This window comes from Bifidobacterium catenulatum subsp. kashiwanohense JCM 15439 = DSM 21854 (assembly GCF_001042615.1).
Taxonomy (GTDB): Bacteria; Actinomycetota; Actinomycetes; order Actinomycetales; family Bifidobacteriaceae; genus Bifidobacterium; species Bifidobacterium catenulatum.
This window is the reverse complement of record NZ_AP012327.1, coordinates 1,672,470-1,730,140: the sequence shown is the minus strand read 5'-3', so window position 1 is coordinate 1,730,140 and position 57,671 is coordinate 1,672,470. Positions and strand designations below refer to the sequence as shown.

Annotated in this window: 48 protein-coding genes, 1 tRNA gene, 3 pseudogenes and 1 riboswitch (2 of these 53 cut by a window edge); of the genes and pseudogenes, 29 read left to right on the top strand and 23 right to left on the bottom strand. The window is 56.2% G+C overall.

Going from position 1 to position 57,671, the window contains the following annotated elements:
• A protein-coding gene (ileS, locus tag BBKW_RS07510; RefSeq protein WP_033500434.1) for a mupirocin-resistant isoleucine--tRNA ligase crosses the window boundary here: on the top strand, positions 1-2,491 show its 3' portion. 821 nt of this gene lie to the left of the window's left edge; the window shows 2,491 of its 3,312 coding nt (coding positions 822-3,312); its start codon lies beyond the left edge, outside the window; the stop codon is at positions 2,489-2,491.
• A 333-nt stretch (positions 2,492-2,824) separates the two neighbouring features.
• On the opposite strand, the gene BBKW_RS07505 is transcribed toward ileS, so the two are convergent.
• The 4 genes from BBKW_RS07505 to BBKW_RS07490 all read right to left on the bottom strand — a co-directional run bounded on the left by BBKW_RS07505 (position 2,825) and on the right by BBKW_RS07490 (position 6,923).
• On the bottom strand, positions 2,825-3,493 hold the full coding sequence (locus BBKW_RS07505; RefSeq protein ID WP_033500586.1) for an alpha/beta hydrolase: 669 nt from the start codon (positions 3,491-3,493) through the stop codon (positions 2,825-2,827).
• 136 nt (positions 3,494-3,629) lie between these two features.
• Positions 3,630-4,856 (bottom strand): MalY/PatB family protein, encoded by a 1,227-nt coding sequence (locus BBKW_RS07500; protein ID WP_033500435.1) that lies wholly within the window; start codon positions 4,854-4,856, stop codon positions 3,630-3,632.
• 188 nt (positions 4,857-5,044) lie between these two features.
• The gene (locus BBKW_RS07495) at positions 5,045-6,061 is read right to left on the bottom strand and encodes a LysR family transcriptional regulator (protein WP_081962232.1); all 1,017 of its coding nucleotides are present in this window, start codon (positions 6,059-6,061) and stop codon (positions 5,045-5,047) included.
• Between the two features lie 13 nt (positions 6,062-6,074).
• Complete coding sequence (locus BBKW_RS07490; protein ID WP_033500436.1) at positions 6,075-6,923, bottom strand: patatin-like phospholipase family protein; 849 nt, start codon at positions 6,921-6,923, stop codon at positions 6,075-6,077.
• 156 nt (positions 6,924-7,079) lie between these two features.
• Here BBKW_RS07490 and BBKW_RS07485 point away from each other — a divergent pair, with 156 nt between their 5' ends.
• Positions 7,080-8,018, top strand: coding sequence for an isoaspartyl peptidase/L-asparaginase family protein (locus tag BBKW_RS07485; protein ID WP_033500437.1), 939 nt, complete (start codon positions 7,080-7,082; stop codon positions 8,016-8,018).
• 130 nt (positions 8,019-8,148) lie between these two features.
• Here BBKW_RS07485 and BBKW_RS07480 read toward each other — a convergent pair whose 3' ends face one another.
• The 3 genes and pseudogenes from BBKW_RS07480 to murI form a co-directional block, all read right to left on the bottom strand.
• Positions 8,149-9,822: a peptide ABC transporter substrate-binding protein gene (locus BBKW_RS07480; RefSeq protein ID WP_033500438.1), complete on the bottom strand. Its 1,674-nt coding sequence runs from the start codon at positions 9,820-9,822 to the stop codon at positions 8,149-8,151.
• Between the two features lie 119 nt (positions 9,823-9,941).
• Positions 9,942-10,145: pseudogene (locus BBKW_RS10820) on the bottom strand (DUF6363 domain-containing protein); the annotation flags it as partial.
• Between the two features lie 43 nt (positions 10,146-10,188).
• Complete coding sequence (gene murI / locus BBKW_RS07475) at positions 10,189-10,965, bottom strand: glutamate racemase (protein ID WP_033500588.1); 777 nt, start codon at positions 10,963-10,965, stop codon at positions 10,189-10,191.
• Positions 10,966-11,063: 98 nt separating this feature from the next.
• On the opposite strand from murI, the gene dapF reads away from it, so the two are divergent.
• Positions 11,064-11,963, top strand: a complete 900-nt coding sequence (dapF, locus tag BBKW_RS07470; RefSeq protein WP_033500439.1) for a diaminopimelate epimerase — start codon at positions 11,064-11,066, stop codon at positions 11,961-11,963.
• Between the two features lie 154 nt (positions 11,964-12,117).
• Here the strand turns inward: dapF and BBKW_RS07465 are convergent, their stop codons facing one another.
• Entirely contained in the window at positions 12,118-12,783 is a 666-nt protein-coding gene (locus BBKW_RS07465; protein ID WP_048349532.1) for a vitamin K epoxide reductase family protein, read from the bottom strand.
• Positions 12,784-12,876: 93 nt separating this feature from the next.
• Here BBKW_RS07465 and BBKW_RS07460 point away from each other — a divergent pair, with 93 nt between their 5' ends.
• Positions 12,877-13,755, top strand: a complete 879-nt coding sequence (locus tag BBKW_RS07460) for a PHP domain-containing protein (protein ID WP_033500440.1) — start codon at positions 12,877-12,879, stop codon at positions 13,753-13,755.
• Between the two features lie 176 nt (positions 13,756-13,931).
• Here the strand turns inward: BBKW_RS07460 and BBKW_RS07455 are convergent, their stop codons facing one another.
• Both BBKW_RS07455 and BBKW_RS07450 read right to left on the bottom strand, forming a co-directional pair.
• Complete coding sequence (locus BBKW_RS07455) at positions 13,932-14,156, bottom strand: DUF3107 domain-containing protein (protein WP_033500441.1); 225 nt, start codon at positions 14,154-14,156, stop codon at positions 13,932-13,934.
• Positions 14,157-14,215: 59 nt separating this feature from the next.
• Positions 14,216-15,754 carry a phosphotransferase gene (locus BBKW_RS07450; RefSeq protein ID WP_033500442.1) on the bottom strand — a complete coding sequence of 513 codons (1,539 nt, stop codon included), beginning with the start codon at positions 15,752-15,754 and terminating at the stop codon, positions 14,216-14,218.
• Positions 15,755-15,970: 216 nt separating this feature from the next.
• On the opposite strand from BBKW_RS07450, the gene BBKW_RS07445 reads away from it, so the two are divergent.
• Positions 15,971-17,470 carry an ATP-dependent helicase gene (locus BBKW_RS07445; RefSeq protein ID WP_414635051.1) on the top strand — a complete coding sequence of 500 codons (1,500 nt, stop codon included), beginning with the start codon at positions 15,971-15,973 and terminating at the stop codon, positions 17,468-17,470.
• Between the two features lie 22 nt (positions 17,471-17,492).
• Here the strand turns inward: BBKW_RS07445 and BBKW_RS07440 are convergent, their stop codons facing one another.
• Positions 17,493-19,070: a zinc-dependent metalloprotease gene (locus BBKW_RS07440; protein ID WP_033500444.1), complete on the bottom strand. Its 1,578-nt coding sequence runs from the start codon at positions 19,068-19,070 to the stop codon at positions 17,493-17,495.
• A 56-nt stretch (positions 19,071-19,126) separates the two neighbouring features.
• On the opposite strand from BBKW_RS07440, the gene BBKW_RS07435 reads away from it, so the two are divergent.
• From BBKW_RS07435 to BBKW_RS07415, 5 genes are all read left to right on the top strand, one after another.
• Positions 19,127-20,029 carry a YlbL family protein gene (locus BBKW_RS07435; protein ID WP_414835665.1) on the top strand — a complete coding sequence of 301 codons (903 nt, stop codon included), beginning with the start codon at positions 19,127-19,129 and terminating at the stop codon, positions 20,027-20,029.
• Positions 20,030-20,117: 88 nt separating this feature from the next.
• Positions 20,118-20,543 (top strand): DUF3052 domain-containing protein, encoded by a 426-nt coding sequence (locus BBKW_RS07430; RefSeq protein ID WP_033500446.1) that lies wholly within the window; start codon positions 20,118-20,120, stop codon positions 20,541-20,543.
• Positions 20,544-20,665: 122 nt separating this feature from the next.
• A complete protein-coding gene (locus BBKW_RS07425; RefSeq protein ID WP_033500447.1) occupies positions 20,666-21,502 on the top strand; it encodes an MFS transporter in 837 nt (278 codons plus the stop codon).
• Positions 21,503-21,680: 178 nt separating this feature from the next.
• Positions 21,681-21,839: a hypothetical protein gene (locus BBKW_RS07420; protein ID WP_228428982.1), complete on the top strand. Its 159-nt coding sequence runs from the start codon at positions 21,681-21,683 to the stop codon at positions 21,837-21,839.
• Between the two features lie 445 nt (positions 21,840-22,284).
• Positions 22,285-22,914 carry a PBECR4 domain-containing protein gene (locus BBKW_RS07415; RefSeq protein WP_033500448.1) on the top strand — a complete coding sequence of 210 codons (630 nt, stop codon included), beginning with the start codon at positions 22,285-22,287 and terminating at the stop codon, positions 22,912-22,914.
• A gap of 86 nt (positions 22,915-23,000) precedes the next feature.
• Here the strand turns inward: BBKW_RS07415 and BBKW_RS07410 are convergent, their stop codons facing one another.
• Entirely contained in the window at positions 23,001-23,207 is a 207-nt protein-coding gene (locus BBKW_RS07410) for a helix-turn-helix transcriptional regulator (protein ID WP_033500449.1), read from the bottom strand.
• Between the two features lie 108 nt (positions 23,208-23,315).
• Here BBKW_RS07410 and BBKW_RS11200 point away from each other — a divergent pair.
• Positions 23,316-23,501 (top strand): annotated as a pseudogene (locus BBKW_RS11200) (site-specific integrase); the annotation flags it as partial.
• 50 nt (positions 23,502-23,551) lie between these two features.
• On the opposite strand, the gene BBKW_RS07405 reads toward BBKW_RS11200, so the two are convergent.
• Positions 23,552-23,625: transfer RNA gene (locus tag BBKW_RS07405), tRNA-Val, on the bottom strand.
• Positions 23,626-23,833: 208 nt separating this feature from the next.
• Between BBKW_RS07405 and BBKW_RS07400 the strand changes: the two genes are divergently transcribed.
• From BBKW_RS07400 to BBKW_RS07375, 6 genes are all read left to right on the top strand, one after another.
• Entirely contained in the window at positions 23,834-25,399 is a 1,566-nt protein-coding gene (locus tag BBKW_RS07400; protein WP_033500450.1) for a DivIVA domain-containing protein, read from the top strand.
• A gap of 86 nt (positions 25,400-25,485) precedes the next feature.
• Positions 25,486-26,664: a 1-deoxy-D-xylulose-5-phosphate reductoisomerase gene (dxr, locus tag BBKW_RS07395; protein ID WP_033500451.1), complete on the top strand. Its 1,179-nt coding sequence runs from the start codon at positions 25,486-25,488 to the stop codon at positions 26,662-26,664.
• Between the two features lie 87 nt (positions 26,665-26,751).
• On the top strand, positions 26,752-27,948 hold the full coding sequence (gene ispG, locus BBKW_RS07390; RefSeq protein WP_033500452.1) for a flavodoxin-dependent (E)-4-hydroxy-3-methylbut-2-enyl-diphosphate synthase: 1,197 nt from the start codon (positions 26,752-26,754) through the stop codon (positions 27,946-27,948).
• A 93-nt stretch (positions 27,949-28,041) separates the two neighbouring features.
• Entirely contained in the window at positions 28,042-29,754 is a 1,713-nt protein-coding gene (locus tag BBKW_RS07385; RefSeq protein ID WP_033500453.1) for an alpha/beta hydrolase family protein, read from the top strand.
• A gap of 90 nt (positions 29,755-29,844) precedes the next feature.
• Positions 29,845-30,573: a DNA repair protein RecO gene (gene recO, locus BBKW_RS07380; protein ID WP_033500454.1), complete on the top strand. Its 729-nt coding sequence runs from the start codon at positions 29,845-29,847 to the stop codon at positions 30,571-30,573.
• Positions 30,574-30,578: 5 nt separating this feature from the next.
• Complete coding sequence (locus tag BBKW_RS07375; protein ID WP_033500455.1) at positions 30,579-31,370, top strand: isoprenyl transferase; 792 nt, start codon at positions 30,579-30,581, stop codon at positions 31,368-31,370.
• 59 nt (positions 31,371-31,429) lie between these two features.
• Here the strand turns inward: BBKW_RS07375 and BBKW_RS07370 are convergent, their stop codons facing one another.
• The 10 genes and pseudogenes from BBKW_RS07370 to thiM all read right to left on the bottom strand — a co-directional run bounded on the left by BBKW_RS07370 (position 31,430) and on the right by thiM (position 42,507).
• Positions 31,430-32,674, bottom strand: a complete 1,245-nt coding sequence (locus tag BBKW_RS07370) for a nucleoside hydrolase (protein ID WP_033500456.1) — start codon at positions 32,672-32,674, stop codon at positions 31,430-31,432.
• A 188-nt stretch (positions 32,675-32,862) separates the two neighbouring features.
• Entirely contained in the window at positions 32,863-33,930 is a 1,068-nt protein-coding gene (locus BBKW_RS07365; protein WP_033500457.1) for an ABC transporter substrate-binding protein, read from the bottom strand.
• Positions 33,931-34,246: 316 nt separating this feature from the next.
• Positions 34,247-35,095, bottom strand: a complete 849-nt coding sequence (locus BBKW_RS07360; protein ID WP_081962233.1) for an ABC transporter permease — start codon at positions 35,093-35,095, stop codon at positions 34,247-34,249.
• A gap of 271 nt (positions 35,096-35,366) precedes the next feature.
• Positions 35,367-36,923, bottom strand: a complete 1,557-nt coding sequence (locus tag BBKW_RS07355; RefSeq protein WP_033500459.1) for a glycoside hydrolase family 32 protein — start codon at positions 36,921-36,923, stop codon at positions 35,367-35,369.
• 163 nt (positions 36,924-37,086) lie between these two features.
• Positions 37,087-38,412 carry an MFS transporter gene (locus BBKW_RS07350; RefSeq protein WP_033500591.1) on the bottom strand — a complete coding sequence of 442 codons (1,326 nt, stop codon included), beginning with the start codon at positions 38,410-38,412 and terminating at the stop codon, positions 37,087-37,089.
• 282 nt (positions 38,413-38,694) lie between these two features.
• Positions 38,695-39,738, bottom strand: a complete 1,044-nt coding sequence (locus BBKW_RS07345) for a LacI family DNA-binding transcriptional regulator (RefSeq protein WP_033500460.1) — start codon at positions 39,736-39,738, stop codon at positions 38,695-38,697.
• A gap of 97 nt (positions 39,739-39,835) precedes the next feature.
• Positions 39,836-40,201: a thiamine-binding protein gene (locus BBKW_RS07340; protein ID WP_004220731.1), complete on the bottom strand. Its 366-nt coding sequence runs from the start codon at positions 40,199-40,201 to the stop codon at positions 39,836-39,838.
• 67 nt (positions 40,202-40,268) lie between these two features.
• Positions 40,269-41,111, bottom strand: a complete 843-nt coding sequence (gene thiD, locus BBKW_RS07335; protein ID WP_033500461.1) for a bifunctional hydroxymethylpyrimidine kinase/phosphomethylpyrimidine kinase — start codon at positions 41,109-41,111, stop codon at positions 40,269-40,271.
• A 57-nt stretch (positions 41,112-41,168) separates the two neighbouring features.
• Positions 41,169-41,507: pseudogene (locus BBKW_RS07330) on the bottom strand (thiamine phosphate synthase); the annotation flags it as partial.
• Between the two features lie 130 nt (positions 41,508-41,637).
• Positions 41,638-42,507: a hydroxyethylthiazole kinase gene (thiM, locus tag BBKW_RS07325; RefSeq protein WP_033500462.1), complete on the bottom strand. Its 870-nt coding sequence runs from the start codon at positions 42,505-42,507 to the stop codon at positions 41,638-41,640.
• Positions 42,498-42,607, bottom strand: a riboswitch (TPP riboswitch). (Overlaps the previous gene by 10 nt.)
• 292 nt (positions 42,608-42,899) lie before the next feature.
• Between thiM and BBKW_RS07320 the strand changes: the two genes are divergently transcribed.
• From BBKW_RS07320 to hisB, 12 genes are all read left to right on the top strand, one after another.
• Positions 42,900-44,375, top strand: a complete 1,476-nt coding sequence (locus BBKW_RS07320) for a glycine--tRNA ligase (RefSeq protein WP_004220693.1) — start codon at positions 42,900-42,902, stop codon at positions 44,373-44,375.
• A gap of 29 nt (positions 44,376-44,404) precedes the next feature.
• A complete protein-coding gene (dusB, locus tag BBKW_RS07315; RefSeq protein WP_081962234.1) occupies positions 44,405-45,634 on the top strand; it encodes a tRNA dihydrouridine synthase DusB in 1,230 nt (409 codons plus the stop codon).
• A 176-nt stretch (positions 45,635-45,810) separates the two neighbouring features.
• The gene (gene ftsZ / locus BBKW_RS07310) at positions 45,811-47,058 is read left to right on the top strand and encodes a cell division protein FtsZ (RefSeq protein WP_033500463.1); all 1,248 of its coding nucleotides are present in this window, start codon (positions 45,811-45,813) and stop codon (positions 47,056-47,058) included.
• Positions 47,059-47,088: 30 nt separating this feature from the next.
• Positions 47,089-47,568 (top strand): cell division protein SepF, encoded by a 480-nt coding sequence (locus tag BBKW_RS07305; protein ID WP_033500464.1) that lies wholly within the window; start codon positions 47,089-47,091, stop codon positions 47,566-47,568.
• Positions 47,569-47,661: 93 nt separating this feature from the next.
• On the top strand, positions 47,662-47,943 hold the full coding sequence (locus BBKW_RS07300) for a YggT family protein (protein WP_003834303.1): 282 nt from the start codon (positions 47,662-47,664) through the stop codon (positions 47,941-47,943).
• A gap of 108 nt (positions 47,944-48,051) precedes the next feature.
• On the top strand, positions 48,052-49,743 hold the full coding sequence (locus BBKW_RS07295; protein WP_033500465.1) for a DivIVA domain-containing protein: 1,692 nt from the start codon (positions 48,052-48,054) through the stop codon (positions 49,741-49,743).
• A 21-nt stretch (positions 49,744-49,764) separates the two neighbouring features.
• Positions 49,765-50,313, top strand: a complete 549-nt coding sequence (locus tag BBKW_RS07290) for a signal peptidase II (protein WP_033500593.1) — start codon at positions 49,765-49,767, stop codon at positions 50,311-50,313.
• Positions 50,310-51,248 (top strand): RluA family pseudouridine synthase, encoded by a 939-nt coding sequence (locus tag BBKW_RS07285; protein ID WP_033500466.1) that lies wholly within the window; start codon positions 50,310-50,312, stop codon positions 51,246-51,248. The genes BBKW_RS07290 and BBKW_RS07285 overlap by 4 nt, the downstream gene beginning before the upstream one ends.
• Before the next feature lie 34 nt (positions 51,249-51,282).
• Positions 51,283-54,873 carry a DNA polymerase III subunit alpha gene (gene dnaE, locus BBKW_RS07280; RefSeq protein WP_033500467.1) on the top strand — a complete coding sequence of 1,197 codons (3,591 nt, stop codon included), beginning with the start codon at positions 51,283-51,285 and terminating at the stop codon, positions 54,871-54,873.
• A gap of 124 nt (positions 54,874-54,997) precedes the next feature.
• Positions 54,998-56,380 (top strand): histidinol dehydrogenase, encoded by a 1,383-nt coding sequence (gene hisD / locus BBKW_RS07275; RefSeq protein WP_193786571.1) that lies wholly within the window; start codon positions 54,998-55,000, stop codon positions 56,378-56,380.
• Positions 56,377-57,552: a histidinol-phosphate transaminase gene (locus tag BBKW_RS07270; protein WP_033500469.1), complete on the top strand. Its 1,176-nt coding sequence runs from the start codon at positions 56,377-56,379 to the stop codon at positions 57,550-57,552. Before hisD ends, BBKW_RS07270 begins: the two co-directional genes overlap by 4 nt.
• 59 nt (positions 57,553-57,611) lie before the next feature.
• Positions 57,612-57,671: the beginning of an imidazoleglycerol-phosphate dehydratase HisB gene (gene hisB / locus BBKW_RS07265; RefSeq protein WP_003834316.1), read on the top strand. Its footprint extends 540 nt past the window's final position; only the first 60 of its 600 coding nucleotides appear in the window; its start codon is at positions 57,612-57,614; its stop codon lies beyond the right edge, outside the window.

The window sequence follows — 57,671 nt, the reverse complement described above, 5'->3', positions numbered from 1 at the left end:
GTTCGCTGGCAAGAAGTTCTATCTGGGCAAGCCGCTGCTCGGCTCCTACGTCAAGGAACTCGGCGAGAACTATGAGATCGTGCGCGAACTCAAGGGTGCCGAAATGGAAGGCTGGCGCTACTACCCGGTGTTCCCGTACTTCGCAGGCGATGAGAACGCCGTCGAAGGCAAGGTTCCAGGTCCGGAAGGCTACCAGATCTTCACCGCCGACTATGTCGATACCGTTGAAGGTACCGGCCTTGTGCATCAGGCTCCGTACGGCGAGGACGATATGAACACGCTTAACGCCAAGGGCATCAAGAGCGTTGACGTGCTCGACGCGGGCTGCAAGTTCACCGCGCTGTGCCCGGACTACGAGGGCATGTACGTGTTCGATGCGAACAAGCCGATTCTGCGTAACCTGCGTGCCGGTGACGGCCCGCTGGAGCGTATTCCGGAAGACCAGCGCGCGATTCTCTTCCAGGAGAAGAGTTACGTGCACTCTTACCCGCATTGCTGGCGTTGCGCCACGCCGCTCATCTACAAGCCGGTGAGCTCGTGGTTCGTGTCCGTCACCAAAATCAAGGACCGTCTGCTCGAACTGAACCAGGAGATTAACTGGATTCCGGGCAATGTGAAGGACGGCCAGTTCGGCAAGTGGCTTGCCAATGCCCGCGACTGGTCGATCTCGCGCAACCGTTTCTGGGGTTCGCCGATTCCGGTGTGGGTGTCTGACGATCCTAAGTATCCGCGCGTTGACGTGTACGGTTCGCTGGACGAGCTGAAGGCCGACTTCGGCGACTATCCGCGCGATAAGGACGGCAATGTCAACATGCACCGCCCGTACATCGACGAATTGACCCGCGTCAACCCGGACGATCCGACCGGCAAGAGCCACATGCACCGCATCACCGACGTGATGGACTGCTGGTTCGAATCCGGTTCCATGAGCTTCGCCCAGTACCATTACCCGTTTGAGAACAAGGAAACGTTTGAACAGCATTTCCCTTGCGATTACATCGTGGAATACATCGGCCAGACCCGTGGCTGGTTCTACGTGCTGCACATCATGGCGACCGCACTGTTCGACAAGCCGGCATTCAAGAACGTGATCTGCCACGGCATCGTGCTTGGCTCCGACGGCCAGAAGATGTCAAAGCATCTGCGCAACTACCCGGACGTGAACGGCGTGTTCAACGATTTCGGTTCCGACGCCATGCGTTGGTTCCTCATGAGCTCGCCGATTCTGCGCGGCGGCAATCTGATCGTGACCGCCGATGGCATTCGTGACACCGTTCGCCAGATCATGCTGCCGGTGTGGAGCTCGTACTACTTCTTCACCCTGTATGCGAACGCTGCCAATAATGGTGCCGGTTTCGATGCTCGTGCGCTGCGTGCCGATGAGGTTGCCGCACTGCCGGAAATGGACCGTTATCTGCTGGCACGTACCCGCCGACTGATCGAGAAGACGCAGCATTCGCTGGATGACTTCCTGATTTCCGACGCATGTGAAGCCGTGTCCGATTTCATCGACATGCTCACCAACTGGTACATCCGCAACAATCGTGACCGTTTCTGGAACGAGGACGCGAACGCGTTCAACACGCTGTACACCGTGCTTGAAGCATTCATGCGCGTGATCGCACCGCTTGCTCCGATGGAAGCGGAAGCCGTGTGGCGTGGCCTGACCGGTGGCGAATCCGTGCATCTGGCCGACTGGCCGTTCCTTGCCGACGAGCAGACTGGCGAAGCGAGCGAACTGGGCCGTGTGCTTGTTGACGATCCGGCTCTGGTTGATGCGATGGAGAAGGTGCGCGAGGTCGTGTCCGGCACCCTGTCTATGCGTAAGACGAAGCAGATTCGCGTGCGCCAGCCGCTGTCCAAGCTGACCGTTGTGGTGGAAAACACTGCCGCCGTGGCCGCATACGACGAGATTCTCAAATCCGAACTGAACGTGAAGAACGTTGAATTGTGCACGCTTGAAGATGCCGAAGCCCAAGGCTTGAAGATCATCAACGAGCTGCGTGTGAACGCTCGCGTGGCAGGCAAGCGCCTGCGCAAGGACGTGCAGTCCGCCATCAAGGCTTCCAAGTCCGGCGCATGGCATGTGAACGCCGAAGGCGCTCCGGTATGTGAGACTCCGAACGGTGAGATTGTGCTTGAGGAAGGCGAATATGAGCTGATCAACAGTGTGGAGGAGAAGAACGCCGAAGAGGCCGCCAACTCCGTTTCCGCCGCGCTGCCGACCGGCGGCTTCGTGATCCTCGACACCGAACTGAACGATGATCTGATCGCCGAAGGCTATGCGCGCGACGTGATTCGCGCTGTGCAGGATGCCCGTAAGGCCGCCGATCTGCAAATCTCCGACCGCATCGCACTGAAGCTTATTGTGCCCGCCGAAGACGTGACCAAGGTCGAACAGTTCAAGGAGCTCGTCTCTTCCGAAACCCTCGCCACTTCTTTCGAAGTGACGGCCGGCGATGAGCTGAACGTTGAGGTTGCCAAGGCCTGATTTGGCTAATTGGTGAAAACTGACGGCTGAAAGCTGACTAATGCCGGTTAGCTGGTGAACGGTCGCCAACATAACAGGTCCCGAATCCGATGGATTACTCCAGAAGGTTCGGGACCTTTTTAATAGTCTGCTTGAGAAAGTCTACTTGTCCTTTTAAGTTAAGCCAGATATCGCGGTTCAGCTTAGATGAACTGGGTGTATGTCCATGCATTTCGATGATTAGGGTGTATCGAGAGTTTCGAGTTGGTTTCAATGACAATCCGAGGGGTGAAAGCGAGTTTATGGGCACGCGTGCGGGGTCTCAGATGCGCAGGACTCCTCACGCAGCGCATATCACAATCCTAGCCAGGCACGTAGGTCATGAATTTCCTGATTGCAGATGCCGTGAGCCATTCCTGGATATTCGAAGTAGGTGAGATTGCCGGTTTGCGCGAGTTTGTTGCGCGCACACTGTTGGTCGGATAGTGGAATTGTGCGGTCTTCGCTGCCGTAACAGAGTGCGAATCGCGTGCGTCCGGTCGCGGGCAAGGGCTCAGCTGCTTCGCCTTTGAATGACGGACTCATCAAAATCGCCATATCGAACACATCGGGATGTTCCGCAACCATGCGATACGATAGGTATCCGCCTTGCGAAAACCCAATTAATACTTTACGGAACCGTACATATGCGGGCGAATCCAGCAATCGTACGACGGCATCGCCCACGGCACTGCACTCACGTCGACGCTCTCTTACGGAACATCCATCTGGATACCAGTAGTAGCTTCCGATGTAAGGACGTTCATACGTGCCTCGGAACGACAGATAATTTGGATGCTGGGCAGAAGCAATGGAGTTGTCCGTTGAAGATACGTCTCGCTTCGGAACATCATAAATCGCATCAATGATGCGGATCATCTCATTTTCATCATTGCTGAATCCATGAAATCCCAAGAACAGCAGATTATCGCCGTCCGTTTCGCGGGCTGTCACATCAATGCTGGTACTCACGTTCAAACGCATATCAACCTTCCATCGCATGTCGATAGTATGCGGATTTCCAACGGCACCATAACGGTGGATAGCGAATTGGACAAGGGTGCGATGCTCGCCGTCATGCTGCCGTTGGTTGAAGGAAACGCCGAATATGTGGCGAAGCTTACAGCAATCCATCCGCATGCAACGCGCCATACATGCGGTCCAAGCAATCCACAAGCAGCGGATAAGGCATTGCCACATTCACGCGCACGCAGCCGGCGCCGGCCTCGCCGCATAAACGCCCGTCGGTCAACGCCACTTGCGCTTTCTCAAGGAAGTATGTGGCTGGATCGTCGATGCCGAGCGGACCGAAATCAAGCCATGTAATATAGGTGCCCTGCGGCTTGATGTAGCCGACGCCAGCGAACCGTTCACGCATTTGTTCGTCGAAAAGGTCAAGATTTCTGCGTACGTAGGCGAACGCGTCCTGGAACCACGGGTCACCTTCGTTGTATGCGGTGGTGGTGGCAATCGCGCCGATGGTGGCGGTCTGATGCTCGCTCCACTCAGCCTTGACTGCCCACATGTCACGGTCGGCCGGATTAGTGAGCAGCACCTGCGCACATTTCGTGCCTGGAATATTGAACGACTTCGATGCGCTGGTGGCGGTTATTGACTGCAATGCTGCCTGTTCGCTGATGGTGGGGAATGGAATATGCTTGCCTTCGAACACAAACGGAGCATGGATCTCATCATTGAAAATGCGCACATCGTACTGCGCTGCCAAATCGCTTAGGCGCAGCTCTTCCTCCAGAGTAAGCACTTTGCCGATCGGATTATGAGGATTGCAAAGCACGAACGCATGGCATCCGGCCGCAAACGCGCGTTCAATGGCGTCGAAATCGAACAGCCACTGCGCTTCACCGGTTTCGGCGTCGCCGCTTTGCAGCATTTCGATTTCGATCACATTGACGTCATAGAGTTTCGGCACGCTTAGGAACGGCATGTAGGCAGGTGTCGGCACGATCACGCTGTTGCCTGCGCCGACCAGTTCGCGCAGGAAGACCTCATATGCCTCAAGCACGTCGGGAACCACGCGAATGATACTGGGATCCACATTCCAGCCGTAATGTGTGCGCTGCCAGCTTGCGCATGCCTCTGCCACGCGCTGCTTCCAAGGTTCGGGAATGTAGCCAAGTTTGCAATGGGCACAAGCGTTGTCGATGGCTTCCTGAATGCAGGGTGCTAGGCCGTAGTCCATTTCGGCGATGAACGCGCCGATGCAGCCGGGGTAGCGTGTCCACTTGTCGGAGCCGACTTCGGCAAGGTCGGTTGCGGTGGTGTGGTCGATGGCGTCGGCGTTAAAGCCGGAATCGGTACGATGCTTGATATCCATGATTTCTTCCATGATTCCAGCATGACGTACGCGTTGGGGGAAAGAACAGTGTGTTCTTGTGCTGAAAGCAGAGATGGTTATGAAGTTTTCTTATATCAGACGCTTTTGCTATTCAATTATTAATCTGATTATGTCGATGCTGAAAAAATAAGAAACATTCGCTTGCGCCAGCATCCCGCTATCGGGGAATCGGAAGTGAATCAGATGCTTTCCAAATACTGGTGCGACGCTTTTGCGATTTCGTCCTTGACGCGGGCGACCGCTGGGCGATTATCCGCTTTTCTCGTGACGAAACAGACTGTGCGGAATGCGTTGTCGTCGGCAATCGGAAGCGCGGCCAAGTCAGGCTGTGTTCCGGCGGTTGTGGCCAAACGGGACACGATCGAGACGCCCATGCCGACTTCCACGAGATTCTGCGTGGCCCAATAATCGTCGGTCGAATGCGTGATCTCCGGCATGAAACCGGCGGTACGTGCTAACGACACCAGATTCGCCCGACAGGTCTCACAGCCGGCGATCCACTGTTCGCCGCGTGCCGAAACCAGCTGGACCGGCAGATGCGAGCTTTCATACTGGCGTGTGATCGTGTTGTTCGCGCTGATCAGCAGCATCAGTGGATCGATACCGAAGGGGGAGACTTCCAAATCGTCCGGACCAACTAAAGCAGGCAGTGAATTGTATTGGAAGATGATCGCGCAATCGGCAAGCCCCTGTTCCAACGCGTCCATGGCCTCAGGCGGCTCCATCTGCATGAGGCTCACGCGAATGTCGGACGTTTTGCTGATATGCACGAGTACGCGCGCCACGAACGACGAGCATACCGATGGGGGAGCGACTAGGCGAATATGCGTCGATCCGTTGCGCTGGTATTCCTCCACATCTTTGACGGCCTGTGTGACGCGATTGTCGATGAGCTGCCCGTGGCGTGCCAGAATACGACCGATCGGCGTTAATTCCACCCCATGCGACGTGCGCTGCACGAGTTTTGCGTCAAGTTCGCGTTCGACCTTGCGGATTTGTTGGCTGATGGCCGGTTGCGACCAGCCGGTTTCGCGCGCGACCGCGGAGAACGAACCCAAACGTTCCACATTCCACAAGGTCACGAGAATCTGCGGGTTCAGTATTTTCGTGCTGAATCCCGTGGCATTCGCGGTGATGCTGATGTCGGTGTTCGTGTTGGCGTTGTTGCGCGTGTTGCTATCGGCTGGAGTGTTCATATGAGGATAGTGCTCAACTTTTTAGGAATGCGGGAATGGCTTCGGCTGCCGCATAGCCCGCGCGGTACATGCGTTCCAAACCTTCGAACGACTTGCTCAACGTGTTCAGGCCGTACAGGCTTTCCGGCGCGAGGATGAGCACGCGGCCGTCCTGCTCGTATTCCTTGGCCAGCGCCACTTCGTCGTTGTACGTCTGATAACGGTTGAGCAGTTTTTCCGCGGCTTCGGGGTGGCTGCGCTTCAAAATCCTGGCCGGGCCGATGTCCCTCTTCTGTTCGCGTACGGTGTCTTTCGGGCGGGTGAGTATCACCACGATACGGTCGTAGCCGTCATCGATGGCCTTCTGCACCGGAATCGGATCGGCGATGCCGCCGTCGTAGTAGGGGACGCCATCGATCGCATACGGTTCGCAAGCCACCGGCACCGCTGATGACGCCTTCATGATGTCGAAATTGTCGTAGCCCACGTCGGACTTGCTGAAATACTTTGTGGAGCCGTCTTCGGCGTTGCACGCAACCACGGTGAAACCGGTCGGGTTGGCTACGAAAGCCGCGTAGTCAACCGGATTTTCGCCATCATGATTGCTGAGCGTGCTATACACGTAGTCGAGGTTGGCGAAATTATGGTTCTTGACGTAGCTGTCGAAGCTCGCGTACTCCTTGCGGAACGCGTACTGCGTGTAGAACGTGTGGTTGCGACCGTGCTGCTTCGCGATGAACGAGACCATGTTGGCGCTTCCTGCGGAAACACCGTAGCAATGGTCGACGCTGATGCCGTCCTCAAGCATGCGGTCCATCACGCCCGCACCGTAGATCGCGCGGAAACCGCCGCCGGCGTCGATCATTGCCGTCCTGTGAGCCATATGCGCCCCGTCCTTTCGCCGTCCGTCCCTTTTGCGGGTTTCAATTGACTTTACGCGGTCTAATTGACGTATTTCTGCGTATTCGGTCATTTCTTAGCGAAGGACGACGTAAGATATCTGCGAATAATCAATAAAAATGGAGTGGAGAAGATATCAATGAACGAAGCTGCACTGCCTCAGTCGACGGTCCATATCGCCCAAGCTGATCCGGACGGGATTCTGCTGGTGATTCACGCGGGTGCCGGCAATCGTGGCAAAAAGGATACGCCAGAACGTCATGCCCGGGTGGAGCAGGATTTGAACAGGGCTCTTGAAGCTGGCTATGCGTTGCTGGAGCAGGGGGCTCCGGCGGAGGATGCCGTGTGCGCGGCTATCCGTGTCATGGAGGATGCTCCGGAGTTCAACGCTGGTCGTGGTGCTGCGCTGACAAGCGAAGGCATCGTATCCATGGATTCCTGCCTGATGACCGGTATCGATGGCGAGGTTGGTTCCGCATGTGGTCTGACCACGTCTAAGAATCCGATCAACGTAGCACGTGCCATCAAGGAAAAGACTAAGCATGTCATGTTTGCCAAGCCTGGTAATGATTTGCTTAAGGAGTGGGGAATCGAACTGTGCGACAGTGATTATTTCATCACTCCGGCACGTCAGGAATCCTTGCGCGAGGCGCAATCCAACGGCGATGAGTGGGAGAAGCATGGCACCATCGGCGCTGTCGCCCGTGACTCGTCCGGCAACATCGCTGCCGGCACCTCCACCGGTGGCATTACCAACCAGATGCCGGGACGTGTCGGCGATTCGCCTCTGCCGGGCTGTGGTACCTATGCCAACAACGATTCCGTCGCGATCTCCTGCACCGGCATCGGTGAGGCGTTCGTCAAGGAAGTCGCTGCGCATCAGGTTTCCGATCGTGTTCTGTACGCCAAGGAGGAGCCGATCGAGGCTGCGAAGGCGGCGCTGGATGGTGTCGCCCGTCATCATGGCGATGGCGGTATGATCGTCGTTCCGGCTCATGGTGAAGGCGCAATGGTGTTCAATAGCGAGATGATGAACTGCGGTTGGAAGTCTCCGAAGGGCAGCTACGTGCAGAGTTGATGCTGTAGCGGCAAACCGGCAAAACAAGCCACAAAAGTACAGTGGGGTTCGAATCCATGAAGGATTCGAACCCCACTGTACTTTAGCTCCCTATATGGCCGGCGAATCGTTCGTCCACCGGCCAGAGACATCACTTAGTGATGGTGTTGTAGGTAGGCAGATTGGTGTAATCGAACGATACGTTCTTCACGTTCGTCGCGGACGCGGCGGCGACGTTATCGTTCCACAGCGGAATCACCGGAAGATCCTTGGCCAGCACTTCCTGCGCCTTGGTGAAGTCCTCGGTTCGCTTCTTTACGTCGGTCTGGGCAAGTGCGGCGTTCAGGAGCTTGTCGAATTCCGCGCTCTTGTAATCACCATCGTTCGAACCATGACCGTCAGCGGAGCTGGAGGCATATAGCGGATTGAGATAATCTTCAGCGGACGGGTAATCCAGCATCCAGCCGGAACGGAACGCGGTTTTGATGGTGCGGTTGGTCACCTGGTTACGCACGTCGCTGAACGTGGCGTACGGCTCGCCAGCGGCGTCGATGTCGAGCGTGTTCTTGATCTGGTTGCACACGGCATCGATCCATTCCTTATGGCCGCCATCGGCGTTATAGGCGATTCGGAAGTTGCCGGACCATGGCTTGATGGCATTGGCTTTCTTCCAGAGTTCCTTGGCCTTGGAAGCGTTGTATTTCAGGTTGCTGCCGTTCTGTTCCAGTTTCTTCGCATGTTCGGGGACGAGCGGTGAAGTGAAATCGGTGGCCGGGGTCTTCGTGTTGTTGTAAACCTTCTTGACGACCTGGTCGCGGTTGATGGCCATGGAAATGGCCTGACGACGCAACTGGCCTTCTTCGTCGTTGCCAAAATGCTCAAGACGTTCCGGAATGATGAAGGACTGGAATGAGGATCCTGCCTGGCTGTAGGCGATTACGCCGGAATCCTGACGGAAGGTCTTCACCGCGGACTGTGGAATCTGATCCAGCACGTCGAGGTTGCCGGACAGCACGTCGGAGTAAGCGGAATCCTCATTCGTATAGACGCGGTATTCGATGCCTTTGTTGGATACCTTGCGGCTGCCCTTATAATCCTTGTTTGGTACGATGATGATGTTCTTGTCGTGGGACCAGGACTTGAACTTGTACGGACCATTGCCAATCGGAGCCTGACCGAACTTCTTGATGTCCTTAAATGCCACGCTTGGCAGCGGGAACATGGATTGGTGCGCGAGCTTGGTCGGGAATACGGAATCAGGCTTGTTCAGCTCGACGACCAGCGTGTAGTCGTCCGGGGTGGAAAGACCGGAAAGTGTGGCCTTCGGATCGACGTTCGGATCCTGCAGCTCGTCATAGCCCTTGATGGTGGAGAATCGGCTTGCGGTCTTCTGCGCGTTCTTCACATTGGCGGCGAAACTCCAAGTGTCGGCGAAGGAATGGGCGGTTACTGCCTCGCCGTTGGTGAACTTCCAGCCTTCCTTCAACTTGATCGTGTACTTGGTGGCATCCTCGTTCGGAGTGATACTCTCGGCGACTTCGAGATGTTGCTTGCCTTCTGCATCGAAGCTCACCAGACCTTCGAACAGGTATCGAATAACTCTGCCGCCGCCCATTTCATTGGTGTCGCTTGGAATTAGACCGTTCTGCGGTTCGCTGTTGTTCACTGAAATCAGTGAGGTGCTATCGGAACCGTTGGAGGCTGTGTCATCGCCGGACGACGAGCCGCATGCGGCGATCGACGTCAGCATGGCACCCGCCGCGGCCATGGCCAGCAGGCGACGGAACGCGTTGTTCTTCATTGCATTCTCCTTTAATGTCGACATTTCCGTCGATTATGTCGGCGAAAAACAATAGGACACAATATAGGAGTTATACAAAATTATCGCGTTATGTCTCAATTTGGAAATGAACCGCTCGCAGGCGATGGATACGGACGCCATCCTCAACTTTTTAGGAATGCGGGAATGGCCTCGGCTGCCGCATAGCCCGCGCGGTACATGCGTTCCAAACCTTCGAACGACTTGCTCAACGTGTTCAGGCCGTACAGGCTTTCCGGCGCGAGGATGAGCACGCGGCCGTCCTGCTCGTATTCCTTGGCCAGCGCCACTTCGTCGTTGTACTTCTGACAACGGTTGAGCAGTTTTTGCGGGTTTCAATTGGCTTTGCGCGGTCTATCGGAACATTCGCGGTCAGCGACCAAGCAGTGATTGCGCTAATTGTGCGATTTGCGTGGAAGTGTTGGAATTGGCCAGCTCGATGCCACCTTCCGCGTCTTCCGGAGAGAGCTTGCCCAACGATTCGAGCACCACGCCAAGATGGCGCACGGTGCCTTCGTTGCCGTCGATGATTGCCGCTGTGTCAGGCAGCAGTTCACGGAAATAGTTGCGATAGAACACGAAATGCGTGCATCCGAGCACGACGGAGTCGATTGTTGACAGATCGTATTGGTCGAAATATTGGTGCAGCGTGTGCATCACAACATCGTGATCGTCGAGTTGGCCGTGCTCGACGATCTCCACCAAACCGGGGCAGGGTTCCGGAAAGATCGTATGGTCTGTTTTAAAACGATCCATCAGCACGGCGAACTTGCGTTCCCGCAACGTCAGGGGAGTAGCTGCGACGATGACACGCTGACGATTGCCATGGCCTCGATCGCACGCCACCTTCAGCGCTGGTTCCATGCCGATGATCGGAATGTCGTATTTGTCGCGCAATTCGTTGGCTGCGGCGGAAGTGGCGGTATTGCAAGCGATGACAACCGCTTTCACTCCTTGCTCCACGAAACGTTTCACAATGGCGTCGGACAGCTTGCGTACCTGTTCAGGTGATTTGGTTCCGTACGGAGCGTTCGCGGAATCGCCAAAATACAGCACTCGTTCGTTCGGCATATCGCGGCGGATTTCGCGCGCCACGGAAATCCCGCCCAAACCGGAATCGAAAACGCCGATTGGTGCCGTTGAAGTCATACGTCCTCCCTTGTTCCGCACGCAAACATACTGCAACATAACGCACACGTGCTGCGTCCAACTCCTTCAATAGCCTACCGCGTGTAGAGTGAATCGGTATGAGCATTCCAAGCATTGTTTACAAAGCACACGCCACTGGCAACGATTTCGTGGTGTATCTAGACGCCGAAGGCACGTACGAGCCTACCGTCGATGAAGTGCGATTCCTGTGCGACCGTCATTTCGGTATCGGTGGCGACGGTTTGATCCGCCTTACACATCCGCAGGCGGTGTCCGATTTGAATGACAAGCAGATTGCCGTCTGTGCTGCCGGCAATGCGGATTGGTTCATGGACTACCGCAATGCGGACGGCTCGTTGGCTGAGATGTGCGGCAACGGCACGCGTGCGATTACCCTGTTCGCGCAACGGCAGGGTATTGCCGGTCAGCCGGGCGGTGAACCGTTCCGTCTCGGCACCCGTGCCGGTGTGAAGGTTCTGACTTCGCTTGGCGATGTGCCGACTCTTGGCAATGACGTGTTCCAGGTTGAGATGGGTTCATGGAAGTGCGGCGATCTTGATGGATACGAAGTGACGATTCCCGGCACGGCCGGTTCCGCACGCGGCACGTTCGTGGACATGGGAAATCCGCACGTGGTCGCCGTCATCGAAGACGCGTTCTCCAGCCTGCCGACCGTGGAACAGCTTGACCTGGTGACCAAGCCGGTCGTCTCACCCCAGATCGAAAGCGATCAGAACGTTGAATTCGTGCGCATCGACGAACAAAGCGAAGGTGACAACGAGGGCAGCGCCACCATGCGCGTCAGCGAACGCGGCTGCGGTGAGACATTATCGTGCGGTACGGGCCTGTGCGCCACCGCCATCACCCTGCGTGCCAAAACAGGCATCGACCATTGGACGATTACCGTGCGTGGCGGTACTTTGCGCGTCGACGTGACCGACGACGATGTGAAACTCACCGGATCGGCCACCATCATCGGCAAAATTGAACTGCTGTGAGTTGCATATGCGGTTCGTGCGGAACTCGCGCATGAACCGCATATGCGAAACTGAAATCCACGAATACGTAGCATAAAGAAAGAAGCCGGCTGTTTTCAGTCGGCTTCTTCTGTAAGCAAGCGAATCCTTACTGCTGATTGAACGTTACCTAACGTCAGCTGAACAGCATCGGGCCATCCTTGACGAGAATGATCACGATCAATGCCACAATCCATACGGCATCGACCATGAGATCGTAATTAAGACGGTAGTAAGTGCGCACGCCCGTACCTTTGGCCGGAATCTCCTGAACCAACGCCGTGGCATGAGACAACGCCATGAACTGCACGGTGGTGGAGAACATCAGGCATAGGCACCACGGGCATAGCGCGTTGATTACAAACAGCGACTGCGAGGTCAGCCAATACGAATAAGCCAGCGCGGCCAGTCCACCCAGCCATGTGCACAACGCAAACCAGCGAGGCACGGCAACCTTCGTCAGGCCGATCACTGCGATCGTTACGAACACTGATTCCGCGGCGATGCCGAAGAACGCATTCGGGAAACTCAAACCGGCGAACCTCACAATCTCAGCCTGCCACGATTCCGCAACCGTGGAACATGACATCACGGCATTCACATCACAGCTGAGCTTCTGACCGGGATTACGAGCCAATTTCAGTGTCTCGGCGGAAAGCACGAACGATACGACCAGCGCGACCGCCGAAGCGGCCAGCATGATCAGATACGTCCAAGTGGCGCCGTGACGCCAGCCGCGCGGCTTTGTATAAGCATCGTCGAGAGTGGCGTCGGCAACCAGTTCGCCGGAAAAATCGCTCATCATGCATCCTTGAATCAAAATACAAACGTTGTCATCGCTTAGTTTACGCGGTATTGTGCCGCGTTACGGCGAAGAACGGCTTACGATGGGTACATGATTCGTGTAGGCACTGCGGCACCGCCCGCTGAAGGTTGGGACATTCACTGCCATACCGTTTTTTCCGACGGTACGGAAACGCCGCGTACGTTGCTGAAAGAGGCACAATCATTACGATTGCATGGTGTTGCGATTGCCGATCATGACACGACCTCCGGCTGGCAGGATGCATTGGCTGCTTCGCGGGAGATTGGATTGCCGTTGTTACGCGGTACGGAAATCACTGCCGTCGATGAGAACGTATCCGTGCATATGCTCGCGTTTCAATATGATCCGCTGAACGCCGATATCAGCGAGATGTTCGCGTCCACCCGCGAGGCGCGACTGCGTAGAACCAAGCGCATGGTCGAACTGATGGCGCAGGATTTTCCGATCACGTGGGATGATGTGCTCGCGCAGGTGCGTGAAGGCAAGCGCACCACGATCGGCCGGCCGCATATCGCCGACGCATTGGTGGCGGCCGGCGTGTATGAAACGCGATCCGACGCTTTCGCCGATGCGGTGAGCGCAACGTCGAAATATTACATTCCCACGCCATCACCGACCACACATGACGTAGTGTCCGCGGTCAAGGGCGCGGGCGGGGTGGTGGTTATCGCCCACGCCGGAGACCCCCGACGTAATCGGACATTACTGACCGACCGGCAAATCGAATCTCTCATTACCGAAGGTTTGGATGGTTTGGAAGTGTGGCATCGCGGCAATCCGCCAGAACAACGCGAACGGCTGCTCACCATCGCCAATAGGCACGACCTGCTGGTGACTGGCGGATCCGACTGGCACGGCAAAGGCAAGCCGAACGCGCTGGGGGAGAATCTCACCGATGACGAAACAGTTCAGGAGATCATCAATCGAGGCGTCCGCTTGAGCAAATAATTGTCGAAGGCGAAAATAAAAAACCGAAATGCAATCATCGATGCGTAATCGCGATATGAAACCAGTAACGAGTTGATCTCCCAAAATGGAAAAGCCAGGCGCGAACGTCTGGCTTTTCTTGCTACGTCAAAAACGTGTGTTTCAGCTCGAAGCTGAAATCTGGTGAAGCGAACGGGTCAGAGGTTGCCGAAACCTACGGCGTGCTTAGTTTCAGAACCGATGATGGCGTAGCCAAGCGAACCTGCCGGCACCACGATGCGACGACCCTTGTCGTCCATCAGATTGATGGTCTTGCCGTTCTCCACGGCGTCGGCGATAGCCGCATTGACCTCATCGGCGCTTTGTTCGGTGCTGAAGGTGACGGTGCGGGCCACATTCTGAATGCCGAGTTCAATATCCATGGATGCTCCTTCGTGATAATGCGCAATGCATGCGCACGTGTATATACGGGTATGTGCGCCTATTCTACGCGTGGCTTCTCATCGGTGGCGTCTTCCGTCTCCCATCGATTAATCTGCGCCTGCGCTTTCTGCATGGTCGCCTCATCTCGTTCCAACAGAGGAATGAGTACGGTCGCGGCCTCGCTGTGCGATGCGGGAATCGATTCCTCATTCGTATCGTCGTTGCCGTCGGCCGTTTCCAGCCTGCTGATTACCATGGTGGAACTTGACGGCATGGATTCGTGCCGTTCTTTTGCGGAACGTTCCGGAATGAAAGTGCTGACCGAGGTCGCCTCACGCTCATTCGTACTGTCTGACGGTGCTTGTGATTGCTGGGTTCCGGCCGGTACAAACGCTTCCGTCGCATCGTTGACGATTTCCTTCGTCTTGCGGACCGGCTGGGAGTCGGTCACGTCGAAATCGCCGGTCACATCGAAATCTCCAGTGGAGTCATCCATATTCACAGCATCGATATGACGTTCACCGGTCGTGTCGGAATCATTCTGCTGCGCGGCTGCGTTACGGCGACGCTCCGATTCGTTCAGCAACGTGCCTACGGTGATCGTGCTCGGCGGGCGCTGGGGACGATCCTTGGCTTCCTGCTTCGATTTTGTTTGTGCGCGATTCTTCGCTGTGGTGACACCCAACTGGTGTGCCAAACGTTCCACCTGCGCCTTGAATTGCATAATCTTGGCGTTGTCCGCCTTGTTCAAAGCAGAAATGAAATCGCCGACCTGTTCCATCTGCAGCCACAGATTGGCGCGCAGCATAATCAGATCATCCAAACGGTTGCCCAACATGCGACCATATGCGGAAAGCAGAGCGTTACGGTGATTCTCATCAAGTTTGGCGAAAATCCAAGCCAAATCGCGGGCAGGATCGTTTACCTGCATGTCCTGCCAATTCGTGACCGCGGTGATGGACGAACCGGAGAACAGCAAATCGCCGTCACGCAATCCGCCGTGCACCGGGCAAGTGGAGAACGACCATAGTCCGTCGGTCTCAAGAATATTTGCCCAACTGGTGGTGATCTCCTGCGGAACATGCCCGGCTTGGCACAACCGTTTGATCCAAGCGGTCAGCTGTGCGCGAATCTGGCCGGTGGCAAACGTCGGATAGCCCGCTTCCTGCAAGAAGTCGGGGCGAAGGCGATGAATCGCCCCCAAAGCGGTGCCTACGCTGGAGCAATCGTCCAAAGTCAGCAGCTCCAACGGCCGCGCCTGACCCACATGATGGATGGCTACGAGCACGGACGTGGCTCCAGTGGGGGAATGCTTCAAATCGCCGTTGGAAAAAGCCACTATGCGATCGACGGCAAAACCCAATCCGCCTAATTCGCGGGCTTGCGCGAGCGTCTGCGCAGCGCGTACACGACCGGCAAGACGTTTACGGCCTTCAGGTGTGTTGGATGCGAACACGTCATACAGTTTGCCTGCCGCATCCTGAACCACGGCATGGTCGACTCCATACCCTTCGTCGGTCGGATTGGTCTGTTCGCTGGCGCGTGCGCCGGCAATGGCGGCATTGGGCATTGTCGCGCTGGTCAGGGCAGCCATCATAAATTCGCTTCGTTCGGTCACAATTCCAACCTTAATACACAGTAGGGGCGAAGTGGCGCCGACTTGCCCGTAAAATGCTGGCCAACCGCCAGTAAATCGACGTTGCATCATATTGCGCCGTCATGGCGGGCAGATTGGGTGCAGCCAGGCAAGACATGCAATGACATCTCATGAAAACGCATGCGCCGATAACGGCAATCTGCCACAATGGAACGCATGAGTGCAACAGTGGAAGAAATTCTCGACGGATTAGATGATGCGCAACGGGCTGCAGCAACGGCAGTGGACGGTCCGGTGCGCATCATCGCGGGCGCGGGCGCGGGCAAAACGCGAACCGTAACTCGCAGAATCGCTTATGCGTGCGCAACCAAAGCATGGAATCCACGAAGCACGATGGCCGTCACGTTCTCTGTCAAGGCGGCGGCGGAAATGCGCAGCCGACTGTCGAAGCTTGATGTCGCAGCTGACGTCAAAGCCGCGACCTTCCACTCCGCGGCCCTCCACCAGCTTCGTCAGGTTTGGCCGGACGTGTGCGAAGGGCCGATGCCATTCATCTGTCGAAATCCTCGGGAACTGGTGGAGCGTTCGCTGCGCCGCGTCACCACCTTCCAGGTGGATGACGACACCATACGCAACCTGCAGGCGGAAATTAACTGGTGTAAAATCTCACTGATCGCGCCGGAAGATTACGCGCGCGTTTGTGCGGCAACGCATCGTCAGCCGCCTTCAGGTCTTGAACCAGGCCAATTCGTAGATGTATACAAAGCGTATGAAGCGGAAAAAACAAATCGCAACGAAATCGATTTCGACGATATTCTGCTGATCGTATGCCATTTGATGGAAAGCGATGAAGACGTAGCCTCAGCCATCCGCTCCAATATCGCATGGCTCACCGTCGACGAATATCAGGACGTTTCGCCGTTGCAACACCGCTTGCTCACCCGATGGCTCGGCTTAAACCGCAATATCTGCGTGGTAGGAGATCCCGCGCAAACCATTTACTCGTTCGCGGGCGCAAGCAGCTACAGTCTGCTCAATTTCGCTTCGGAATTCGGTCCGCTCACCGCAGACATCAGCCTCAACAACGACTACCGTTCCACGCCGCAGATCGTCAACTATGCCAATCGTGTGCTTGCGGCATCGCCGCAACGGGCCGATTATCTGAAGCTCAGCTCTGAAAGGAGCAAAGGGCGGAGGGTTGTGGAAACCATATACGGCAGTGATTGGGAAGAAGCGCAAGGTGTAGCGGCACGTATTCGCAAACTGGTGGATGCGGGGGAGTCACCGGCCGATTGCGCGATTCTCACCAGAGTCAACGCACAGCAGAAAATCCTGTGCAAGGCATTGGGCGAACAGCATCTGAGATACCGCGTGCGCAGGGATAGCGGATGGCAGAATTCCGCGCTTTCCGACGATGCGCAAACCAGATTGGCCATGTTGGAAGCATTGGGTGTCGGTGCGGATCTGAGCGGTGTGACCATTTCCACCATCCACGCGTCCAAGGGCTTGGAATTCAAACACGTATTTCTCATCGGCTGTTCGGAAGGGCTCATACCGTATGGAGCCCCGCAGGAGGGCGAAGTGCTTGAAGAGGAGCGCAGACTCATGTATGTGGCTGTGACGCGCGCCGAGGACACGCTTGACGTCTCATATGCGCGCACCCGTGAAGGCAATGAGGGTGAAAGGGCACGACGGGTGTCGCGCTTCTTCCGCTGATACTGCTAACGGAATAGCGTGATTATTCGGCGTCAGTTTCGTTGTTGCTTCCGGATTCTGCGGAATCGTCAGAGTCGCTGCCATTGGTATCGGATTCGCCGCCCTTGTGCTCTTCTTCGTCAAGCAGCTTGCTGAGTTCGGCATCCCAATCGATGGTCATGCCATCGGCGTCGCCAAGGGGCTGTGGTGCCGTGCCGGTTGCGTTGGAAGCGGCGAACGTCGTATTTTCCGTGTTTTCCGACGATCCGTTGTTCTGCGATTGTGAGGCGTTGCCATCGTCATCATTCGGCAGATGCGGCAGCAGATCGGGATGCGACCATTTCGCGTCTCGTGCCTGTGCGCCTTCCGTAGCGCAGATGTTATCCCACAATGCGGCTGCTTCACGCATGCGCTTCGGGCGTAATTGCAAGCCGATCAGGCTTTCAAAGGTGCGTTCCGCAGGGCCTCCGATGGCGCGCTCGCGGCGGAGCATCTCACGAAGCTGTTCGATATGCGGAATATGGGCCATGCCGGCGCGCCACACTACGGTGTCTACCCAGCCCTCGACCAAGGCGAGCAGATTCTCCAGCGATTTCATGGCCTGCTGTTGTTCAGGCGTGTCGGGGAACGCCACCTTGGTGATGTTCACTGCGTCGGCCATGGAATCCGGGTCGACGGACTGCGCATCGCGGATCTGCTCCTCCATGGCGTCCAAATCGATGCTGGTGCCACGGGCATACTTGCCCAACAGCGCTTCGAAGCGTGGCATCAGCCACGGCACGGAAGCATACAGGCGCGAATGGGCGAGCTCCTGCAATGCAAGATAGCTCATTACCTCGGTCACGTCGATTTCCAAGGATTTGGCGTATTCGACGATGTTCTGTACGATCAGGCCGCCAGCCGGATTCTTCAGCAGCGAAATACCTTGGTCGAAACTGCCGCGCACCTCATGCGACAGATCGCCGGCGGCGCGTCCCAGCTGCATGGCAAACGACGTGTTGCCGACGAAACGCATCAGCTTTGCCGGATCCTTCATATCATCAGGAATCGGAATCTGTACCGGACCAGCGAAAATGCCGGAAACTTCTGTATGAAACTCAGAATCTCCAAAGCGCTGAGACAAAATCGAAGCCAGTGCGTCGCTCATCGACTCGGCTATGGGAGATGCGAACTGCGCCCAGGAATCGATGCAGCCTTCCACCCATCCAGCGCGGGTGAGCACCTGCGTCTCGCCCTGTGCGGGATTGAACTCGCAGGCGGTATCGAGCCACAGATTCGCCTCGCTGATGGCACGGCGGGCCATCTCTGCGTATTCCGCGCTCACGCTGGTTTCAGATCCCTCGCCATTGGCCTGCTGCAATGCCAATGATTTCGCCAATTTGACGTTGATTGGACCTTCTTCGGTAATGTGCTGGATGTCTCCGAAAGTGTTGAGTCCGCCCGCGGTGAACGCCTGCATCATAGACCTGACTTCAGCCGGTTTGGGAAGCTTGCTTACATCCTGACTCATCAGCTGGTCGCGCAACTCTTCCGGCATGTTGGAAAACTGGTTCCATGCCATCTCGCCTTGAATTGGTCCGAAACAATCGATAAACCATTGGCGGATCGCGTTCTCGTCCATGCCGGCCCTGCCTTTTCCTAAGCGTTTTTCAAGTTTGGTTGGTTCCATACTATGCTATGGGAGGTATGCCCAAGATGAAGGAAACACGACGAATTTACGGCAAAAACACACGTAACGGTGCTCCGGGACGTGTCAAACGATGGCTGATAAACGCGGAAGGTTGGCTGTCCGCGCGTTCATGGCGTTATCTTGCAGGGCCGGTGGTGGCGGTACTGTGCGTATTGGTGTTGATTATGCCCAGCGCATATGTGGTGCAGATGCCCGGTCCGACGCAGAATGTGCTCGGGGAGGTTTCCGGCAAGCAGGTCGTCGCCGTTTCCGGTGTGAAAACGTATAAGGATTCAGGCCAGCTGCTGTTGGTCACGGTCAATGCTTCAGGTGTGCCAGGATATCCGGTGTCGAACGCGCAGGCATTGGTGGCGTGGGCCGATTCGAAATCCACGGTGATGCCTCAGGAGGCGGTGGTTCCTGTTGGACAGACCGCAGAGGAATACAAGGATTCCAGCGACAAGGAGATGACGTCATCGCAGGATTCAGCCACCGCGGCGGCGAAAAAGTTCCTGGAAGAGCATGGTTATGACGTGTCCGGCATGAAGGTGTCCATGCATGTGGACGACATCGGCGGGCCGTCGGCGGGCATGATGTACACGCTTGGTCTGATCGACAAGGTGACTGGTGAAAAACTTTCCGGGGGTAAGATCATCGCGGGAACAGGCACGATGAACGACAAAGGTGAAGTCGGTGAAATCGGAGGCATCCGTTTGAAGATGCTAGGAGCGAAACGCGACGGCGCAACTTGGTTCCTCGCCCCGGAATCCAATTGTTCCAGCGTTGTGGGCCATATTCCGGAAGGCTTGAACGTGGTGAAGGTGTCCACTTTGCAGGAGGCGTACGATGCGCTGATCGCCATCCGAGATGGTAAGGGTGCATCCTTGCCGCAATGCTCCGCGGAAGAGTGACGCATTCTTAACGCATATATAAAAAACAATCTCGCAAAGTGGGCAATTCCACGGTTCGTAACGTATATGTTCGAGCAGTGTTGGTATATTGACGAACGTGAATCAAACGGCATCTGATAACGCTGAAGAATTCGGTTTCCACGCCGGCGACCTGGTACAGGAATGGCTGTGGGACGATGATGTGGACGACTCGATCCGCGCCAAGATCGAGGATCTGACCGGTGAGGAGCTGGTCGACGAGGACTATGATTCCGCCGTTGATGGCGTGATTATCTGGTGGCGCGACGGCGATGACGAAGACGAATTGTCTGACACCATCGTCGATGCGTATGCGGTCCTTGGAGACGATGGTCCATTGTGGGTGCTCACCCCGAAGCCGGGACGTCCGGGCGCGGCAAGTTCAAGCACCGTGCAGTCCGCCGCGAAGACTGCCGGCATGAATGCAGCCACGCCGCTGACCGTCAGTGGTGACTGGAACGGCATCCGTCTGCGCGCATTCGGTAAAGGCCGCTGATCGTATTCGTTTTGCCCGCCTCGCGGCATGCATGGCCAAGGTCGGGCGCTCATATAAAGGCTTGGAATCACACGATTCCAAGCCTTTTTTTGCTTGCGAAAGCGGTCGAAGAAGATGTTTCCATGAAATTGTCTATATTGGTGGCCGCGCTGCCGATTCCTGTGATTTTCTTCCGTACCAAACCGTCTGAAAAGGGCTTGCTGCCGCTTGGTGCCGAAATGAGCGATGAGGAGATCGCCGCGGCGGAAAAGAAAAGCGGTCATTCCCTGTCTGAGGTCAACATTGCGGTCGGCTGGAAGGTGCTGCGCAAGCATGCGGGCTTCTGGCTGCTTGTGTCGGGATTCCTGTTTGTTGGTGTGATCAACGGTGCGGTATCCGTGAACATGGTGTCGAACATGACATCCGTCAACAACAATGGCACTGAAGTGGTTACCGGTGGCCACAGCGTGGTTTGGGCTGGACACGTCATATCGTTGTACATGGGCGTCGTGCTTGTGGCCAAAGTGGCATTGGGGTGGATTTTCGACCGATTCGGCATTACAGGCGGTGTGCTCGTGGGCTCGTGCTCCTGCCTGCTGGCATGTATTTTCCTGTGCTTCCCAACAACCTCTTGGGGGCCGATCCTCGCGGCCGCATGCTTCGGTGTCGGTACTTGCACGGCCACCATCGGACCGTCCATCATGATTTCGCGTGAATATGGGCGCAGAGACGTTGGCAAGCTGGCTGGCATCGCGGTTTCCGCCGCCGCTTTGGGCGGTATTATCGGCGCCATCGTGTCAGGTGTGGCATTTGACGCCACGCTTTCATTCGCACCGACGTGGATTATCGGAGCCGTGTGCTCGGTGCTTATGGCGGTCTCGTTGATTGCTTCCTACGCCATGAGTGGCAAGCTCGTCGCACGTTGCGTGGCTGAAGGCGCGCCTCGTATCGACGCCGAAGGCAACATCATCGAAGAATGAATAGGTAAGCGTTGACGGAGGCTTTGACAAAGCCTTGACAAAAGTCATGACTGTGCTGACATGCACGTGAGATAGTTGAAAATATCAGAAGAGCTGGAACGGCTTATTTTCTGCGGAAACAAAAGGTGGGCGATGAGAGACTCCGGACACCGCGTACACGCCTGTTTTCAGCAAGCAGATGCGTACTGTCGTGTACGTGCTCGGCCTTGTTGCTTCGTGCATCGGCTTGGGCTTCAGGACTTTCGGAGACGCTGCGGTCGGCGGCTATATTAGCACCGTGGCCGGCTTCATCGCATCGGCGCTCGGTGTGGCCTATAATCCGCTTCGCCACGGTTAAGTGTTGTCGCCACAGGATTGGCGACAACACTTAGCGGTGGTCATGTTTCTGGCATGAGACTCAAATCCGTGTGCGGGAAATATCCAAGAGAATAATTCCTGTTGGAATTTTTTTCACCCTCATGTAACCCGCCCCTCTCTCAGCTAAGGCTGGAGGAGGGGCGTTTTCGCGTTTGGCATATTGGTGTTTTGGACTTTGTCGTATTCGTGGATATAGTAAAGGTACGGCTTTAACCCATGCCCTTCTTCCGTCCGGGAGGCTGGGCCGAAGCTAAAGCTTTACCGCGCAGGAGTCTTCTGCCGTGGCGTTCATGCCGTTGTCGTCGTCGGCCACGTTAGGAGCGTCTAGCCCTGGGGGCGGGCAAAGCGGTCTTAGAACCGAGTTCCCCGTAGACCCGTTGCGAGCCGGGTCGCCGAGCAGAGGGCAATATAAACATGGATTCCCAATGCGGGGCCGGAAGGGAAGTTCGCGCCTTTCCGGCTTTTTATTTTTCGAGAGGGTGGTGGCGGTGCGAAAAGACGCGTCGGACGTCGTCGATTCCATTATCCCTTTGGCGAGGATTTATCAACAGAATTTTCTTGACCGTCACATGATCCTGGATTTCGGTGGAGTCTCATTAGACGTGTGCTGGAGAAAGCGGCACTTCATGCACCTATGTGGATTGGATTGCACCGTCCCGCAGCGCATGTACCGTTCCGGAGGACGGGTTGTCAAATCTGAGGTATTCTTCGATGCGTTGCTTGACGGTAGGACGAAGGAATTAAAACCGGTGCATGGTCATAACGTCGGCATCACACGTGACAAGTTGTCTGTCCTGCCGAGACTTCTCGAAAGTCCGGACGGTATCGAAGGGATGGTCGAATCGGCCGCGCGTGATTATGATTTCTTTTTTGGCTCGGAACTGTGGTGTGCTGGAATCACGGCGTCCGATGAGCAACCGGTCGATCCTGATGCGGGAGTGTATGCCGCTCGTACTCTGCGCAGCATCAGCATTATGAGCCGTAGCGTCAGGGCCGCCGGCTCCGTCCTCCGACGGCTTGACGGGTGTAGAATCATTCCTCCGAGACTCGATTGACCAGGTAGAATGGATGTCGGACCTGTCTCAAAACTTGGATATAGCCCTTCTCCCAACCGCATGGTTGGAAGAAGGGCGTTTTCTTGTTATTCGGTCTTGTGCTTGCGTGGGCTGCTACTGCCGCCGACGACGCCGCGGCCGGGGCATGCCTTGTTCCATGCGTCGATGGTTTCGGGTTTCCATCCGTGGGTGGATTCGATGAGCGCGTCCGGCTCGGGCAGCCTGTAGGCCGCGGCGTTGGTCACCCCGAGCCGTTTTGTGACCTCCTTGAGGCTGAGGTAGCGTGCGGTCATCTCATTTCCTCCCGGCGTACCGGCCGCAGGCGGCGGAGACGATGTCGGTTGCGGCGATGATGGCGGCGTGCCAGTGGTAGACACCGCGCCGGAGTGGAGCCGCTGCCGCCACGCGATCTGCTCCACACTGTCGCGTCCATCGCGGTGTATGCTGGGGCACAAGAGTGCGGTGATGACATTGGATGTCTACGCCGACCTGTTCGACTCGGACCTAGACGATGTAGCGCGTGTAATCGATTCGGCGGTACAGGTGATTGTGCGAGATGTGGACAAAACGTGGGCACGAGAGCATGAGATAATGCTGAAAGACTTGAAAACGTTGATATTCGAAGCATTGCGAAAGGTGGGCGATGAGGGACTCGAACCCCCGACATCCACCGTGTAAAGGTGGCGCTCTAACCAACTGAGCTAATCGCCCGCAAAGCTCTACTGTACAGTATTCGTTGCCAGCGACAGTCTCAACGTGTGTCGCGTTGCCGGATAAGAGGTTCCTCCCATGGCGAATGCGTGAAAAAACGGTGCGATTTGAGTGTCGATTCACTGATTTTTCTACACGAAAGAGGCAGGCGTCGAATCAATCACGTAGAGTAGTTGCGTTGAGTAGTGCAGTAGGAGGTCGATAGCCAATGGCGCAGGAACCTGAATCCGAGAGGAACGCATCGGGGATCGCTCGTACTTCGAAGCGCAAGTGGGGATACGATTCCGAACAGGTGGACGCTTTTCTTGAGCGTGCGCACATGCTATACGAAGGTGAGGGAGCGCAACTCACCCAGCATGATATTCAAAATGTTTCTTTCGATTTGGTCAAGGGCGGTTACGTGATCGCTCAGGTGGACGCGGCCCTTGCCCGGCTGGAGCGTGCCGTGGTAGACAAGCAGACCACATGGGAGATCTCGCAGCATGGCCGCGTGGCGTGGAAGGCACAGACCGAAACCCTGTTCAGTCAGCTTGACGCCCACTCCAAACGTGAGCACGGCGAACGTTTCAAGCCGGGAGAAGGCAAAGACCCGAGCTATGACCGCAAGCAGGTGGATCGCATCGTCGATCAGTGCCTGACGAAGGCCGCTGGCGAACTCGGCGTGGAGGAAGTGTCGGAAGACGATGCCAAGAAGCTCGTCGATCTGAACTCCCAGACCGTGGCGAATGTGATCTTCACCCAACGCAAGGGCAAGCGTGGATATGACGAGCGTCAGGTGGATTATTACCTGAACGAATGCGTGCAGCTGCTGACCAGACTCGAATCCTATGCGCGTGTGGCCGACTTCGTGGGCGAGCCCTCCGAAAGCGCGATGGCCGCAGTAAATCCGTCTGCAACCAGTCTGGCAGCTCAAGAGACGCAGGTGGTCTCGCCGCTATTCGCCGTTCCAGCCGTTTCTGCAGAACCTATTGCGCAGCCCGCTCAGGTTCAAAACAGCACTGACTCCTTCGACGCTTTGAATAAGGCGGAACGTGAGATTTTTACCACGCCTGCAACGTCCCCGGTGAGCATTCCGGCCTCACAGACCGCTGCGCCGACGCATGCTCCTGTGGTTCCTCCTGTGTTCCAGCCAACCATCAGCACCCCGCCGGCTCCGGTAACTCCGGCAGCTCCTGTAACGCCGGAACCTCAAGCTGCTCCGGTTGTTCCAGCGGCTCCGGAACAGTCGCTGGCACACCTGTTCAAAGCGTCCAATGCGGTTGCCGAGGAGCCATCTTCCGCAGGAACGGAAACCGAAGCGTTCAATCCGCTTTCCGATGATGGCACGCCGAGCTATGATGCTCCGTCCGCGCCTGCGGCTCCTGTGATTCCAGACACTCCGGTCGTGCATCAGCCAGAAGAGTCTCACGGCATCAACATCGCTCCCGATTCTTCGTTGGCTGCCTTGGCGCAGATGGCTCAGAACATCGACGCGCCCGATCCGGTCGAAGACACGTTTACCCCGCGCATGCCAAGCCTGTCGACGCCGAACCTTCCGCAGGTTAATACCGAATCGATCAATCTCGGAACCGTGCCGACCGTCCCACCCTCCTTTACACCGGAACCAGCAACCTCCGCAGATCACTCGACAACGGCAACTCCCGTTGAACCGGCGAAGCCGACAGTGGAAGAGAAGAAGAACGAAACCAAGCCGGCAACCAATCCGATGTTCGGACCGACCAACAGCAATCTGGATGTCGACATTCCCGACCTGTCGTTCCCCTCTTTTGACTAAGCAATCGCATTGAACAGGCTGGCGTGACCGTCAGCCTGTTTTCACGTTCACATGAGAAAAAACAATACGGAGCACACGCATAACCCATGCAAACTTCAACCGTAGTCATTCTCGGATCCACCGGATCCATCGGCACCCAAGGCCTTGACGTCATCTCCCGCCATCTCGACCGCTTCGATGTGGTCGGGCTTGCTGCAGGTGGCTCCCACGTGGAACTTCTGGCCCAACAGGCGGCACGATTCCATGTCTCAAAAGTCGCTGTTTTCAAAGAAAGTGCGGCAAAAGCACTACGTGAGGCATTAGAACAAGCTGACGCAGGCAATGTGGAGATCACAGCCGGACCGGAAGCCGTGGTCGCCATGGCCGGATCCGGAGCCGACGTGGTATTGAACGGCATCACCGGATCCATTGGACTTGAGCCTTCCATCGCGGCGCTGCAGGTAGGATCGCAGTTGGCACTCGCCAACAAGGAATCCGTAGTGGCCGGTGGGCATTTGCTGTTCGACGCGCAAGTGCGTGCCCAGCAGATCAATCCGGTCGATTCCGAACATTCCGCCATCTGGCAGTCGTTGCGTTCAGGAACGCACGGTGAAGTGTCGAAGCTGGTTGTCACCGCTTCGGGCGGGCCGTTCCGCGGTTGGAAACGCGAGCAGATGGCCGATATCACACCGGAACAGGCGTTGAACCACCCCACTTGGAATATGGGTCCGGTGGTGACCATCAACTCGTCCACACTGATGAACAAGGGACTTGAAGTCATTGAGGCGAGTCGTCTGTTCGACATGCCTCCGAGCCGCATTGACGTGACCGTGCATCCGCAGTCTATCGTGCACTCCATGGTGGAATTCCGCGACGGTGCCACCATTGCGCAGGCTTCGCCGCCTGATATGCGCCTGCCGATCGCGCTTGGACTGTCCGCTCCGGAACGACTTGGCAATATCGCGGCGGCATGCGATTGGACAAAAGCCGCGACTTGGACGTTCGAACCGCTCGACGATGAGGCGTTCCCCGCGGTGAGCTTGGCTCGACACTGCCTGGAAGCTTCCGAAAAGCATACGGCCGTGTTGAACGCTGCCAACGAGCAGGCCGTCCATGCCTTCCTTGAACATCGTCTGCCATACCTCGGCATCGTCGATACCGTCAGGGAAGTGTTGGACGAAATGGACGCGGAGCTGCGTGGCAATCCGCTGTTCGCTTCCGTGGAGGAAATGAGCCAACTCGAGCTGGAAGCCCGCCATCGTGCCGACAACCTGATAAACAAGTAACGGAAAACGAAACAAGACAAACAGACGAAACGTGAGTGACACAAGGCTCCCCGTGTTGGGAGCCTTGTTATTGCAAGGATTTGACGTATGCCAGAAATCGAAAAGCCGTTCCGTAAAACCGGTGAGGCAGCCATCAGCGAAAGCCCATTGCATCCGCGCCGCAAGTCCCACCGCATCATGGTCGGACCGGTACCAGTAGGTGGGGGAGCCCCAATTTCGGTGCAATCCATGACTAACACGCTGACCGCCAATGTGCCCGCAACATTGCAGCAGATCGCCGAACTGACCGCAGCCGGATGCGACATCGTGCGCGTGGCCGTGCCAAGCCAGGATGATGCTGACGCACTGCCGGAAATCGTGAAGAAATCGCCGATTCCGGTAATCGCCGATATTCATTTTCAAAGCAAATACGTGTTTCAGGCTATTGATGCGGGCTGTGCCGCGGTGCGCGTGAATCCGGGCAACATTCGCAAATTCGATGAGGTTGGTCCCTCCATCTGCAAGGCCGCCACTGATGCGGGCATTTCGTTGCGCATCGGCGTGAACGCGGGCTCGCTCGATAAGGAACTGTATGCGAAATATGGCGGTCCGACGCCGGAAGCGTTGGTTGCGTCTGCCATGAAGGAAGCGCGCATGTTTGAAGACGTCGGCTTCCATGATTTCAAGATTTCCGTCAAACATCATGATGTGATCACTATGGTGGAGACGTACCGTCTGCTCGCGTCCAAAGGCGACTGGCCGCTGCATCTCGGCGTTACCGAGGCGGGTCCCGCATGGCAGGGTACGATCAAAAGCTGTCTTGCATTTGGTGCGCTGCTGGCTGAAGGTATTGGAGATACGATTCGTGTTTCACTGTCCGCACCGCCTGTCGAAGAAGTGAAAGTCGGCTGTAAACTGCTGGAATACATGGGATTGCGCCCGCGTAAGTTTGATATTATATCCTGCCCGAGCTGCGGCCGTTCCCAGGTTGACGTGATTCAGCTGGCTAATGCCGTGACCGAAGGATTGAAGGACGTGACCGCGCCGATTCGTGTGGCCGTGATGGGTTGTATCGTGAACGGTCCAGGTGAGGCACGCGAAGCCGATCTGGGTGTGGCATCCGGCAACGGCAAGGGGCAGATTTTCATCAAGGGCAAGGTTATTCAGACCGTTCCCGAAGATCAGATTGTGGAAACGTTGCTGGCCAAAGCGCAGGAAATTGCCGCACAGATGGAAGCGGACGGGCAGGTGCCAGTCAATGCCACCGGCCCTGTAGTGGTGCCGGTGGCACAGGGTAATTGCTGATTCGTTGGTTACAGGCGGTCGATTACAGATTGTGATTGACCGCCTGCTGATTTTCGCTGGCTGTTGATTGTCATTTCAGCTGGGGCCGGTACAATGAACGGCGTGTCAGATCAGGAACGTCAGTCAGTCATGTCCAGCGGGGAAATCCAATCCAGCCAGTGGACGAGAAGCAAACGACTGATGGTCAGTCTGCCCATTTTCATTATATTGTTGGGCATTCTGGTATCGGTATCCAATCTGACGGCATCATCATGGAATTACGAGCCGACCGGGCAAACCATCGAAACGTTGGCTTCCGACACGTCCGTGATCTTCGACAATCCTTCAGGCAAAACCCTTGCCAAACAAGGCGATTACGAAGTGACGCAACGATATGTCACCATCGATGCCAAACAACCGTCAACCGGTGAAATCCAACATATCAAAGTGTTGATCCGTGAGCCGAAAGGCGCAGGAAATAATCGGCCTGGCGTGGTGTTCATGCATGGAGCAGGCTATGGCACATGCGACAACTCCTTCGGAGACATGGCGTTTGCGCTCTCATCCGCGGGTTTTGTGACGGCCGTGCTTGACAAGCCGGTGTGGTCCACCAACGATGCGACTCGTGACTATCCAGGCTCCGCAGCCATCTACGATCAGGTCATCAACATGTTGCGTGATCTCGACAACGTTGACGCTTCGAATGTTGGCATTTACGCGACTTCCGAAGGCACATGGATTTCCTCATATCTGCTTGGGCGAGATCCTGATGTGGCGTTCCAAGTGTTGTTGAGCCCAATGGTGTATTCGCCACGATATTCGTTGGGATTCCTTGCGGCGCAGGATTTCGCGCTGGTCGGAGCACATGATGGATACCAGTCCATTGTGCGCCGCGCGTTCAACATCGATGCGGAATTGTTCGGCCTGACCAATCTCGACCTCGACACGTTGAATCCCCAAGCCTATTCCATTCCCACGCTTGTGGCGTACGGCACCAAAGATGTGATGACCGCGCAGGTGGAAGGCACAGAGAAAATCATCGACATGGCGCATAAGGCGGGCAATTGGGACGTGACCGTGCGCACATATCCGATCGCCAACCATGTGCTCCGGCTCGGCGACGAATCCAACAGCGGCACTCCGTTCGCCGATGCCTACGTGGATGATGTGATCAGTTGGGCCGTCGGTACCACGCAAGGACTGGAGCAGACCAGCGAACGTGTGGCCGGCACCAACCTGTACCAGTCGATCGCGGTGCCGCTGGAATTGCGGGCGAATAGTGGACTGACCATCTATCTGGTGGTGTTGCATGCCAGCATGGTGCTGTTGCTACTGGTGATCAGCGTGCTGTGGTTGATTGTGCTCGTACGTAAGATTTGGGCGCGTGCACATCGACGCCGATATGTGTTGGGGCTGAGACCTGTGTTCAAAAACGCGTTGATTACGCTTGCCGTTGCCACCATGGCCACTTTTGTGCTGTTTAGTGCAGGATTGGGCGAAGTGATTATGGGCGTGGTCAAGCTAGCGTGGGGTGGCGCTCCCGCCGAGAATCCAGGCATGATGTATTGGAGTTGGCCGGTTATTCAAATGGTGTGCATTGTTGTGGTGTGGGCGTGGTCCCGCGTGTTCATGCGTCTTATCGAGGAAGCGACGAATCGTGGTCTTGCACAATGGCCACCGCGTAAGGGGGCTATAGGCGCGATTGTGAGTGGTCGCCAGCCGGTGCTCGCGTCGACGCGATTCGGACGTGTGATGTTTTGGATTACGGCGGTCACCATGCTGTATGTGCTGTTGGTGTTCGCGTTCTGGGGATTGTTTATTTACTGATATCGCGGGAGAGTGCGGCTGGCGCGAGAATGTGCGGAAAGTATAGATAGTTCCGTTGGGAAAACAAGGCGAGGCGAAGGAGATGTGTGAATGCCGCTGTATCAGGACGAGGGCGTGGTCTTGCGCACCGTCAAACTTGGCGAAGCTGATCGTATCGTCACTTTGCTGACACGCGACCATGGCAAAATCCGTGCCGTCGCCAAAGGTGTGCGCCGAACCAAATCGCGTTTCGGAGGTCGTTTGGAGCCTTTCATGCGTGTCTCGTTGCTTATTGCGGAGGGGCGTTCGCTTGATGTGATTTCCCAAGCCGAGTCGGTGTCGGCGTATGCGAGAGACATCTGCACCGATTTCAAGGCGTATACCGCAGCGAATGTGATTTGCGAAACCGCTGACAAGCTGGTGGTGACGGAGCATGAGCGTTCCGTGGCGCAGTATCGGCTGGTGTTGGGAGCATTGAATGCTCTTTCTAAGCATGCGCATGAGGCTGCTGCGATTGGCGATTCCTACGTGATGCGTGCTCTTGCGATCGCTGGTTGGACGCCGCGTTTGCGTGCCTGCGTGGTGTGCGGGGATCCGATTTCTGCTGATCGTACATGGTTTTTCTCGATTTCCGCGGGCGGACTGATGTGTTCGACCGATCATATTCGTGAATCGTTTGACGTTTCGTGGAATGCGATCTGCCAGTTGCAGGCGCTTGTAGATGGCGATTGGGGAGAGCTGGACGGCACGGCGTTGTTTTCGGAAACCCGCCAAATGGTGGAAAAATGGGGTGAATACTATTTGGAACGTCCGATTCGTTCCATGCGCTTGCTAGATTAGCGGGTATGGCTTTTGAGAACGTGGATTACAAGTCCCTTGACATTCCGGCGGCACCATTTTCTGACCCGTCGATTATTCCTGATTTTCCGAAGAACAAGGTTCCACGCCATATCGGCGTGATTATGGACGGCAATGGTCGTTGGGCGCAGCAGCGTGGGCTGATTCGCACCGACGGGCATCAGGCTGCCGAACCGGTGGTGTTCGACACCATCGCAGGTGCCATCGAAGCCGGTGTGCGCTACCTGTCGCTGTATACGTTCTCCACGGAGAACTGGAAGCGTTCCCCGCAGGAAGTGCGCTTCCTAATGGGCTTCTCGCGTGACATTATCCACCGTCGTGTGGAGCAGATGAACGAGTGGGGCGTGCGCGTGCGCTGGTCCGGTCGCCGTCCGAAACTATGGAAATCCGTTATCGACGAATTGGAAAAAGCACAGGAACGTACCAAAAACAACACGACCATCGACGTGGTGTTCTGCCTGAATTACGGCGGACGTGCCGAAATCGCGGATGCTTGCGCGGCAATCGCAAAAGAAGTGCGTGACGGAAAGATCTCCGGCGATCGCGTAACGGAAAAAATGATTGCTGAACACCTGTACAATCCCGATATCCCTGATTGCGATTTGGTGATTCGTACTTCCGGCGAACAGCGCACGTCGAACTTCCTGCCGTGGGAAGCAGCATATGCCGAACTTGATTTCGTGCCGGAACTGTTCCCCGATTGCGGTCGAGACGTGCTATGGCGTTCGATCGACCACTACATTCACCGCGACCGTCGTTTCGGCGGCGTCAAAAAGTAGTTTTTGCCTAATTGATCGCGTTCACTGTGGGGAGAGTATAAGGCTTTTCCCACAGTGTATTACTGCAGAGACTTGATGCGGGTGGTGAAGTCGGAGACGAAACGGTGGGAATCGACTTGAAGGGCCACGTGGATGCGAGGGGCGTTGGGGGCGATTAAGCCGGCGGGATCGCCGATGGTTCGGCCTCGTGTGCCGTGAAAATCGCCGGTTTCGAGTTCGACTTTCATTGGCAGATTAATGCAGGTCACTAGTGACGGATCCACGGCGACGGCTGCGGCCAGCGGATCATGCAAAGGCATGCCTTGAGAAAACAGGCGTGCATCGGCTTTATAATTCGCGGCAATGGAGAAATCAGCCATGTCAGCGAGGAATACGCGCACATCGGAAGCATATGGGCTTGAGTCTGAACTCGCGGTTCGAGCTGAAGCTGCATTCGAATTACCTGCTGAACCACCAAGTGTGTCAGCATTCGCTGCTTCACGCCAAGTACAGGTTGCATCGGAACCCATCAGGCATTGATGCGTTACGTCCAAGCCGACCATGGTGATGTCGGCACCGGAATGGAACACGCGATCCGCGGCTTCCGGATCCTGAATGATGTTCGTTTCCGCAGTCAGATCCCAACAGTTGCCTTCCTGCGTCAACGTGCCGCCCATCATCACCAGTTTGAGTTTGTCGGCAATATCCGGTGCGGCCGCGATCGCAGCATCAATATCGGTCAGCGGACCAGTCGCAACCACAGTGACGTCGAAACCATAAGCGCGAACCTGATCAATAATGAACCGCACGCCTTCGGAAACCGAATCGGCGGAAGAATCATCAGCATGAATAGAAGAAGCCGAATCCGTAGTAAGTGACAATTCAAACGAATCAACCGCAGGATTCGCATGAACATCATCCAACGCATATCCGCCAACGGAAATCAGACTACGGTAATCGCGAGAAAAAACAGTATCGGAACCGGAATTATCCGAAAAAATATCTGGGAAAGCAGTATTCGAAGACGAACTATCGCGAGCCGGGCCGAATCCTCCCAATCCATCCGTGCCGTGAAACTGTGCACAACCTGCATCCGGAATGAAACACCGAGCCCATGAAGGATGCGACGATCCACGTATCACTGGAATGTGCCGAAACCCCAACCGTTCCAGCACATACGAAGTATTGCGAACCGCAGTGTCGACGGAAACGTTGCCGTACGTGCCGATCACGCCGAGCACGTCAACAGTGTCGAACGTCGCAAGATATGCCAACGCCAGCGCATCGTCGATACCGGTGTCCACATCAAGAATCAGTCGTGTCATATTTGTATTTAATCAAACTCGTGCAATGAAGCCAAATGCAACGCATAATGGTGCGGCATCCCACAAACCATGTTCAACCCATACTGAGCAAGCAGTGTTGGACATGAAATAAAAATGCAGGATGCCGTATTCCAATATTTCGATTATTCGCACATAAACGGGTTACAAACCTACTCGTTCAAGCCCGATTATTTCAGGAATTCGTCGGTGGCAAGATCCTTGGCTTGCGGAGCGGTATGCACCACTTTGCCATGCGAGTCGGTGTAGGCATTTTCTTCGGCGATGAAATCAAAGTATTGCTGTGCCCCCTTCGTGTCGTTGGTGCCGAACACGAACGAGCCATCATTGATCTTGGCTGGATCGCCCCAATACTGGCCATCCACGATGGTCTTCATGCTCTTCTTGACGAAAGCCGGCTTGAGATTCGCGTCTGGAGCTTCCTTTACAAGGATTTCAGCGGCATCGTCCGGGTGCGAGTAGGCGTATTCGTATCCTTTTTTGGCAGCCTGCGTGAACTTCCTCACCAGATTCGGATTGGAGGAGATGGTTTTGGTGTTGGTGATGATGCCGATGGTGTCCGCATCGCCCGGCACGCCATAATCGGGTTCGGTGAAGCAATTGAGTTTCGGACCGTACATATCTGCTTGCACGCCTTCCCAAGTGGCGTAGAATCCGCCGAAATCGGCTTTGCCGCTCGACAGCGTCTGGAACGTGGATGTGCCGACCGTCACTTTGTCGAACGTGCCCTTGCCGCCATCGGTCTGGATCATGCGGCGGATTACCGCGTCAGATTCGTTCGAGCCGAACGTGGCGAAAGTCTTGCCGTCGAAGTCCTTCGGAGACTTGATCGAAGTGTTCGATGCAAGCGAGCACCAGATGGCGCTTGGTTTCTGCTGTACCTGCAGCACCTGCTTGATTTTTGCGCCTTTCAGCGTGTATGTGCCCACATTGGTGAGGTTGGATAGGGCGAAGTCGGCCATGCCGTTGTTCACGGCCTGTTCGGCGCCGGCCTGTGCCACGGCAACGATGTCCACGTCAAGCCCAGCCTGCTTGAAGTAGCCCTTGTTTTTGGCTACGTACACGCCGATATGATTGGTGTCGGGCGCCCAAGAGAGCATGAACGTCACTTTTTTCAGGCCGTTGCCGTCGGTCGTGGCCTTCGTGGAGTCGTTGCTTTGCCCGCATGCGGTCACGCCGACAAGCATGGCGATTGCGCCGAGGATCGTGATTGCTTTGCTGAAGATGCTGTTCTTCATACCTTGCGATTTCCCTTGAATCTTGCTTCTCTACCGTTTTCTAGGGATTGCGCTGCGGGCGGGGTTCGGGCAGAAAACGATACGAAGGGCCTAAGGCCCCCGCTCGTCCAATGCCCCCGGCGTTCCTTGTGGCGTCTCGTTTGGGAGACATGGAACATTGCCGGTTTGCCACGCATTGGCTAAACAGCGAGTTTCATTATACGGTGTGCATTGACGTGGCAGGACGAACGTTCGGATGCTGTTTGCTGCAAATGGCTGTCGATTTGGACGGCTCCCGCCCTGATTCCATCCAAATCGACAACCATTTGGCTTGCGCTCACTGCTGGGCGTCTGGATCTTCGTCATCGCTGGTAGGGCCGAGCAGCACGCGTTCGCTGAGATTCACTAGGCACATCAAAATGCCAGTGATGACGATGATGACAAGCGTCGCCGAAAAAATCAACGGCGTACGGAACGAGTTGTAGGCGGCCTGCAGCCAAATGCCAAGACCCTTGCGTGCACCCAAATATTCTGCGGTGGCAGCAGTGGCGAAAATGTATGCGCCGGAAACGCGGATACCGCCATAAATCTGACGAGCGGCAACACGCAACTTCACATGCCACAGTGTCCACGTTTTCGTGGCACCACAAGTCAGCGCAACATCCGAATAAAACTGGGGGACCGCTTCAAGACCGCGAATCGTCTGCACTGCAATCGGGAATAAGCCGAATACTGTTACGATCACGATTTTTCCGGAAATTTCAAAACCGAACCAAATCAAGAACAGGGGAGCGATGGAAATCAACGGCATGGTCTGCGCGGCCGAAAGTAACGGGAACAAGGCGGCGTTCGCAATGCGCGAACAGTACAACAATATGCCGATAAGAATGCCGAACAGTACTGCGAACAGAAAACCGACGGTGCCTTCAATCAGGGTAACTTGGGTGGCGGGCCATAACGTCGACCAGGTTTCGACGGTGGCCTGCGCGATTTCGCTCGGCGCGGCAATCATAGTGCTGGGCACATTGCCGATACGAACCCACGTCTCCCAAACCGCCAATAGCAACACTACCGCGATGACTGTGGGAATGCTGCGCCTGCAGATGTTCAAAACAGTGGAGAAATATCGTGAGATTACTGACTGAGCATGCTCAGAGTGTATGTGTTGAACGTGCGAAACCGCCATCGTTCACCTTGCTTTCTGCGCCATAGTGGGCGCGCACGTGACCGGTGGCGAGAAATCAGTAAGGTGAGGAGCCTGCCCACATTCCGGTCAGAAAAGTTCATTACCGGGGTGCCAGTATAAAGCACTCCCTAAACCACGTTCTGAAACGAAAATCGCTTTTCAAACCAAAACGTAAGGCACAACTTGCGGCATAACGCAAGGTGGGTTCCGCATCTTGCCTGACACGGAACCCACCTTACTATTTACCCCTTGCTACTGCCCTGGAACAGCTTCACTCCAGTCCGATGGATTTCATGGTGTGGAGCTTCAAGGACTTGATCTCAAGCGTGCCGGATTCGGCAACAAGCTTGATGGCGCGCGTGCCTGCGGAAGCATAGCTGAAAGAGCTCATGGCCTGGCGGCCGTCGTTCACATACACTTCCACGCAGCCGCGATCCACAAACACGCGCAGCTTGAGTTCACCGGAAGCCAGTTCCTCGGCGGAAAGCGGGGCGGTACGGTAGCCGCGATCACCCTGGGCTGCGGCTTGACGGTCGATTACCACACGACCGATTTGATCGTCGAATGCCACGTACGTGTAAGCGCCATCTTCAGTCGCATGAATCTTCAGACCAGCACGTTCCGCAGTGGAGGCGTTGAGATCGACGGTCATTTCGATTTCCACGGCTTCAGCATCATCAGCAATGGTCTGCTCGCCATTGACACCAAGTGAGATTGTGCCGAAATCGGTGGTGTTTTCGCGCAAGCCATCCATCTCGGCAACCGGAGCGGTGTGCAGATCGCCGTCGGCACCTAGCGTGATCTCACGCGGAAGGGTCATGTTGCCGCACCAGCCGTCATTCTGCATCGGAATCGGCTCAACGAACGGGCTCATCCAGCCGTATACGATCTGGCGTTCGCCGTCGTTGAACGACTGCGGAGCATAATAGTTATGGCCGCAATCCCACAGGCGGAACTCGGTTTCCGGCTGGAACGCCTCGCCCGGCGTCCACGTGCCGATCATGTAGCCGGCGTTGGAAACGTTGCGGTTCATAAAGCCGGAAGCCTTGGTGCCCATGGCAGAGAAGCCGATAACCCACTTCTCGTTGCCTTCGGCGTTCTTGATCGGGAAGAAGTCCGGGCATTCAAGCATGAAGACGTTCGGATCCGGGTGTTCGAACAGCACGCGCTCGTAGGTCCAACGAACCATGTCGTCGGAGGAGAATAGCCACATCTGGCCGCGCTTTTCAGCGGAGGAAACGCCGAAGGTCATGTACCACTTGTCACCGGTCTTCCACACCTTCGGATCACGGTAGTGGTGATCGACCTTGTCGAGCGGGCAGTCAATGATCATGCCGCGCTTGGTGGCACTGGTCAGCTCGTCGTTATCCGGCTCGGCGATCATTTGCACTTGCCAGTCGCCGCCAGTGTTGTCGACGCCATTGGCCCAACGGTGGCCGGTGTAGTAGAACTTGAGTTCGCCGTCGTCGCCGATTACTGCGGAACCGGAGAATACGCCGTCCTTCTCCTCTTCAAGGGTCGGGGCGAACATGATTGGCTCACGTTTCCAGTTGAGCATGTCGGTGGAGGAGACGTGTCCCCAGTGCATCGGACCCCACTGGGTGCCGTACGGGTGCAGCTGGTAGAACACGTGCCAGCGGCCCTTATAGAAGCACAGGCCGTTCGGATCGTTGATCCAACCGCCGTTGGATGCGATGTGGAACTTCGGGTACCAGCGGTTGTTGCGTTTGGCGGCCATGGCTGCAACGCCTGCTTCCGCCTGTGCCAGAGCTTCGCTGTGGTTCTTGATTTCGTGGAGGACGGGTGCATCCGGAGTGAAGCCAGTCATCGTTGAATAGCCTTTCTTAATGATTGTTGAATCTTGCGATTGTTGAATTGTTGCTTATTGAGTTTTAGATAAAAGTTTTAAGAATGCTGCCCGAAACGGAAAAAGGGGAAACGCTTCGGGCAGCACGATTTAGTTGTGTTCTTGCCGATTTTGGCGGTTGCGCTCAGGCGTTTGCTTGAGTTGCGGCTTGGGCCTTGAGCTGCTTATCGGTGTAGAACGGATCACCGCCGACTTCCTGGTCGTCCTTCTTGATCACGAAGAAGCCGTAGATTAGGGCGGCCAGCACGATGCCGGAGATGGTGAAGAAGGTTGGACGGTCGCCCATGGCGTCATGCAGGGCGCCCATCGGGGTGGAGAAGATCACCTGGCCGATTTGGGAAGCGATCTGGAAGCCCACCATGTACAGGGTTGCCGACAGTTTGGTGTCGAAGTGCAGGGTGAAGTAGCGGAATGCCGGTAGGCAGAACAGCGGAACCTCGATGGAGTGGAACAGCTTGACGATGGAGACACTGACCGGATCGTGGAACACGCCGCACAGGCCGATACGCAGGAACATCACGGTTGCGCCGAGCAGCAGGGAGTTACGAACGCCGATCTTCTTCATGATGATCGGAACGACGCCCATCATGGCGGACTCGAGGAACACCTGGAAGGAGTTCAGGGTGCCGTAGGTGGCGTTGCCGATTTCGGTGGTCGGGAAGAGGGAAGCGTAGTAGTTAGGGAACATCTGCTGGTCGAACACGGTGTAGAAGGTGTTGGTGAACAGCATGAAGACGATGAGTACCCACAGAGTCGGCATCTTCAGAACGGAGATCATCTCTTTGAAGGATGGGTTGGTTGGAGCCGCGTTCGGATCGGCTTCTTTCTTGAGCTCTTCCTTTTGCTTGGCCGGAACCCAGAAAGCGTAGACGCACAGCATGCCAAGGCCGCAGATGGAGCCGACCCAGAAGTTCAGCAGCGGGTTGATGTTGAACAGGAAACCTGCGCACAGTGCCACGATGGCGTAGCCGAAGGAGCCCCAAGCGCGGGACTGTCCGTATTCGAAGCCGAACTTACGGGAGTAGCGTTCGGTGAGCGCTTCGAACAGGGAGCAGCCGGCCATGAAGCCTGAGGAGAGCACGATGGAGCCGATGAGCACGCCGATGAAACGGGTGGTACCGCCGGCAGTCAGCATCGGGGCGTACACGAACTGTACGAACGGGCCGACGAGCGCTGCGATGGCGGAGACGAAGATCACGAGCTTGCGTTTGATGCCCAGCTGATCTTGGATGGCACCATAGGCGAACATGATGACCAGGGTTGCCAAGGAGTTAATGGAGTAGATCTGGCCCTGCTCTGCGGAGGTCATGCCCAGGCCGTGGGTCGGGTCGGTGAGCCAGCGGGAGAAGAAGGACCACCAGATGCCCCACGAGCAGAAGAACATGAAGATGCCGAAGGAACTCTGCAGATAGGAAGGATTCTTCCATGCGGATCGAGTGTTGCTTGTCATGTTGTTTCTCTGTTTCTTTTTGTTGGTGCCGCTGCCGCGCAGCACTTCATTGTTTGAGTGATGCGGTGTTGTGCCGTCATTCACCCAGCTGCCGTGCCAAGTGAATGAACATGGTTAGATAATAGCATGTCAAACGATTGACGTCAATCGATTGACGTCAATAATTGCAACACTTCTCGGAAGTATTGCAATTAAGCCGAAATGAGGTATAAAAAGAAGGCCTTCGGCGTGTCGCAACAGACATGTCAAAAGACCTTCTTGCATGATCTCAAATCAAGGAAATCAGCTTCGGACTGACCCCTTTTCTATCAGCGCGCAATGGATCTTCGCGGGGATCGGCGAATCCAACGGTGGCAGGGGAGCGGTGGTGCTCGGCCAGGACGAGCTGTCGACAGGCTTGCGTTCGATCAGCGAAATCAGCTTGCAGGCGGCCCAATAACCCATCTCATAGTGGGGCAGCTCCACTGTGGTCAACTGCGGTTCCAGCGTTTCGGCAAACACGCGGTGGTTGTCGACGCCGACGATGGAAATATCCTTGCCGACAGTCAGTCCACGACGTGCCGCACATTCATACACATACCACGCGCGCGCATCGTTGAAACAGAAGAAACCGTCGGGATTGCGTTCATCGAACAGCTTATCGACGGCGCGCAACGCCGGGCCACTATGGAGTACATTGCACACCAACGCAGGATCGTAGGCAAAACCGGAATCCTGCAATGCCGCCTGATATCCAGCAAAACGACCATCCTGCGCAATCATGTTTTCCGAACATCCGATATAGGCGATCCTCTCACAATCGGCTTGGATCAGCCGTTTCGTGGCATCGTAGGCGATTTGGAATTCGTCTGGCTCGATGCTGGGGACCTGGTTGTCGGCATCGGTGGCGTCCACCATCACCACCGGATAATCGCCGAGGGACGCAGGCACGGTCGCAATGCGGTTCGACATCTTCGAATAGAAGAAACCGTCCACGCCATACCGTTTCAATGTGGCTATTTCATTCTCTTCGCTAGCCTTGCCATCGGTGCTGACCGTGATGATCATATATCCGTAGGTGCTTGCCGCATCCTGCGCGCCAAGAATGATGCCGCCTGCATACGGGGTGGTGGCGACTTCCTCGCTGATGAAGCCGAGAATTCGTGTGCGGCAGGTGCGTAGGCTGCGCGCCAGAGGATTGACCGTATAGCCGAGTTCGTTCGCCTTCTCACGTATGAGCGCGGCTAACGGGGCCTTCACACGTCCCTCATCTCTGCCGTTAAGTACCAGGGAAACGGTGGAAATGGACACCCCTGCTGCTTCGGCAATTTCCTTCATCGTAGTCATAGTCGCTACACTATACCTAAATCAATAAGAAGAGCGCACTATTTTTGTAAATAGCGCGCTCTTTTGTTACTCGATATTCTATTGGTCCATCCCGGATTTATTCCGACAGGATTTCGTCCACAAGCGCCTGCTTGGCGTGGATCTGGCCTTCGAAACCGGGGCGAATGTCGAGACGGATCACCACGTCGGTGCGATAGCCCTGACCGGCGAGTTTCATGGTGGCGTCGCGAATCACCTTGAGCACGTCGTCAATGTCGCCTTCGATATTGGTGAACATGGCGTTGGTTTCGCTCGGTAGTCCGGATTGGCGGATCACGTCGACCGCCTGCGCTACGTACGTGGACTTTTCAGGACTTGCGCCAGCGGGAGAGATGGCGACCGCGGCAAGTGTGTTGATATACGGTTTGCCGGTTTCCGGGTTAATCGGCACTTCCTGCTTTTCCGCATTGCGATCAAGGGTCATGTTCGTTCCTTTCGTTGCGTTCCTATCGGCTTGATATGGCTTGGATTGGTTGATGCGGATTTGGCTGTCAGCGCCATTTCCAAGCGTGGTCCATCGGTCCGGATCCGTGACCGAGGTCAAGCTGTGCCTCCAAAGCGCCCGTCAGATACAGTTTTGCACTGTCGACGGCTTCCGGCAATGTTTCGCCGAGTGCCAGGTGCGATGCGATCGCCGACGACAGCGTGCATCCGGTGCCATGCGTGTTTGGATTGTCGATGCGGCGCGCGCGGAACCAAGTGACTTTGCCGCTCGGCTCGACGAGCACATCGCTGGTGTCCTGCGTACCATGGCCGCCCTTGACGAGCACCGCACAGCCGAAATGGCCGGCAAGCAGATGGCCTGCCGTCACCATGTCGTTTTCGCTGGAGATGCTTTCGCCATTCTCATAGTCGATCGCATCGGCGCCCTGCTCAACAGCCAGCTCGCACAATGCTTGGGTTTCCGGCATGTTTGGCGTGATTACGGTGGCGAGCGGGAACAGCTTGGAAGTCAATGCGGCGATCGCGTCATCTTCGATGAGCTTCGCACCGGACGTTGCCACCATCACCGGGTCAAGCACAACATTCTCGGCATCATGAGCGGTCAAACGGTCGGCAATCACATTGATGAGCTCCACGCTTGACACCATGCCGATCTTCACCGCGACCGGCGGAATATCGTCGAACACGGCGTCGATCTGCGCGGCCAGCATTTCCACAGGCGTGTTCGTAACCATCGTCACGCCTGTGGTGTTCTGCGCGGTCAGCGCCGCAATGGCGGTCATGCCGAATACTCCATTGGCGAGCATGGTTTTCAAGTCCGCCTGGATACCGGCGCCGCCGGAGGAATCCGATCCTGCGATGCTCAATACCGGTGGCAATGTGCTGGTCATGAATGACTCCTTACTTGCTTTTGCTTACTTATGATCTGAAGTCTTGAAATACTTGTGATCCGTCGGTTCCAAATCAGTTTGCCCAATATGCACGCCGTCAACCTTGATGCCCTTGTGCCGTGCTTGCCAGACCACGTCCACACGGTCGTCGATCACGAACGCCACGGAATCGGATTTGCTGTTGTGTTCGATAACCTGTGCGATATCGCGTGCCATGCTGGTGATATCTTTCGCGTCGGTATCTTTGGCCCTCAGCTGGATGAACGTTGCGCCCCCGCGCAGCGCGTCCTCAACCACGCCGGTAATCGGTCATCCTTTGCAATCCTGTGGGCCGACCACAAAGTAGGCGCTCATATCGAATGTATCGCGCATCGATTCATATGAATAATTGTTCATATAATCAACCCTTCTCGGTAAGTGGTTCGGAAAGCCTACAATGTGAAACCGGCATTCGTCCGTTTTTCTGCATACGCAATTGCCGAACTCTGCATAACATGCCGCATGGTATGCAGGGCAGCAGCAAAGTCTAGTCGACGATGATTTCGGAGGCGGCGACTTCCTCGGCGGTGACGTTCCAAAGCGCATCAAGCAGCGCCACTTGGAAGGATCCCGGGCCTGAAGATTTCGCTTCGGCGATTTCGGAAGCTCTGTTGTACAGCAGCGAAGCGGAAATCGTAGCTACCAACGGTTCCGCTACGGCCAAATATGTTGCGGTCACGCCGCCAAGTGAGCAGCCAGCGCCGGTGATCTTCGTCATCATCGCGCTGCCGCCTGGCAGACGGAACACATGCTCGCCGTCGGTCACTAGATCAACCGCACCGGAAACAGCCACTGCACCAGCGTCGATGGGGGAGCGTTTCACAAGATGGCGGGCCAGCCTCTTGGCCGCATCAACGGCTGCATCGACCTCGTCCACAGCCTCCACGCCTGCCGGACGCGTGCCGGGAACGGTAGAATCGTTTTGAGCAAGGCCCCACATCGCATCGAGTGCGATGATCTCACTCGCATTGCCACGCACGATGGTTGGCGTATAGGTACGGAACGATTCAAGAATGGCGGTACGGGTTTTGCCGATGCCCGCGGCGACCGGATCTAGCACCCACGTTTTGCCGTTCTTGTGCAGTTTGTAGGCGATTTCCGGCAGCGCATCTTTGAAGAACGGCAGCAGCGTGCCCACATTGATGTAGTTCGATCCGGCGATTTCCGCAGTGTCGATCACATCGTCCGGCAGAAAGCTCATGGCGGCAGTGCCTCCGGCGGCAAGCTGCGCGTTGGCCACAAGATTCATCGTAACGAAATTGGTAAACGACTGCGCCAAAGGCGTGGTCTCTCGTACTTTGTTGACTGCCTGCACAATCTGTTCGCGCAGCATTGCCGAAAATGAGTCGTCGCTCATTGTCTGCTCCCTACGTTGGTCCTAACCAACAGGTTCAAAGGGTCAGGCATCCGCCTATCTCAGCTTCCACTTTCGTCGGAAAGCCCCCCTGCATGTACATAACGTACTTAATCTATACAAAGGCCCTGACACTGGAGCGGGCCAGTCGACTCCGGGATCAGGTGAATTCAGCACGTTCTCGTAAATGTAGTTGCGTACGTAAATCTCATAGGCAAATCTGAATAAGAAAACCGTGATGATCGACTGCAAGATCTGGCCGCTGGTGCTTGGCAACGACACTGTTGGAGGCGAGAACGCCACGAAATAGTAACGCGGGGTGGCGTTCTGTCACCGCGTAAAGGTAGGCTTTGCGCTTGTAAAGACCCCAAACCGTTCAAACCAGAAGGTGCATTGTGGCTGTATCCAAACTCGATGAAGTCGTATCCCTCGCCAAGCGTCGTGGCTTTGTTTTTCCCGCCGGTGAAATCTACGGCGGAACCCGTTCCGCGTGGGATTACGGTCCGCTCGGCGTCGCGCTGAAAGACAATATCAAGCGCGAATGGTGGCGTTCCATGGTCGTCACCCGTGGCGACGTGGTGGGCGTTGACACGTCCATCATTCTTCCGCCGGCCGTGTGGGTAGCTTCCGGCCACGTGTCCGTGTTCAACGATCCACTGATCGAATGCCTCAACTGCCACAAGCGCCACCGTGCAGACAAGCTTGAGGAATCCTATGCCGAAAAGCATGGCGACAAGCTGCCGGAAAACGGTCTTAAAGATATTGTGTGCCCGGATTGCGGCACCCGTGGCAACTGGACCGAACCGCGCGACTTCAACATGATGCTGCGTACCCACCTCGGGCCGGTCGAAGACGAGAACTCGCTGCACTACCTGCGTCCGGAAACCGCGCAGGGCATTTTCGTGGACTTCAAGAACGTGATGACCTCTTCTCGTTCCAAGCCGCCGTTCGGCATCGCCAACATGGGTAAGTCCTTCCGTAACGAAATCACCCCGGGCAACTTCATCTTCCGTACCCGCGAGTTCGAACAGATGGAAATGGAATTCTTCGTGGCTCCGGGCACCGATGAGGAATGGCACCAGTACTGGATCGATGCACGCACCCAGTGGTACATCGATCTTGGCGTGAAGCCGGAAAACCTGCGCCACTATGAGCATCCGAAGGAGAAGCTGGCCCACTATTCGAAGCGCACCGTCGACATTGAATACAAGTTCGGCTTCCAGGGATCCGATTGGGGTGAACTCGAAGGCGTAGCCAACCGTACCGACTTCGACCTTTCCGCGCATGCCAAGCATTCCGGCGAGGATCTGAGCTACTTCAACCAGGCCACTGGCGAAAAGTACGTGCCGTACGTCATCGAGCCGGCCGCAGGCCTGACCCGTTCTCTCATGGCCTTCCTCGTTGACGCCTACGACGTTGACGAGGCACCGAATACCAAGGGCGGCGTCGACAAGCGTACCGTGCTTCGCCTTGATCCTCGCCTAGCTCCGGTCAAGGCCGCCGTGCTGCCGTTGAGCAAGAAGCCGGAACTGCAGACCGTGGCACATGATCTGGCAGCCGACCTGCGTCAGCACGACTGGATGATTGACTACGATGAAGCCGGTGCGATCGGCCGTCGCTACCGCCGTGAAGACGAAATCGGCACCCCGCTGTGCATCACTGTCGATTTCGACACGCTCGACGATCAGGCCGTCACCATTCGTGAACGTGACACCATGCAGCAGGAGCGCGTCGCACTCGATAAGGTGGCCGATTATGTGGCTGCACGCATTGGCGAGAAGCATGTGCGCTACCCGCAGGTACCGGTTGAGATGGGTGGTGAGGCTTGGCCTGAGTCCGTTAAGATCGCCGAAGCCGGTGGCTTGTACTAAAGCTGGTTGCTGGTTACCATAGCGTTCTTATGCCAGATAGCATTGTGACTGCTTACGAGGAATCCGACGTGCTCGACCCGCGTACCGACGCGGTGAGGCCGTCGGTTCCTCCGGTTATTAAGCCTGTTGATTTAGGACCGGTGCATGTTGAGACGCCGGTGGTTCTTTCGCCTATGGCGGGAGTGACCAACTGGCCGTTCCGCGTGATTTGCGAAAGCTATGGGCCGGACGGTCTGTACGTGGCTGAAATGATCACCGCACGCGCGTTGGTTGCCCGCAATCCCAAAGCATTGCGGTTGTGTCATTTCGCTCCCAGCGAGAAGATTCGCTCGCTGCAACTGTATGGCGTGAATCCGGTAATTGTGGAACAAGCCGCGAAAATCGTCATAGACGAAAACATGGCTGACCACGTCGACCTGAATTTCGGATGCCCCGTACCCAAAGTGACCAGACGTGGCGGAGGTTCGGCGTTGCCATGGAAGATGGATCTGTTCCGCGAGATCATCCAACGCGTAGTCAAGGTCTGCGACGCGGCCAATGTGCCCGTTACGGCGAAGATTCGTATCGGCATCGACCACGAGCATGAGACGTTCTTTGAAGCCGGGCATATCGCGCAGGAGGAAGGTTGCAAGGCCGTTACCTTGCACGCGCGTACTACCGCCGAATATTACGGTGGGCATTCCGACTGGAGCAGAATCGGCGAATTGGTCGAGGCGCTTGATATTCCAGTGTTCGGCAACGGTGACATTTGGGGTGCGAACGATGCGCTTGCCATGGTTGCCGAAACCGGTTGCGCTGGCGTTGCGATCGGCCGTGGCTGCCAAGGTAGGCCGTGGCTGTTTGCTGATATTAAGAACGCGTTCGCTGGCAGTGAGAAGCGTGTCGACCCTACGCTGGGAGACGTGTGCCGTGTGGTTGAACGTCATGCGGAATTGTTGACTGAATTCTATGATGGCGATGAGCAGATGGCCGTGCATGATCTGCGTAAGCATATCGCGTGGTATCTTAAGGGATTCCCCGTTGGGGGCTCCACCCGTCGCGCGTTCATGGAATGTGAAAATCTTGAGGATGTCAGAACCGAAATAGGCAAGCTGGATCCCGACATCCGTTTCCCCGAACGAGTGGTCGACAAGCCAAGGGGGCGCGTGCGCTTCGCAAAAAAAGTGCATTTGCCTTACGGGTGGTTGGAATCACGGGAAACGACGCATGATGAACGTCAGGCGCTGTTCGGCGACGATCCTATGGATGCCAGTTATTGAACATGACGTGCTGATGTGGTTAAATTGCGTGGGGGTGCCGAAAGAAGATACATCTCAGGCGAAATGAACACGTTAGCAATAAAAAAGTGAAAAAACGTCGTTACACACGACGAAAAGCGCGCGTATTACGGCGTGTCTGCGATAGAGTTGTGCGTAAACGCGAGTGACAGGAGACTATGGTGAGCGAGATTGCCCAGACTGACAATTTCAATGACAAGACGAATATCAAGGTTGTCGGTGTTGGTGGAGCTGGCGGTAATGCCGTCAATCGCATGATTGCCGAGGGTCTTCAAAGTGTTGAATTTATTGCGATCAATACCGACGCGAAGGATCTGATGCGTTCCGACGCTGACGTCAAGATTTCCTTGAACGATGCCACTAGCCGTGGTCTTGGCGCCGGTGCCGACCCAGAGAAGGGTGCGAAGGCCGCTCAGGATCATCAGTCTGATATCGAGGAATCGCTCAAGGGCGCCGATATGGTGTTTGTGACCTGCGGTGAGGGTGGTGGCACCGGTACCGGTGCAAGCCCGATCGTGGCTCGTGCCGCACACCAGCAGGGTGCATTGACCATCGCGGTGGTTACCCGTCCGTTCAGCTTTGAAGGTCCCCAGCGTGCGGCTTCCGCAGCACTTGGCATTGAGAATCTGCGCAAGGAAGTCGATGCGCTGATCGTGATTCCGAACGATCGACTGCTTGAGCTTTCTGATCGCACCATTGGCATCGTCGATGCGTTCAAGACCGCCGACACCGCGTTGCTGGCAGGCGTGCAGGGCATCACGGACCTGATTTCCTCCAATTCGTACATTCACGTCGACTTCAACGACGTCAATGCCATTCTGCGTGGAGCAGGCACCGCACTGTTCGGCATCGGTTCCGCTCGGGGCGAGGATCGCGCTACCCAGGCCGCCGAAATCGCCATCAGCTCTCCGTTGCTGGAAGAAAGCATCGAGGGTGCTCACGGCGCTTTGATCAACATCGCAGGTCCGTCCGATCTGAAGCTGCAGGAGGCGGCTGCTGCCACCCAGCTGGTGGGCAAGGCCATCCACCCGGAAGCGCAGATCATTTGGGGTCTTTCCCTCGACGACGCCTATGGCGACGAAGTGCGTGTCACAGTCATCGCCGCAGGCTTCGACGCCAACTCCAAGAAGGCGGCTCAGGCCGAGGCCCAGAAGCAGGACGAGCCTGCGGAAAACACGATTCCACTGTCGGCGCTGTCCGCGGCTCCGAGAGCGGCGGCTCAGCAGCAGCCTCAGCCTCAGCCTCAGCTCATTCAGACTCCGGAAGCCCCGAAGGTGCAGCCGCTGTCCACTTATATTCCGTCCACTCCGGAACCCGTTGTTCCGTCATTCGATCAGACCACCGAGCATGAAGTGGTATCTTCGAGCGACGCCGGCGATTTGGATATTCCGGATTTCCTGCGCTAAAAGCAACGCGCAGACGCGAAAGGATCGTTCATGGCAGGTTTTATGAAAAGCGCGATGTCCTATTTGGGCATGACCGATGTTGCTGAGGGTGACGAGGATTTCAGTGAGGAGGATGAGAGCAGTGCAACCTCGTTCGATTCCGACCATTCCGTGACCCCGATGGCTTCGACGCCTGCCGCGACGTCTGCACCGCGCGAGCAAACCAAAGCCAACCCGTTCCAAGGAGGAAGGGTGAGCCGTATCACCACGATTCACCCGAAGTCCTATGAGGACGCACAGCTGGTCGGACGTGCCATTCGTGACGGCGTTCCGGTGGTGCTGAACCTAACTGGCGTTGCCGAGGCCGTGGCGTATCGCATTGTGGACTTTTCCGCAGGCGTGGTTTTCGGCGTGCGTGGCTCCATCGAGCGTGTCACTCCGCGCGTGTTCTTGCTGAGCCCAGCCCAGGTGAACATCAAGGTCGAAGAGCCGCAAGCGAATAACTCGTCGCACGATCTGTTCGCCGACTGACGCAGACGAAAGCCATTGCGAAAGCAGACTGTGCAAAGCCTCCATCAGCCATGATGGAGGCTTTGTTATGTTCTGTTGCTATGGTGGTACTCCATGATTTTGTCTTTGATTGGTAGCATCGTCCACTTTCTGGTTAATGCCTACATTCTGGTGCTGTTCATTCGCATGATCCTCGATTGGGTTGCCGTGCTGGCTCCGTTGTGGCGTCCACGGGGGTTGGCTGCATCGCTGATTGACGCCATTTACCAGCTGACGGAACCGCCGCTGCGCTGGCTACGCCAATATATCCGCCCTATTCCAATGGGTCCCATTTACTTCGATGTAGCATTCATCGTTCTTTATTTCATTCTCATTGTTATTGATTTCCTCATTTAATGCATGTCAAATGCCGATTTTTCGCAAAAAATCGGTGGTTCCGTGCTAGAGTCAACAAATGAAAGCAACAACAGCAAGGCATCAAGCCCAAAGCGAGGTGTAAGATTTATGGCTCTGTTGACGCCGAAAGATATCAGAGAGCATACTTTCCAGACCGTAAGGTTCAAAGAGGGGTATGACGTCGACGAAGTCGACGATTTTCTCGATCAGGTAACCGAGACGGTGGAGGCTCTAGGCAAGCAGGCGGTCGCCAGCGGCCAGGCCACTCAGTCCCTCGGCCCGGATGTTGCGGGGCTCAACTCCAAGATTTCCGAGCTCAGCGCTCAGGTTCAGTCCCTGCAGCAGGAGAATGCGACATTGAAGTCCGCCTCCGAGCAGGCAGCCGGCGCTGGAGATCAGGCAGCTCAGGCCGCACAGGTCGCAGCAGCCAAACTCACCGAGGCTGAGGAAAGCAACCGTGCTCTGTCGGCCCAGAACGAACAGCTCAAAGGTCAGGTGGATCGCCTGTCCGCGCAGGTTGACCAGCTTACCGCTCAGGCGGCTGAAGCCGCAGGCCAGGCGGATTTGGGCGAGCAGCTGACCGCCATGCAGCATGAGCGCGACGCATTCCGCGCACAGACCGAAGACCTGTCCCGTCAGCTGGCTTCCGCCCAGCAGCAGGTTGTGGTGGCCCAGCAGCAGGCCGCTGAGATTCAGCAGCTCAATGCAAGGCTTGATGAAGCCCAGCAGCAGGCCGCCCAGGCCCAGCAACAGGATGAGCGTGCCCAGCAGCAGGCCATGCAGATTCAGCAGCTCGCCCAGCAGCTGCAGGAATCGCAGCAGCGTGAAGCCCAGCTGCGCGAACAGGTCGCTAAGGTTGAGCCGAGCACCGAAACCGGCAGCCTGCAGAAGATCGCAGGAGCCGCAGCCAGTGCCAATACGGAGCCGGAGCGCGCCACCGCCATGCTGACCTTGGCCATGCAGCTGCATGACCAGTATGTCGACAAAGGTAAGGCCAAGGCCAAGGAAATCACCGATGAGTCCCAGCGCAAGTACGACGAGCTCATCGGCAACGCCAACGACTATTCCAACCGTACTCGTTCCGAGGCTGACAACTATTCCGAAAGCACCCGTTCTGATGCTGATCAGTATTCGGCCGATACTCGTGCCAAGGCTGATGGTTACCTAAGTCAGAAGACTCAGGAAGGTGACGCATACTTGGCTAAGCGTGCCAAGGAAGGTGACGCGTACTTGACCAAGCGTGCCAAGGAAGGCGATGATTACCTGGCACAGCGCACTCAGGAGGGTAACGCTTACTTGGATCAGAAGACTCAGGAAGGTGATGTCTATCTTGCGCAGAAGACGCAGGAGGGCGATACCTACTTGGATCAGAAGACTCAGGATGGCGATGCCTATCTTGCGCAGAAGACTCAGGAAGGTGATGCCTATCTTGCGCAGAAGACGCAGGAGGGCGATACCTACTTGGATCAGAAGACTCAGGAAGGCGATGCCTACCTTGTACAGAAGACGCAGGAGGGCGATACGTACTTCTCCACGAAGCACAATGAAGCCGACGAATACGAGTCCGAAGTGCAGAAGCGTGCTTTCGACTACGATTCGAAGACCCGTACTGCGGCCGACGACTATGCCCTGCAGGTCCGCGACAATCTCGAAGCACAGACCAAGGTCATCGAAGGGAACATTCAGGGTCTCAAGCAGTTCGAAACCGAATACCGCGCGCGTCTTACCGAATTCCTCGGCCAGCTCGTGTCGCAGGTGTCTGACACGAACAACTATGATCAGGATTCCCAGAACGACTGAGATTAGGCTGTGTCTGACATCATGACAAATGATCAAAGACGGCTGCGCACTCGCGTGGCCGTCTTTGCGTGTATCGCCGTTGCGGCGCTGGTACTTGATCAGATCACCAAGGCGTGGGCGCAGTCGGCGCTTGCCGATGGGCATACGGTACGTGTGATTCCGGGGATTCTTTCATTCACGTTGGTGCATAATCCGGGCGCGTCCTTGGGTATGGGCTCCAACATGACGTGGTTGATTTCCCTGCTTGCCATTGTGGCTTGCGTGGCACTTGTGGGGCTGGAGATCCGTACCATTTCCACGAAATGGACGGTGGTGTTTGCTCTTGCGTTCGCCGGAGCGTTAGGCAATCTCATCGACCGTGTGGCATATGCCGAAGGTTTCCTCAACGGCAAAGTCGTCGACTTCCTCAACTACGGATGGTCGGTCGGCAATGTCGCTGACATTTTCCTGATGGTGGCGGGCGTTGCCGCAGTCGTGCTGCTGTTCGTAGGGGAACCGTTCAGTCAGAAGGAACTTGACGAACGGAACAAGGGACAGATGGAACGGACGACTGGAGAGAAGAGCGCATGAGCCGTCTTGTTCCCGCACCCGACGCGCTTGTCGGCAAACGTTTCGATGTCGCCGTTGCCAAAATGCTAGGCCTTTCCCGTGCCAAGGCAGCGGAACTCATCGAAGGCGGGCAGGCGCGTGTGCTTGGTCGTGACATTTCCAAATCGTCGACCCTGCAATCAGGCGAAACCGTGGAATTCGATATTGTCGAGGAACGAACCAAGCCTGAACCAATCGCGCATGATATGGCCGTGGTCTATGAAGACGACGATGTGGTGGTGGTTGACAAGCCGGTGGGTGTGGCGGCTCATGCTTCTGTCGGCTGGACCGGTCCGACGGTGCTTGGCAGTCTGCTCGACAGGGGAGTGCACATCACCTCTTATGGCGCTGCAGGGCGTCAAGGCATCGTATCCCGCCTCGACGTGGGCACATCTGGCTTGATGCTCGTGTGCAAGTCCGATCTCGCCTACGTGGAAATGCGCAGGCAATTCGCCGAACATGAAGTCGTGAAGACCTATCATGCGCTCGTGCAGGGCAATCTCAGGGAAAACAAAGCAACCATCGAAGCACCGATCGGTCGCGCCAAAGTCTCCGATTTCCGTTTTTGTGTGACGCCTGTCGGCAAAGAGGCCATCACCCATTGGGATGTGATGGAACGTTTTGGCGAGACGACACTGGTTTCCGTGAACCTTGAAACCGGGCGCACGCATCAGATTCGCGTGCATTTCTCATCCATCGGGCATCCGCTTGCCGGAGACGCCATGTATGGCGCCAATCCGCAACTGAGCGAAACGCTGGGACTGGAACGGCAATGGTTGCACGCGATGCAACTCGAATTCCGTCATCCGCGGACCCGTGTCTGGACTACGGTGAAATCGCATTATCCAGCTGATTTGCAGCATGCGCTTGATGTGATGCACGGCAGGCACGACACACAAGATAAGCCCGAAACGTGAGCGTACGTCACCAATCACCGGTAGATTGAACTGCATGGCTACTTCCGGAAATTTCGTACAACTGCATAATCATACGCATTATTCGCTGCTTGACGGCGCATCGAAAATTCCGGATCTGGTCAAGCGCGCCAAAGAACTCAATATGCCCGCCGTCGGCATCACCGACCACGGAAACATGCATGGTGCATACGAAATGTGGAGCACCGCGGTCAAAGAGGGTGTCAAACCGATCATCGGCATCGAAGCGTATGTGACGCCGGAAACCGCGCGACAGGACCAAACCCGCGTCAGCTGGGACACCAACTGGAATCCCGATATCGATCCGCAGCATCGCCGGCGCAACCCCAACGACGTATCCGGCGGCGGCCTGATCACCCACCTTACGATGTGGGCCGAAACCGACGAAGGCCTCGTCAATCTTATGAAAGCGTCCACCGACGCGAATCTTGAGGGCCGTGTCATGCGATACCCCCGAATGGATAAGGAGATTCTTGCCAAATATTCCAAAGGCATCATCGCATCTTCCGGATGCCCGTCAGGAATCATACAAACGCGACTACTGCTCGGCCAATTCGACGAAGCATTGCGTGCCGCAGGGGAATTGCAGGATATTTTCGGACGCGACAATTTCTATATCGAATTCATGGACCACGGTCTGAAGATCGAAAAGCAAGTGACCGACGGTCTGCTGGACATCGCGAAAAAACTGAACGCGCCGCTGCTTGCCACCAACGATTCGCATTACGTGCGTGCCGAAGACGCGGGCTCGCAGGATGCCATGCTATGCATCAACTCGGGCTCCACGCTGGACGAGCCGGGGCGATTCAAATTCGACGGAACCGGCTACTACCTGAAATCCGCCGAAGAAATGCACGAACTGTTCAAAGACATTCCCGAAGCGTGTGACAACACGTTGGAAATTGCCGAACGCTGCAACGTCATGTTCGACGATCATGAGGACGGTGCGTTCATGCCGCAATTCGATTGCCCGGAAGGCTGGGACGAGACCTCGCTGTTCCTGCGGAAAGTCGAGGAAGGCTTGGAACAGCGCTATGACGGGCATCCGCCGATTGAAGTGCTTAAGCAGGCCGATTACGAATGCGGTGTGATCTGCCAGATGCAGTTCTGCGGATACTTCCTCGTGGTGGCCGACTACATCAATTGGGCTAAATCGCATGGCGTGATGGTGGGACCGGGCCGTGGATCGGCGGCAGGAGCCATGGTTGCGTACGCCATGGGCATCACCGAACTCGACCCAATCAAACATGGCCTGATCTTCGAACGATTCCTTAACCCGGAACGTGTGTCACTACCTGATATCGACGTCGATTTCGATCCGGATGGCCGCGGCCGCGTGCTTGATTACGTTGGCGACAAGTACGGTCGAGACAAGGTCGCGCAATGTGTGATCTACGGTACTATCAAAACCAAGCAGGCGCTGAAGGATTCAGCGCGAATTATGGGCTACGAATTCTCCATGGGCGAGCGCATCACCAAGGCGTTGCCGCCGGCGCAGACGGGTGGCAAGGATATTCCGTTGCGTGATATTTTCGAGCCGACGTCGAAGCGTTATGCGGAGGCTCGTGAATTCCGTGAATTGTATGATTCCGATCCGGATGCGAAGCGTGTTACGGATGAGGCGATGGGTATTGAGGGTCTGATTCGCCAGACCGGTGTGCACGCGTGCGCCACGATCATGGGTAGCGAGCCGATTTCGAATACATCGCCGCTGCTGGAACGTACCGATGGTACGGTTACGACCACGTTGGAGTATCATACGTGTGAAACGCTTGGTTTGGTCAAGATGGATTTTCTTGGTCTTTCCAACTTAACGGTTATTCGCGATACGTTGAACAATATCGAGGCGAATGGCAAGGAACGTATCGACCATACGAAGATTCCGTTGGATGATCGTGCCACGTACGATCTGTTGTCGCGAGGCGACACGCTTGGCGTGTTCCAGTTGGATTCCGATGGTATGCGTTCGTTGCTGAAAACGTTGAAGCCGAATAACTTCAACGATATTTCCGCATTGATCGCGCTGTATCGTCCTGGTCCGATGGATATGGATTCGCATACGAATTATGCGAAGCGTAAGAATGGTTTGCAGAAGATCACGCCGATTCATCCTGAGGTGGCTGAGCCGCTGAAGGAAGTGCTTGATGAGACGTATGGTCTGATTGTGTACCAGGAGCAGGTGCAGTCGGCTGCGCGTATTTTGGCTGGTTATTCGTTGGGCAAGGCAGATGTGCTTCGCCGAGCGATGGGTAAGAAGAAGCCTGAGGTACTAGCCAAGGAGAAGGTGCCGTTCTTCGCGGGCATGAAGGAGCATGGGTATTCCCAAGAGGCGGCTCAGGCCGTGTGGGATATTTTGGTGCCGTTCTCAGGTTACGCGTTCAATAAGGCGCATTCGGCCGCATACGGTTTGATTTCATATTGGACCGCGTATTTGAAGACGCATTATCCGGTGGAGTTCATGGCGGCTTTGCTGCAGGGTGCGAGTACGAACAAAGACAAGACCGCGTTGTATTTGGGTGAGGCTCGCCGCATGGGCATTCAGGTGTTGTCGCCTGATGTGAACGAGTCGGTGTACGAGTATTCCGCTGTTGGCGATGTGGTGCGTTTTGGCCTTGGCGCCATTCGTAATGTTGGCAAGGCTGCGGTTGACGCGATTGTCAAGGAACGTGACGGCAGTCATGGCAGGTATGTGAATTTCCCTGATTTCATCAAGCGTGTGCCGATGGAGGCGTTGAATCGTCGATTGGTTGAATCGTTGATCAAGGCTGGTGCGTTTGATTCGATTGATCCGAACCGTCGTGCGTTGTTTACGATTCATGAGGCTGCGATCAATTCGGTGGTCGGTTTGAAACGTAAGCAGGCTGAGGGCCAGTTTGATTTGTTCGCTGATTTGGAGGATTCCGGCGAGGATGATGCCGGCATGGGTGATGCCATGGTGAGTGTGCCTGACGTGGAGGAGTGGGATAAGAAAACCAAGTTGAATTTCGAGCGTGAAATGCTTGGTTTGTATGTGTCCGACCATCCGTTGAGCGGTATGCAGTCGATTCTGGTGGCGTTGAGTGAAATGTCGATCGCGCATCTGATCGATCGTGCCGCGAATATGCCTGACGGCCAGCAGGTGACGGTGGCAGGCTTGATCACGAATGTGGATCGTCGCGTGTCGAAGAAGGGCAATCCTTGGGCGATTGTGACGATTGAGGATTTGGAAAGCTCCATCCAGTGCATGTTCTTCGGCAAGGTATATGAGGCCGCCGCTCCCGAACTGGCGGTCGATACGGTGGTGCAGATTCGTGGACAGGTTGAAAAACGCGATGAGACGGTGAGCATGCGTGCCACGGAATTTAACGTGCCGATGTTGGAGGCGCAGGATGAGAAGCCGGTGACGATTATGTTGCCGCCGATTGCGCTTGACCAATCGCATGTGCAGCAGTTGGGGCAAATCCTTTCAAATCATCCTGGACCCTGCGAAGTGAAGCTTGCGTTGATGGACGATAAGGGCAACGCCAAGGTGCTGACGTTCGGCGACCGTTTCCGCGTGCGCCGCGACACGAGTCTGTTCGCTGAGATCAAAATCCTTTTCGGTCCCAGTTCTCTGCCTTTGGGCTGACCGGTCGTGGGGATGATGTCGAAAGTTCAGCCGAATATCTCACTATGCGGCTGAACTTGAGACGCGCGGTCGTTCTCGTGACATCACGTTGTTACCATGGGGCGTTATGAGCGAAGAAAACTATATGCGAATCATTGACCTGCGTGGCAAGAAGCTGACCCGAGCTGAAATGCTGGAGGCTATGCCTCGCGCCGAGATGGGCACCAACGAGGCAACCGATCTTGTGCAGCCCATTCTTAACGATGTGAAGGCCCGCGGTGCTGCGGCCCTGCGTGACTTCGCGGAGAAATTCGACCATATCCGTCCGGAGAATCTGCGCGTGCCGGTGGAAGCAATGAAGGCCGCCGTCGACGAGTTGGATCCGGAAGTGCGTGCCGCCATCGAAGAGTCCGTACGTCGTTCCCGCGCAGTGTCCGCTTCCCAGGTGCCGGCACCGTTCCACACCGATTTGGCTGAGGGCGCCCGCGTTTCCGAACGTTGGATTCCGGTGCAGCGTGTCGGTCTGTATGTGCCTGGCGGCAAGGCCGTCTACCCGAGCTCCGTCATCATGAACGTGGTGCCGGCACAGGCCGCCGGCGTGGAATCCCTCGCCATCGCAACCCCGCCGAGTCGTAACAATGCCGACGGTCTGCCTGACAAGACCATTCTCGCCACCTGCGCCATTCTTGGCGTTGATGAAGTGTATGCGGTCGGCGGCGCTCAGGCCGTGGCCATGTTTGCCTACGGCGCCAAGGGTTCCGAACCGCAGGACGGCGAGATCCTGTGCGATCCGGTCGACAAGATCACAGGTCCTGGCAACATTTTCGTCGCTACCGCCAAGCGCATGGTGTCGGGCATTGTAGGCATCGACGCCGTGGCAGGACCGACCGAAATCGCCATCATCGCAGACAAGGGTGCCAACCCGAGCTGGCTGGCCGCCGATCTGATCGGCCAAGCCGAGCATGACGAACTCGCCGGTTCCGTGCTCATCACTGACAGCGAAGAGATCGCCGAACAGGTGCAGGAGGATCTCAAGTACCGCGTGCCTCGCACCGAGCATTCCGAGCGTGTGAACACGTCGCTGCGTGGTCGTCAGTCCGGCATCATTCTCACCGATGGCATCGAACAGTCCATTGATGCGGCCAACGCGTATGCCGCCGAACACCTTGAGATCCAGACCGCCGACCCGGATGCCGTGATCGCCAAGATCCGCAACGCCGGTGCCATCTTCCGTGGCCCGTACTCTCCAGTGCCGCTGGGCGACTACATGTCCGGTTCCAACCACGTGCTGCCGACCTCCGGCACTGCACGTTTCGCCTCCGGTCTGGGCGTGCACACCTTCATGAAGCCGGTCGAAGTCATCGAATACGACGAGCAGGGTCTGAAGACCCTCGCTGCTCGGGTGAACGCCTTCGCCGTTTCCGAAGATCTGCCGGCACACGGTGAAAGCGTGCTAAGCCGCTTCATCGGCGATCCATACAACAAGGAAACCATCAAGGAACAGGAAGAGCAGGCAGGCCTTCGATGAGTGAGACTTCCAGCAACGCCATTCCGGCATATCTTCCGCTGCGCAACGATCTGATCGGCGAAGAGCCGTACGGTGCGCCGCAATTGGACGTGCCTGTATGCCTCAACGTCAACGAGAATCCGTATGCGCCGGAACCGGCCGTGGTTGAAACCATTGCGCAGCGAGTCAAGGAAATCGCTCCGACTCTCAACCGTTACCCGGATCGTGAGCATATCGCGTTGCGTCAGGCGTTCTGCGACTATCTCGAACGCGAGTCCGGCGTCAAGCTGGAAGTCGACCAGCTGTGGGGCGCTAACGGATCCAACGAGATCATGCTGCAGCTGTTCCAAGCTTTCGGTGGTCCAGGGCGCATTGCGCTCAGCTGCAATCCGACGTATTCGATGTATCCGGAATATGCCCGCGACACGTTCACCACATGGAAGCTTGCGCACCGCAACGAGGATTTCTCTCTGAACGTCGACGCCACTATCAAAGCCATCGAAAACATCAAGCCTGCCATGATCGTGCTCGCCAGTCCGAACAATCCGACCGGCACCCCGCTGAAGATGGACGATCTCAAGCGCGTGCTCAACGCTGCCAAAGCCGCTGAAGTCGAAGGCGCAGCCGAAGGCGTGCATCCGGTGGTCGTGGTGGACGAAGCCTACATCGAATTCCGTGATCCGGGCACGCCCACCGCGCTCGAACTCATCGGCGAGTATGAGAACCTCGCAGTGAGCCGAACCATGAGCAAGGCGTTCGCCTTCGCAGGTGCACGAGTCGGCTACCTGGCCGCCAACAAGGGCATCATCGACTGCGTACGCATCGTGCGCATGCCGTACCACCTGTCGGCCGTCACCCAGGCTGCCGCCCTCGCCGCATTCGAACATACCGACGAGCAGCTCAGCCGTGTGGCACACCTGCGCGACACCCGCAATCAGACCGCAGCATGGCTCAAGGAACAAACTTACAAGGGCCAGCCGCTCGAAGTGGCCGAAACACAGTCAAACTTCATTCTATTCGGCGGGCATTTCGACAATCGCGACCGCATCTTCGACGAGCTGCTCCAGCGTGGCGTGCTCATCCGCACCGTCGGCCCTGACGGCTGGATGCGCGTATGCATGGGCACCGACGGGGAAATGGCACGTTTCCGTGAAGCCTTGGTCGAAGTGTTGCGTATTGTGGAACAAGATTGAGCACATACGGGATCGAACCAACACAACAGGACTGAACATTTTCCAAAAGGAGTCGCAACATGGCGCGTACCGCAACCATCGTTCGTGAAACCAGCGAATCCAAAGTTGAACTGAGCCTG

Coding starts and splice junctions, on each gene's coding strand:
- BBKW_RS07370 (WP_033500456.1), bottom strand. CDS start 32,674: ATGACACGACTGATTCTTGATGTGGACACCGGTATCGACGATGCGCTG.
- BBKW_RS07505 (WP_033500586.1), bottom strand. CDS start 3,493: ATGCGTTTGAACGTGAGTACCAGCATTGATGTGACAGCCCGCGAAACG.
- BBKW_RS07465 (WP_048349532.1), bottom strand. CDS start 12,783: ATGAGCGATTTTTCCGGCGAACTGGTTGCCGACGCCACTCTCGACGAT.
- BBKW_RS07485 (WP_033500437.1), top strand. CDS start 7,080: ATGAACGAAGCTGCACTGCCTCAGTCGACGGTCCATATCGCCCAAGCT.
- murI (WP_033500588.1), bottom strand. CDS start 10,965: ATGACTTCAACGGCACCAATCGGCGTTTTCGATTCCGGTTTGGGCGGG.
- BBKW_RS07435 (WP_414835665.1), top strand. CDS start 19,127: ATGGGAGGTATGCCCAAGATGAAGGAAACACGACGAATTTACGGCAAA.
- BBKW_RS07490 (WP_033500436.1), bottom strand. CDS start 6,923: ATGGCTCACAGGACGGCAATGATCGACGCCGGCGGCGGTTTCCGCGCG.
- hisD (WP_193786571.1), top strand. CDS start 54,998: ATGCGAATCATTGACCTGCGTGGCAAGAAGCTGACCCGAGCTGAAATG.
- BBKW_RS07455 (WP_033500441.1), bottom strand. CDS start 14,156: ATGGATATTGAACTCGGCATTCAGAATGTGGCCCGCACCGTCACCTTC.
- recO (WP_033500454.1), top strand. CDS start 29,845: ATGCCGCTGTATCAGGACGAGGGCGTGGTCTTGCGCACCGTCAAACTT.
- BBKW_RS07420 (WP_228428982.1), top strand. CDS start 21,681: ATGCGTACTGTCGTGTACGTGCTCGGCCTTGTTGCTTCGTGCATCGGC.
- BBKW_RS07295 (WP_033500465.1), top strand. CDS start 48,052: ATGGCTCTGTTGACGCCGAAAGATATCAGAGAGCATACTTTCCAGACC.
- BBKW_RS07365 (WP_033500457.1), bottom strand. CDS start 33,930: ATGAAGAACAGCATCTTCAGCAAAGCAATCACGATCCTCGGCGCAATC.
- BBKW_RS07460 (WP_033500440.1), top strand. CDS start 12,877: ATGATTCGTGTAGGCACTGCGGCACCGCCCGCTGAAGGTTGGGACATT.
- ftsZ (WP_033500463.1), top strand. CDS start 45,811: ATGGTGAGCGAGATTGCCCAGACTGACAATTTCAATGACAAGACGAAT.
- BBKW_RS07345 (WP_033500460.1), bottom strand. CDS start 39,738: ATGACTACGATGAAGGAAATTGCCGAAGCAGCAGGGGTGTCCATTTCC.
- BBKW_RS07270 (WP_033500469.1), top strand. CDS start 56,377: ATGAGTGAGACTTCCAGCAACGCCATTCCGGCATATCTTCCGCTGCGC.
- BBKW_RS07340 (WP_004220731.1), bottom strand. CDS start 40,201: ATGACCCTTGATCGCAATGCGGAAAAGCAGGAAGTGCCGATTAACCCG.
- BBKW_RS07415 (WP_033500448.1), top strand. CDS start 22,285: ATGCGGGGCCGGAAGGGAAGTTCGCGCCTTTCCGGCTTTTTATTTTTC.
- BBKW_RS07495 (WP_081962232.1), bottom strand. CDS start 6,061: ATGAACACTCCAGCCGATAGCAACACGCGCAACAACGCCAACACGAAC.
- BBKW_RS07500 (WP_033500435.1), bottom strand. CDS start 4,856: ATGGAAGAAATCATGGATATCAAGCATCGTACCGATTCCGGCTTTAAC.
- ispG (WP_033500452.1), top strand. CDS start 26,752: ATGCCAGAAATCGAAAAGCCGTTCCGTAAAACCGGTGAGGCAGCCATC.
- dnaE (WP_033500467.1), top strand. CDS start 51,283: ATGGCTACTTCCGGAAATTTCGTACAACTGCATAATCATACGCATTAT.
- BBKW_RS07305 (WP_033500464.1), top strand. CDS start 47,089: ATGGCAGGTTTTATGAAAAGCGCGATGTCCTATTTGGGCATGACCGAT.
- thiM (WP_033500462.1), bottom strand. CDS start 42,507: ATGAGCGACGACTCATTTTCGGCAATGCTGCGCGAACAGATTGTGCAG.
- BBKW_RS07400 (WP_033500450.1), top strand. CDS start 23,834: ATGGCGCAGGAACCTGAATCCGAGAGGAACGCATCGGGGATCGCTCGT.
- BBKW_RS07355 (WP_033500459.1), bottom strand. CDS start 36,923: ATGACTGGCTTCACTCCGGATGCACCCGTCCTCCACGAAATCAAGAAC.
- BBKW_RS07375 (WP_033500455.1), top strand. CDS start 30,579: ATGGCTTTTGAGAACGTGGATTACAAGTCCCTTGACATTCCGGCGGCA.
- BBKW_RS07290 (WP_033500593.1), top strand. CDS start 49,765: ATGACAAATGATCAAAGACGGCTGCGCACTCGCGTGGCCGTCTTTGCG.
- dusB (WP_081962234.1), top strand. CDS start 44,405: ATGCCAGATAGCATTGTGACTGCTTACGAGGAATCCGACGTGCTCGAC.
- BBKW_RS07445 (WP_414635051.1), top strand. CDS start 15,971: ATGAGTGCAACAGTGGAAGAAATTCTCGACGGATTAGATGATGCGCAA.
- dxr (WP_033500451.1), top strand. CDS start 25,486: ATGCAAACTTCAACCGTAGTCATTCTCGGATCCACCGGATCCATCGGC.
- thiD (WP_033500461.1), bottom strand. CDS start 41,111: ATGACCAGCACATTGCCACCGGTATTGAGCATCGCAGGATCGGATTCC.
- BBKW_RS07350 (WP_033500591.1), bottom strand. CDS start 38,412: ATGACAAGCAACACTCGATCCGCATGGAAGAATCCTTCCTATCTGCAG.
- BBKW_RS07360 (WP_081962233.1), bottom strand. CDS start 35,095: ATGGCGGTTTCGCACGTTCAACACATACACTCTGAGCATGCTCAGTCA.
- BBKW_RS07300 (WP_003834303.1), top strand. CDS start 47,662: ATGATTTTGTCTTTGATTGGTAGCATCGTCCACTTTCTGGTTAATGCC.
- BBKW_RS07450 (WP_033500442.1), bottom strand. CDS start 15,754: ATGATGGCTGCCCTGACCAGCGCGACAATGCCCAATGCCGCCATTGCC.
- dapF (WP_033500439.1), top strand. CDS start 11,064: ATGAGCATTCCAAGCATTGTTTACAAAGCACACGCCACTGGCAACGAT.
- BBKW_RS07440 (WP_033500444.1), bottom strand. CDS start 19,070: ATGGACGAGAACGCGATCCGCCAATGGTTTATCGATTGTTTCGGACCA.
- BBKW_RS07480 (WP_033500438.1), bottom strand. CDS start 9,822: ATGTCGACATTAAAGGAGAATGCAATGAAGAACAACGCGTTCCGTCGC.
- BBKW_RS07285 (WP_033500466.1), top strand. CDS start 50,310: ATGAGCCGTCTTGTTCCCGCACCCGACGCGCTTGTCGGCAAACGTTTC.
- BBKW_RS07425 (WP_033500447.1), top strand. CDS start 20,666: ATGAAATTGTCTATATTGGTGGCCGCGCTGCCGATTCCTGTGATTTTC.
- BBKW_RS07385 (WP_033500453.1), top strand. CDS start 28,042: ATGAACGGCGTGTCAGATCAGGAACGTCAGTCAGTCATGTCCAGCGGG.
- BBKW_RS07410 (WP_033500449.1), bottom strand. CDS start 23,207: ATGACCGCACGCTACCTCAGCCTCAAGGAGGTCACAAAACGGCTCGGG.